General features: G+C 31.3%; 57 protein-coding genes and 2 riboswitches. Of the genes, 34 read left to right on the plus strand and 23 right to left on the minus strand.

Annotated elements, in window-relative coordinates; all coding sequences use genetic code 11:
- On the minus strand, positions 1-1,241 hold a 1,241-nt coding region (locus JJD95_RS04455), incomplete at its 3' end, for an IS3 family transposase (RefSeq protein ID WP_291640771.1).
- Positions 1,242-1,339: 98 nt separating this feature from the next.
- A complete protein-coding gene (locus tag JJD95_RS04460) occupies positions 1,340-1,942 on the minus strand; it encodes a flavin reductase family protein (protein WP_291640773.1) in 603 nt (200 codons plus the stop codon).
- Between the two features lie 236 nt (positions 1,943-2,178).
- Here JJD95_RS04460 and JJD95_RS04465 point away from each other — a divergent pair, with 236 nt between their 5' ends.
- Positions 2,179-2,553, plus strand: a complete 375-nt coding sequence (locus tag JJD95_RS04465) for a hypothetical protein (protein ID WP_291640775.1) — start codon at positions 2,179-2,181, stop codon at positions 2,551-2,553.
- Between the two features lie 374 nt (positions 2,554-2,927).
- Positions 2,928-3,860: an alpha/beta hydrolase gene (locus tag JJD95_RS04470; protein ID WP_291640777.1), complete on the plus strand. Its 933-nt coding sequence runs from the start codon at positions 2,928-2,930 to the stop codon at positions 3,858-3,860.
- Positions 3,861-3,951: 91 nt separating this feature from the next.
- Here the strand turns inward: JJD95_RS04470 and JJD95_RS04475 are convergent, their stop codons facing one another.
- The 4 genes from JJD95_RS04475 to JJD95_RS04490 form a co-directional block, all read right to left on the minus strand.
- Positions 3,952-5,721 carry an NADH-dependent [FeFe] hydrogenase, group A6 gene (locus JJD95_RS04475; RefSeq protein WP_291640779.1) on the minus strand — a complete coding sequence of 590 codons (1,770 nt, stop codon included), beginning with the start codon at positions 5,719-5,721 and terminating at the stop codon, positions 3,952-3,954.
- 21 nt (positions 5,722-5,742) lie between these two features.
- Positions 5,743-7,638 carry an NADH-quinone oxidoreductase subunit NuoF gene (locus JJD95_RS04480; RefSeq protein ID WP_291640781.1) on the minus strand — a complete coding sequence of 632 codons (1,896 nt, stop codon included), beginning with the start codon at positions 7,636-7,638 and terminating at the stop codon, positions 5,743-5,745.
- Positions 7,639-7,670: 32 nt separating this feature from the next.
- Complete coding sequence (locus JJD95_RS04485) at positions 7,671-8,150, minus strand: NAD(P)H-dependent oxidoreductase subunit E (protein WP_291640783.1); 480 nt, start codon at positions 8,148-8,150, stop codon at positions 7,671-7,673.
- A gap of 173 nt (positions 8,151-8,323) precedes the next feature.
- Positions 8,324-8,686, minus strand: coding sequence for an HsmA family protein (locus tag JJD95_RS04490; RefSeq protein ID WP_291640785.1), 363 nt, complete (start codon positions 8,684-8,686; stop codon positions 8,324-8,326).
- A 292-nt stretch (positions 8,687-8,978) separates the two neighbouring features.
- On the opposite strand from JJD95_RS04490, the gene JJD95_RS04495 reads away from it, so the two are divergent.
- The 3 genes from JJD95_RS04495 to pepF all read left to right on the plus strand — a co-directional run bounded on the left by JJD95_RS04495 (position 8,979) and on the right by pepF (position 13,260).
- A complete protein-coding gene (locus JJD95_RS04495) occupies positions 8,979-10,472 on the plus strand; it encodes a YjjI family glycine radical enzyme (protein WP_291640787.1) in 1,494 nt (497 codons plus the stop codon).
- Positions 10,465-11,301, plus strand: coding sequence for a YjjW family glycine radical enzyme activase (locus JJD95_RS04500; protein WP_291640789.1), 837 nt, complete (start codon positions 10,465-10,467; stop codon positions 11,299-11,301). Before JJD95_RS04495 ends, JJD95_RS04500 begins: the two co-directional genes overlap by 8 nt.
- Before the next feature lie 159 nt (positions 11,302-11,460).
- The gene (gene pepF / locus JJD95_RS04505; protein WP_291640791.1) at positions 11,461-13,260 is read left to right on the plus strand and encodes an oligoendopeptidase F; all 1,800 of its coding nucleotides are present in this window, start codon (positions 11,461-11,463) and stop codon (positions 13,258-13,260) included.
- A gap of 456 nt (positions 13,261-13,716) precedes the next feature.
- Here the strand turns inward: pepF and JJD95_RS04510 are convergent, their stop codons facing one another.
- Entirely contained in the window at positions 13,717-14,106 is a 390-nt protein-coding gene (locus JJD95_RS04510; RefSeq protein WP_291640795.1) for an ACT domain-containing protein, read from the minus strand.
- Positions 14,107-14,355: 249 nt separating this feature from the next.
- Here JJD95_RS04510 and JJD95_RS04515 point away from each other — a divergent pair, with 249 nt between their 5' ends.
- Genes JJD95_RS04515 through JJD95_RS04525 form a run of 3 tightly spaced genes read left to right on the plus strand, consistent with a single transcriptional unit; the run spans position 14,356 to position 15,335 of the window.
- Positions 14,356-14,655: a DUF2089 family protein gene (locus tag JJD95_RS04515; protein ID WP_291640796.1), complete on the plus strand. Its 300-nt coding sequence runs from the start codon at positions 14,356-14,358 to the stop codon at positions 14,653-14,655.
- Positions 14,652-14,963, plus strand: coding sequence for a hypothetical protein (locus JJD95_RS04520; RefSeq protein ID WP_291640798.1), 312 nt, complete (start codon positions 14,652-14,654; stop codon positions 14,961-14,963). Before JJD95_RS04515 ends, JJD95_RS04520 begins: the two co-directional genes overlap by 4 nt.
- A gap of 51 nt (positions 14,964-15,014) precedes the next feature.
- Entirely contained in the window at positions 15,015-15,335 is a 321-nt protein-coding gene (locus tag JJD95_RS04525) for a hypothetical protein (protein ID WP_291640799.1), read from the plus strand.
- 119 nt (positions 15,336-15,454) lie between these two features.
- Here JJD95_RS04525 and JJD95_RS04530 read toward each other — a convergent pair whose 3' ends face one another.
- Entirely contained in the window at positions 15,455-16,435 is a 981-nt protein-coding gene (locus JJD95_RS04530) for a lipoate--protein ligase (protein ID WP_291640801.1), read from the minus strand.
- 307 nt (positions 16,436-16,742) lie between these two features.
- Positions 16,743-16,832, plus strand: a riboswitch (glycine riboswitch).
- A gap of 79 nt (positions 16,833-16,911) precedes the next feature.
- On the opposite strand from JJD95_RS04530, the gene gcvT reads away from it, so the two are divergent.
- From gcvT to surE, 6 genes are all read left to right on the plus strand, one after another.
- Entirely contained in the window at positions 16,912-18,018 is a 1,107-nt protein-coding gene (gene gcvT, locus JJD95_RS04535) for a glycine cleavage system aminomethyltransferase GcvT (protein ID WP_291640803.1), read from the plus strand.
- Between the two features lie 18 nt (positions 18,019-18,036).
- A complete protein-coding gene (gene gcvH / locus JJD95_RS04540) occupies positions 18,037-18,420 on the plus strand; it encodes a glycine cleavage system protein GcvH (protein WP_291640805.1) in 384 nt (127 codons plus the stop codon).
- Position 18,421: 1 nt separating this feature from the next.
- Positions 18,422-19,765, plus strand: a complete 1,344-nt coding sequence (gene gcvPA, locus JJD95_RS04545; protein ID WP_291640808.1) for an aminomethyl-transferring glycine dehydrogenase subunit GcvPA — start codon at positions 18,422-18,424, stop codon at positions 19,763-19,765.
- Positions 19,762-21,228 (plus strand): aminomethyl-transferring glycine dehydrogenase subunit GcvPB, encoded by a 1,467-nt coding sequence (gcvPB, locus tag JJD95_RS04550; RefSeq protein ID WP_291640810.1) that lies wholly within the window; start codon positions 19,762-19,764, stop codon positions 21,226-21,228. The genes gcvPA and gcvPB overlap by 4 nt, the downstream gene beginning before the upstream one ends.
- A 96-nt stretch (positions 21,229-21,324) precedes the next feature.
- The gene (gene lpdA, locus JJD95_RS04555) at positions 21,325-22,725 is read left to right on the plus strand and encodes a dihydrolipoyl dehydrogenase (protein ID WP_291640812.1); all 1,401 of its coding nucleotides are present in this window, start codon (positions 21,325-21,327) and stop codon (positions 22,723-22,725) included.
- Positions 22,726-22,859: 134 nt separating this feature from the next.
- Positions 22,860-23,612 (plus strand): 5'/3'-nucleotidase SurE, encoded by a 753-nt coding sequence (surE, locus tag JJD95_RS04560; protein WP_291640814.1) that lies wholly within the window; start codon positions 22,860-22,862, stop codon positions 23,610-23,612.
- 276 nt (positions 23,613-23,888) lie between these two features.
- Here surE and JJD95_RS04565 read toward each other — a convergent pair whose 3' ends face one another.
- Entirely contained in the window at positions 23,889-24,830 is a 942-nt protein-coding gene (locus JJD95_RS04565; protein ID WP_367114777.1) for a transposase, read from the minus strand.
- 227 nt (positions 24,831-25,057) lie between these two features.
- Between JJD95_RS04565 and JJD95_RS04570 the strand changes: the two genes are divergently transcribed.
- On the plus strand, positions 25,058-25,420 hold the full coding sequence (locus JJD95_RS04570) for a metalloregulator ArsR/SmtB family transcription factor (protein WP_291640818.1): 363 nt from the start codon (positions 25,058-25,060) through the stop codon (positions 25,418-25,420).
- A gap of 1 nt (position 25,421) precedes the next feature.
- Positions 25,422-27,635: a heavy metal translocating P-type ATPase gene (locus tag JJD95_RS04575; protein WP_367114778.1), complete on the plus strand. Its 2,214-nt coding sequence runs from the start codon at positions 25,422-25,424 to the stop codon at positions 27,633-27,635.
- A gap of 74 nt (positions 27,636-27,709) precedes the next feature.
- On the opposite strand, the gene JJD95_RS04580 is transcribed toward JJD95_RS04575, so the two are convergent.
- Entirely contained in the window at positions 27,710-28,144 is a 435-nt protein-coding gene (locus JJD95_RS04580; RefSeq protein WP_291640820.1) for a CBS domain-containing protein, read from the minus strand.
- 139 nt (positions 28,145-28,283) lie between these two features.
- Positions 28,284-29,177 carry a DMT family transporter gene (locus tag JJD95_RS04585; protein ID WP_291640821.1) on the minus strand — a complete coding sequence of 298 codons (894 nt, stop codon included), beginning with the start codon at positions 29,175-29,177 and terminating at the stop codon, positions 28,284-28,286.
- Positions 29,178-29,505: 328 nt separating this feature from the next.
- Between JJD95_RS04585 and JJD95_RS04590 the strand changes: the two genes are divergently transcribed.
- Positions 29,506-30,648: a cysteine desulfurase family protein gene (locus JJD95_RS04590; protein WP_291640823.1), complete on the plus strand. Its 1,143-nt coding sequence runs from the start codon at positions 29,506-29,508 to the stop codon at positions 30,646-30,648.
- Between the two features lie 31 nt (positions 30,649-30,679).
- Positions 30,680-31,822, plus strand: a complete 1,143-nt coding sequence (gene thiI / locus JJD95_RS04595; RefSeq protein WP_291640825.1) for a tRNA uracil 4-sulfurtransferase ThiI — start codon at positions 30,680-30,682, stop codon at positions 31,820-31,822.
- A gap of 477 nt (positions 31,823-32,299) precedes the next feature.
- Here thiI and JJD95_RS04600 read toward each other — a convergent pair whose 3' ends face one another.
- On the minus strand, positions 32,300-32,854 hold the full coding sequence (locus JJD95_RS04600) for a phosphatase PAP2 family protein (protein WP_291640827.1): 555 nt from the start codon (positions 32,852-32,854) through the stop codon (positions 32,300-32,302).
- Between the two features lie 319 nt (positions 32,855-33,173).
- On the opposite strand from JJD95_RS04600, the gene JJD95_RS04605 reads away from it, so the two are divergent.
- From JJD95_RS04605 to JJD95_RS04615, 3 genes are read left to right on the plus strand one after another with little or no spacing between them, the layout of a single operon-like run.
- On the plus strand, positions 33,174-33,668 hold the full coding sequence (locus JJD95_RS04605; protein WP_291640829.1) for a DUF2975 domain-containing protein: 495 nt from the start codon (positions 33,174-33,176) through the stop codon (positions 33,666-33,668).
- A gap of 24 nt (positions 33,669-33,692) precedes the next feature.
- The gene (locus JJD95_RS04610; protein WP_291640830.1) at positions 33,693-33,908 is read left to right on the plus strand and encodes a helix-turn-helix transcriptional regulator; all 216 of its coding nucleotides are present in this window, start codon (positions 33,693-33,695) and stop codon (positions 33,906-33,908) included.
- 14 nt (positions 33,909-33,922) lie between these two features.
- The gene (locus tag JJD95_RS04615) at positions 33,923-35,899 is read left to right on the plus strand and encodes a DUF4173 domain-containing protein (RefSeq protein ID WP_291640832.1); all 1,977 of its coding nucleotides are present in this window, start codon (positions 33,923-33,925) and stop codon (positions 35,897-35,899) included.
- 142 nt (positions 35,900-36,041) lie between these two features.
- On the opposite strand, the gene JJD95_RS04620 is transcribed toward JJD95_RS04615, so the two are convergent.
- Together JJD95_RS04620 and JJD95_RS04625 are read right to left on the minus strand one after the other, a co-directional pair.
- Complete coding sequence (locus JJD95_RS04620) at positions 36,042-36,683, minus strand: amino acid ABC transporter permease (protein ID WP_291640834.1); 642 nt, start codon at positions 36,681-36,683, stop codon at positions 36,042-36,044.
- A gap of 33 nt (positions 36,684-36,716) precedes the next feature.
- On the minus strand, positions 36,717-37,517 hold the full coding sequence (locus JJD95_RS04625) for an amino acid ABC transporter substrate-binding protein (protein WP_291640837.1): 801 nt from the start codon (positions 37,515-37,517) through the stop codon (positions 36,717-36,719).
- Between the two features lie 161 nt (positions 37,518-37,678).
- Here JJD95_RS04625 and JJD95_RS04630 point away from each other — a divergent pair, with 161 nt between their 5' ends.
- The 6 genes from JJD95_RS04630 (at position 37,679) to JJD95_RS04655 (ending at position 42,820) form a co-directional block, all read left to right on the plus strand.
- Complete coding sequence (locus JJD95_RS04630) at positions 37,679-37,825, plus strand: hypothetical protein (RefSeq protein WP_291640839.1); 147 nt, start codon at positions 37,679-37,681, stop codon at positions 37,823-37,825.
- Positions 37,826-37,888: 63 nt separating this feature from the next.
- A riboswitch (FMN riboswitch) is annotated at positions 37,889-38,002 on the plus strand.
- 244 nt (positions 38,003-38,246) lie between these two features.
- Positions 38,247-39,344, plus strand: coding sequence for a bifunctional diaminohydroxyphosphoribosylaminopyrimidine deaminase/5-amino-6-(5-phosphoribosylamino)uracil reductase RibD (ribD, locus tag JJD95_RS04635; protein ID WP_291640841.1), 1,098 nt, complete (start codon positions 38,247-38,249; stop codon positions 39,342-39,344).
- Positions 39,345-39,403: 59 nt separating this feature from the next.
- On the plus strand, positions 39,404-40,054 hold the full coding sequence (locus JJD95_RS04640; protein ID WP_291640843.1) for a riboflavin synthase: 651 nt from the start codon (positions 39,404-39,406) through the stop codon (positions 40,052-40,054).
- A 51-nt stretch (positions 40,055-40,105) separates the two neighbouring features.
- Positions 40,106-41,308, plus strand: a complete 1,203-nt coding sequence (locus JJD95_RS04645; protein ID WP_291640845.1) for a bifunctional 3,4-dihydroxy-2-butanone-4-phosphate synthase/GTP cyclohydrolase II — start codon at positions 40,106-40,108, stop codon at positions 41,306-41,308.
- A gap of 449 nt (positions 41,309-41,757) precedes the next feature.
- Positions 41,758-42,219, plus strand: coding sequence for a 6,7-dimethyl-8-ribityllumazine synthase (gene ribE / locus JJD95_RS04650; protein WP_291640846.1), 462 nt, complete (start codon positions 41,758-41,760; stop codon positions 42,217-42,219).
- Between the two features lie 295 nt (positions 42,220-42,514).
- Positions 42,515-42,820, plus strand: a complete 306-nt coding sequence (locus JJD95_RS04655; RefSeq protein WP_291640848.1) for a hypothetical protein — start codon at positions 42,515-42,517, stop codon at positions 42,818-42,820.
- Positions 42,821-42,873: 53 nt separating this feature from the next.
- On the opposite strand, the gene JJD95_RS04660 is transcribed toward JJD95_RS04655, so the two are convergent.
- The 3 genes from JJD95_RS04660 to JJD95_RS04670 all read right to left on the minus strand — a co-directional run bounded on the left by JJD95_RS04660 (position 42,874) and on the right by JJD95_RS04670 (position 45,404).
- Positions 42,874-43,950, minus strand: coding sequence for a diguanylate cyclase (locus JJD95_RS04660; RefSeq protein ID WP_291640850.1), 1,077 nt, complete (start codon positions 43,948-43,950; stop codon positions 42,874-42,876).
- 128 nt (positions 43,951-44,078) lie between these two features.
- A complete protein-coding gene (locus tag JJD95_RS04665) occupies positions 44,079-44,807 on the minus strand; it encodes an HAD-IB family hydrolase (RefSeq protein WP_291640853.1) in 729 nt (242 codons plus the stop codon).
- An 18-nt stretch (positions 44,808-44,825) separates the two neighbouring features.
- A complete protein-coding gene (locus JJD95_RS04670; protein ID WP_291640855.1) occupies positions 44,826-45,404 on the minus strand; it encodes a 5-formyltetrahydrofolate cyclo-ligase in 579 nt (192 codons plus the stop codon).
- A 274-nt stretch (positions 45,405-45,678) separates the two neighbouring features.
- On the opposite strand from JJD95_RS04670, the gene JJD95_RS04675 reads away from it, so the two are divergent.
- The 6 genes from JJD95_RS04675 (at position 45,679) to JJD95_RS04700 (ending at position 50,596) form a co-directional block, all read left to right on the plus strand.
- On the plus strand, positions 45,679-45,885 hold the full coding sequence (locus tag JJD95_RS04675; RefSeq protein WP_291640857.1) for a hypothetical protein: 207 nt from the start codon (positions 45,679-45,681) through the stop codon (positions 45,883-45,885).
- 451 nt (positions 45,886-46,336) lie between these two features.
- On the plus strand, positions 46,337-47,917 hold the full coding sequence (locus JJD95_RS04680) for a sodium-dependent transporter (RefSeq protein ID WP_291640859.1): 1,581 nt from the start codon (positions 46,337-46,339) through the stop codon (positions 47,915-47,917).
- Positions 47,918-48,097: 180 nt separating this feature from the next.
- The gene (locus JJD95_RS04685) at positions 48,098-48,511 is read left to right on the plus strand and encodes a hypothetical protein (protein WP_291640861.1); all 414 of its coding nucleotides are present in this window, start codon (positions 48,098-48,100) and stop codon (positions 48,509-48,511) included.
- A gap of 187 nt (positions 48,512-48,698) precedes the next feature.
- A complete protein-coding gene (locus tag JJD95_RS04690) occupies positions 48,699-49,697 on the plus strand; it encodes an FAD:protein FMN transferase (protein ID WP_291640863.1) in 999 nt (332 codons plus the stop codon).
- The gene (locus JJD95_RS04695; RefSeq protein WP_291640865.1) at positions 49,681-50,067 is read left to right on the plus strand and encodes a NusG domain II-containing protein; all 387 of its coding nucleotides are present in this window, start codon (positions 49,681-49,683) and stop codon (positions 50,065-50,067) included. The genes JJD95_RS04690 and JJD95_RS04695 overlap by 17 nt, the downstream gene beginning before the upstream one ends.
- 25 nt (positions 50,068-50,092) lie before the next feature.
- Positions 50,093-50,596 carry a Gx transporter family protein gene (locus JJD95_RS04700; RefSeq protein WP_291640892.1) on the plus strand — a complete coding sequence of 168 codons (504 nt, stop codon included), beginning with the start codon at positions 50,093-50,095 and terminating at the stop codon, positions 50,594-50,596.
- A gap of 54 nt (positions 50,597-50,650) precedes the next feature.
- Here JJD95_RS04700 and JJD95_RS04705 read toward each other — a convergent pair whose 3' ends face one another.
- From JJD95_RS04705 to rsxC, 6 genes are read right to left on the minus strand one after another with little or no spacing between them, the layout of a single operon-like run.
- Entirely contained in the window at positions 50,651-51,490 is an 840-nt protein-coding gene (locus JJD95_RS04705; RefSeq protein ID WP_291640867.1) for an RnfABCDGE type electron transport complex subunit B, read from the minus strand.
- A gap of 3 nt (positions 51,491-51,493) precedes the next feature.
- A complete protein-coding gene (locus JJD95_RS04710; protein ID WP_291640870.1) occupies positions 51,494-52,072 on the minus strand; it encodes an RnfABCDGE type electron transport complex subunit A in 579 nt (192 codons plus the stop codon).
- Between the two features lie 33 nt (positions 52,073-52,105).
- Positions 52,106-52,798 (minus strand): electron transport complex subunit RsxE, encoded by a 693-nt coding sequence (gene rsxE / locus JJD95_RS04715; protein WP_291640871.1) that lies wholly within the window; start codon positions 52,796-52,798, stop codon positions 52,106-52,108.
- Entirely contained in the window at positions 52,798-53,370 is a 573-nt protein-coding gene (locus JJD95_RS04720; protein ID WP_291640873.1) for an RnfABCDGE type electron transport complex subunit G, read from the minus strand. The genes rsxE and JJD95_RS04720 overlap by 1 nt, the downstream gene beginning before the upstream one ends.
- Positions 53,371-54,291, minus strand: coding sequence for an RnfABCDGE type electron transport complex subunit D (locus JJD95_RS04725; RefSeq protein WP_291640875.1), 921 nt, complete (start codon positions 54,289-54,291; stop codon positions 53,371-53,373).
- A gap of 15 nt (positions 54,292-54,306) precedes the next feature.
- Positions 54,307-55,629 carry an electron transport complex subunit RsxC gene (gene rsxC, locus JJD95_RS04730; protein WP_291640876.1) on the minus strand — a complete coding sequence of 441 codons (1,323 nt, stop codon included), beginning with the start codon at positions 55,627-55,629 and terminating at the stop codon, positions 54,307-54,309.
- A gap of 319 nt (positions 55,630-55,948) precedes the next feature.
- Here rsxC and JJD95_RS04735 point away from each other — a divergent pair, with 319 nt between their 5' ends.
- Positions 55,949-57,598, plus strand: coding sequence for a YceG family protein (locus tag JJD95_RS04735; RefSeq protein WP_291640878.1), 1,650 nt, complete (start codon positions 55,949-55,951; stop codon positions 57,596-57,598).
- Positions 57,599-57,671: the final 73 nt, after the last annotated feature.

Consider the following 57,671-nt stretch of genomic DNA (forward strand, 5'->3'; position numbering starts at 1 on the left):
TACTTATCAATCATTTTCTTAATATTTTCAAATGTAGAACATGATTTTATATCTATTTCGTCTTTCATATGTCCAAAAAATGATTCCTGAGGAGCGTTGTCCCAACAGTTACCTCTACGAGACATAGACTGTGCTAATTTGTATTTCTTTAGCAGCTTTTGAAATATTGGACTTGTATAATGACTACCTTGATCTGAATGAATAAATGCATCTTTTGTTAACGATACACGTCTAGTCTTAACAAGATACTTTATTGTATCTAACGCTATATCAAGTGTTATTCTATCTGATACTTTATATGCTAATATCTCATTTGTTGAAGAGTCCTTAATTGTTGATAAGTAGGCTGTTTTACTATTACCATATTGTAAATATGTTATATCAGTAAGCAAGACTTTTCCAGGCGTAGCCTGCTTAAATTCACGATTCAAAATATTTTTTACTACACAATGTTCCTTTGTTGCCTTAGCAATTTTTTTATATGGATTTGACTTTCTGTGAGGACACACTATTTTATATTTATTCATAATCCTACGGATACGTTTTAGACTATATATAATATTAAATTCATTCTTCAAAATCATTTTAATAGACCTAGAACCTTTCTTATATCCTCTCCTAGTAAATACTTTTAATATTAAGTCTCTATGTCTTATATCACTCTTCTCGCGTTCTATTTGTATATCCTTTGAAGCAAGATAATTGTAGTATCCAGATCTAGATACTCCTGATAATTCACATAAGTACCTGATTGAATTTTTAAAGGTATATTTTTGAATAATCTCTTCAATAATTTTAAAAGCATCCCTAGACATAATTTTATTATTTCTTTGTACCACCAGCCTTTCTTTCGCGTCTAATTTTTTTAACAATTCTACCTGTGCCTCAAGTAACTTAATTTTAGCTTCTTGCCTCTCAATTATCTCTTGTGGTGTTAATTTTCGAACTAGAGGACGCCCTGAAAACTCTTTTCTAGTATCAGTTAATCTAACTATCCCGTTTGCTTTATACAGTGCTTTCCAGCGAAATGCAGATTGATTAATACGTATCATTCCAATGATCTCCACATCAAAGCCATTTTCCTTAAAAATATCCCTTGGTAATTTACCTGACATATATTCATCAATAAATAAGCGTTTAAAGTCATCTGTATATGTAATGGCTTTATTACTTACATTAAGGACATTTTTATTTTTTTGGAGCGCTAATATACCTGCTTTTGAAAATAAAACTTTACTCATAATTACCACCTCTCACTATGTATTTAATTATACAAAAAAAGCACCTACAGCTCAAACACTTTTTTTCTAAGTGCCTAGTCTATAGGTACCAGTTTAGATCAGGCTTTCTTTTTATTTTTTGATTGTGCCTTCTTGTTTTTTTTCTGAACAGAATAACCAAATTTGCCTAGGGGTTTGGAATTAACACTAAAATATTCGCCGTGAGAATAAGTAATAAGATCTGCCAACTCAAAATGAATTTTTCCATTAGTATCTATTAAATTATTATCTACATGGGTATTTACAATTTCTGCTAAGAATAAATCGTGGGTACCCAGAGGGGTAATGCTCTTAACCACGCACTCTAGAGATACGGGGCATTGAGGAATTAAAGGAGCAGACACATCTTTACTGTCCTCAGTTGTGAAATTCATTTCACTTATTTTATCTATTTGCTTTCCAGATCGTACACCGCAGTAATCAACTTCTCTAACCATTTTAGAATTAGGGAGATTTACTACAAAGTCACCACTTTCTTTTATATATTCATATGAAAGCCTTTCAGGTTTTATGGCTACAGTTATCATTGGTGGTTTTGTACAAGCCATTCCTATCCATGCTACTGTAAATACATTTATTTTTCCCTCTTTATTTTTTGAGGTAATTAATACTACAGGGACAGGATTTAGCATTGCACTTCCTTTAAAAATAGTTTTTGTCATATATTATCTTCACTCCCGTATATTTAACATATATAGTTAAAATATTTTTCTGTTGTATAACATTACTCATTATACAATACCTTAAAAGATTTATACAACTAAATGTTAGCTAGAGGATATTCATCATTGTAAGGAGTGGTTGTAATTAATAATTTGTAAGTAATATGGTATAATAGTAATATGGCATACGGCATAGGGAATGTAGACCATAGACTATGGCAAAGTAAAATATAGGTATGGTGATAATTATGACAATATTAGGTGAAATAATATATGGCACGGGGAAGATAGTTGGGAATACCGCTGAGTATGGTATTAAAAAAACAGGAAGTATTATATCTACTATAGCAGAAATTTCAGGTAAGAATAAATTAGCGCAAGATACAGTGAAATATAGTAGAATTGCTTCAAAAGTGGTAGGTAAAACTACAAAAATAACTGCAGCAGTAACCGCGGTGCTAGTAGATAAAACTATTGATGGTACTATATATGCTGTAAAATATATTACTAAAAATGCTGTAGAAACCAGTGTTAAAGTTTATGGGCAATCAGAGAAATTCTATGATGAAGATAAATATATAGAAGCAGATTATAAAATTATAGATGAATAAGGTGTAATATGTTAAAAAATATATTTTAGTGTAATATTGGTATTAAAATTTTAATAATTTACTTTGCAAATATATATTTTAGTGCTATAATTTAAAACGAGAGTAAATACGAAATATAGCTATGAGAAATGAGAGCCACACTAATAAATCTATGAATAATAGATTTATACGGTGTGGTTTTTTGTATTTTGAGTTTACAACTTAAAATAATGTGAATAAAACACAAAAATGATGAATATAATGTGAAAAATATTTAAAACAATATTTATTTGATAGCTTTACAAATCATGGATAAGGTATAATTAGTGTGTGTGATATTTTCTTAGTTTACTATAAAATTATTGTTATAAAGGAACCAATAGGGGGATGAAGTTATGAGATTAGAAAACTTTAGTTTTATGGACAAGGGTGATTTAGAGATATTTGTATACAGATGGTTACCGAATGTGGAGGTGCAAGTTAAGGGTATAGTTCAGATAGCCCATGGAATGGCTGAAACAGCAGCAAGATATCAAGGGTTTGCAAGAGCACTCACAAATGACGGGTTTATTGTTTACGCAAATGACCATAGGGGTCATGGAAAGACTGCCGGTACAATTGAGAAACTAGGGGAATTAGGTAAGGATGGCTTTAACTCAATGGTGGAAAATATGCATGGACTAAACAAGATAATAAAAGAAGAAAATCCTAACTTGCCTATACTTTTATTTGGTCATAGTATGGGATCTTTCTTAACACAAAGATATATATGTTTATATGGAAGCGAATTAAAGGGTGCAATTCTTTCAGGATCTTGCGGGAAGCAGGGAGTTATTATAGATATAGCTAGACTAATAGCAAAAGGAGAAATCCGAAAAATAGGAAGAAGTGGCAAAAGTAATAAATTAGATAAATTATCTTTTGGAAGCTATAATAATTCGTTTAAGCCAAATAGAACAGCTTTTGATTGGCTCAGTAGGGATAACAAAGAAGTAGATAAATACATAAACGACCCATTCTGTGGTACGGTTTTCACAGCAGGATTCTTTTATGATTTTTTAGGTGGAATTAAAAGTATAGCTGACAATACGCAAATTACGAAGGTCCCAAAAGGGTTGCCAATATATATTATATCAGGGGAAAAAGATCCCGTGGGGAAAAATGGTAAGGGTGTTTTAAAACTTTTTAATACTTATAAAGAACATGGAATCGTAGATTTAACTTATAAGCTTTATAAAGATGGAAGACACGAGATTCTTAATGAAATTAATAAGGAAGAAGTAATTTTAGATATAATAAAGTGGCTTAATCTGCATGTGAATATATAGTTTAATAAAAATACAAGGTCACGATGAAACAATTTCATTGTAGATAAAAAGAGGCGATGAGCTAGTCATCGCCTCTTTTAAATTTGATGTTTTATTTTCTAGGTTCATATTTTTTCATCTTTTGATACTTACGATTAACATAATGAGTATGAAGGAGATCTTTAGCTTTTTCTCCATAAGGTGCTCCTAAGTATTCGTTATAAAGCTTTAGAATAGAAGGGTTTTCATGGGATTTTTTTATTGCTTTATTTTTATCTTCTTTATATATAGCATCTATTCTCTTTTGAAGTATATCACTATCACCGTAAATATAGGGTTGCCCCCCACCACCAATGCAACCACCGGGGCATGCCATGATTTCGATTATATGATAGGTAGATTCACCATTTTTTATGGATTCAAGTAATTTTCTGGCATTACCTAGGCCACTGGTTACTGCTACATTTACGTTCATGTCTTTTATCTTAATAGTTGCTTTTTTGGTACCTTCAAGCCCTCTAATGGAGTGGAATTGTAACGCAGGACCAGTTTCACCTGTAATCCACTCATAAGCAGTACGGACAGCAGCTTCTAAAACTCCGCCGGAAGCCCCAAAAATAACTCCAGCTCCGGTGGATTCCCCTAATGGATCATCAAAATTATCATCTTCTAAAGAGTTAAATTCAATACCTGCTTCCTTTATCATTTTTGCCAGTTCCCTAGTGGATATTACAATATCTACATCTCTTAAATTATCATGCTTTAGTTCATCTCTTGCAGCTTCATATTTTTTGGCAAGACAAGGCATAACAGATACTACTATCATTTTTTTTGGATCAATATTCATTTTTTCTGCAAAATATGTTTTGGCTATAACGCCAAACATTTGGTGAGGGGATTTACAAGTTGAAGGAATATCTAGCATTTCAGGGTAGTCATGTTCTAACATATTTATCCATGCTGGGCAGCAACTTGTGAGCATAGGAAGCGTACCGCCATGTTCTAGCCTATGTACAAGTTCACTAGCTTCTTCCACTATAGTTAAGTCAGCTGCAAAGTCTGTATCAAAAACATAATCAAAACCTAGAGCACGCAAGGCAGATACCATTTTACCAGTAACTAGAGTGCCAGGTTCTAAACCAAAGGATTCTCCAAGAGCAGCTCTTATGGCTGGTGCGGTTTGCACTACCACAATTTTATCTGGGTCGGCAATAGCGTCCCATACATTGTTCATGAAATGTACTTCCGTTAATGCTGCAGTTGGACATACAGCAACACACTGACCACAGAAAGTACAGTTGGTTTCGGCTAAAGGTGCATTAAAAGCAGGAGCTACATTGGTTATAAAACCTCTATTAATTCCAGACAAAACATTACAGGTTTGAACTTCATTACACATAGTTTCACAACGCCGGCACAAAATACATTTGTTTAAATTTCTAATAATAGAATAACTTGAGTTGTCTACCTCATAATGGGACATTTTACCTTCGTATTTAATTTCTCGAATGTCAAGCTCTGCAGCTAGCGATTGAAGCTCACACTGAAGATTTTTTTCACATAATAAACATTCTTTAGGATGATTAGATAGAAAGAGCTCAACTATTGCTCTACGTGATTTTATAGCCCTAATGGAATTTGTTACTACAACCATACCGTTAGTTACAGGAGTGGAACATGCAGGAGCTAAATTTCTACGACCTACCACCTCTACAACGCATACTCTGCAAGAGCCAGGGTCATTTATAGTTCTGTCATCATGGAGCTTAAAGTGACATAGTGTTGGTATATGAATATTAAGACTTTCCGCAGCAGTTAGTATAGAAGTACCCTCTGCTACTTTAGTTTCTATACCATTTATAGTTAAAGTTACTGAGTTCAAATTTATCACCTCTCTTTTGTATTACTTTCGTATTATGGCATTTACTGGGCACGCTTCATAGCATGAACCACATTTAATACATCTATCTTGGTCAATAACATGTAGCTTTTTAACTTTTCCACTTATACAGGTAACAGGGCAAATCTTAGCGCAACGGGTACAACCTATACATTTATCTGTAATGTGGTACATTAATAAGTCTTTACATACCCCAGCAGGACAGTGATGATCTCTTACGTGAGCATTAAATTCTTCTTCAAAATACTTTAAATTACTTAGAATAGGATTTGGAGATGTTTGGCCAAGACCACAAAGAGAAGTATCTTTTATAATATTACCAAGCTCCCTTATATTAGATATATCCCTCTCTGTAGCAGTACCTTTTGTTATTTTTTCAGCTATTTCATATAATCTAGTATTCCCTATTCTACAAGGAGTACATTTACCACAGGATTCTTCTAAAGTAAATTGAAGATAGAATTTTGCAATATCCACCATACAGTTATCTTCATCCATTACAATCATTCCACCGGAGCCCATCATGGAGCCTATGGAATTTAAGGATTCGTAGTCTATGGGAGTATCCAAAAGAGAGGCAGGGATGCATCCCCCAGAAGGTCCGCCAGTCTGAACTGCTTTAAATTCACGTCCGTTTTTAATGCCTCCACCAATATCGTATATGATTTCACGGAGTGTAGTTCCCATTGGAACTTCGACGAGTCCCACATTATTTATTTTTCCTGCAAGAGCAAAAACTTTAGTCCCTTTAGAAGTTTTAGTTCCTATGGAGCTAAACCACTCTGCACCATTATTTATAATTGCAGGTATTAAGGCGAAGGTTTCTACATTGTTAACGGAGGTTGGTTTATTCCAAAGACCACTCTCAGCTGGGAAGGGGGGCTTGTTAGTAGGTTCTCCACGATATCCTTCAATAGATTGTATAAGAGCAGTTTCCTCTCCACAAACAAAGGCACCTGCACCATATTTTAAGTACACATCAAAGTTAAAGTTAGTTCCCAAAATATTATTACCCAAAAGACCATAGGAGCGGGCCTGATTAATAGCTATTTTAAGTCTATCAATGGCTAAGGGATATTCCGCTCTAATGTATATATAACCAATGGAGGAACCTATAGCGTATCCAGCGATAGCCATGGCTTCTAACACACTGTGAGGATCGCCTTCTAGTATGGAACGATCCATAAAAGCACCAGGATCGCCTTCATCTGCATTACATATAATATATTTTTGAGCTGCTTTATAGCTCTTAGCAAAAGACCATTTTTTGCCTGTAGGGAAACCACCACCTCCACGTCCTCGAAGCCCAGAATCTGAGATTAGATCAATAATATCATCTTGAGACATGGAAGTAAGAACTTTGCCAAGGGCCATGTAACCTTTTTCGGCTATTGATTCTCGTATATCTTCTGGATTTATTAGTCCACAGTTTCTAAGTGCAATTCTATACTGCTTTTTATAAAAGGACATTTCATCTTGCCTTTTAACCTTTTGTTTTAGTGTTGGTTCTTCGTATAACAATCTTTCGATTACGTTACCTTTAAGTAAATGTTGCTGTATTATTTCTTCTGCATCCTCCGGTTTTACTTGAACATAAAATACATCATCAGGTTCTATTTTAACAATAGGACCTTTTTCACAAAAACCAAAACAACCAGTTATATGTACCTTTACTTCTTGGCCCAGGCCTGCTTCTTTGATTTTTGCGTTCAAGTTATCAATAATAAGTGCACTATCAGAAGACATACAACCAGTCCCACCGCAAACTAAAATATCACGGTTGCATCTAGTGTGTTCCACACTTAATTCCTCTTTATGAGAAAATTTTCTAAGGTCTAATAGTTTAGTGAAACCCTCATGAGCTTTTGCAAGTTCCTTAAAAGAATTTATTTTATTCAAGGTTAAATCCTCCTCGCTTTTTTCTTAAGTACTTATTCTGAATATTCTTCTAAAATTTTAATTACATCATTGGTTTTAAAATGACCATAAACTTTACCGTTAACAGTCACCACTGGAGCAAGTCCGCAGGCACCTATGCATCTAAGAGTTTCAATAGTATATTTTTTATCCGGGGTAGTTTCTCCAGCAGATATATTGAGCCTTCTTTCAAATTCACCGAGTATATCTGCTGCCCCTCGCACAAAGCAAGCGGTTCCAGTACATACATTTATAACATATTTCCCTCTAGGAATCGTAGTGAAGTATGAGTAAAAAGTTACAACACCGTATACTGAAGCAGTAGGTACATGCAATTTTTCTCCAACAAAATCCTGAACTTCATCAGGTAGGTAGCCAAATATTTGTTGCGCTTTATGTAAGACTTCAATTAGAGAGCTACGGTCATTAGGTACAGTTTCTATAAAATCTTCTAGCTTTATAAATTTCTCATTAGATAAGTTTTCTGAGCACACAATACAACCCTCCTTGCTATTAATAATAATAGGGGTATATATTAGATTTATTGCTTATATATCCCAATGCATTTTAGACAAACATCAACTAATAGTGTTTCCAATTTGCAAAATAATATCCTAGTGTTTTTAATATAGAAAAAAAAGAAGTCCTAAATGCGACTTCTATCGTTTTACATGTGGTTAAGCATACCTAAAATAAAAGAAATTACCCATATAATCCATGCAAACAAGCTAAATTTGTAGAATTGAGTTAACAAATTTTTGCTTTTTTTATTTAATATAATCACAGATCCAATGACATTAATTAGCATAATCACTAATGCAAGATATCCCAACATACCATGTAAACTAATTGTTGTCTTACTTCCAGCAAGATTGTACATTATAATAGTACTAGCCATATCAAAAATGAAGCCTACGCAAAACATAATGGTATGCCAAGTTAGCAATGTCCTTCGTTTGAATTCATTTAAAATAGAAATCGTATAAATAATAAATGCTAAATTTATTAGAATTATTGAAAAAACTAACATTTTACACCCCTCCTAAAAAATTAGATAGTGCTAACTATCATATGAACTATGCCTAAATACATATTATGGAATAACTAGACAATATCACATCACAAGAAAATTGTAAATATAAGGAAAGATTTACGTGATTTTACTTTTGAATAATTATTGTTGAGTACAAGAAAAAAACCTTTGCAAAAGATATGAATTGGATATAAAATATAATTAACAGCATATAATAAATTCACATAATTATATGTTAAACAACCCATTTTGAAATGTGGTTAAAATAATTTAAATGGATGGTGTTACAATGGACAACATTTTAGAAATTATTAAAAATGGGCAACTAACTTATGAGCAAAAGGTACTTACTCTTGCGAGAGCAGCGGAAAACAGCATAGACGTTCTAGACATTAGTAAGGAGACTCAGGAACTTCGTGATGAGGGTATAATTTGTGATCTTTTTGAAGGCCATGCACCATATAGGCCTAGATATATAGTACCTGATTACGAAAAATTTATGAAAAATGGAAGCGAATTTTTAGGACTTACGGCGCCCGTGGATATTTGGGAGGCTACAAATAGTTTGTTGATTTTGTACAGACATGTACCATCAATTACTTCATTTCCAGTATATATAGGAAATATTGATACTCTTTTGGATCCTTTTATAATAAATGAAGAAGAGGCTTTTCATGCGATAAAATTATTTTTAACACATATAGATAGAACCATAACAGATTCCTTTTGTCATGCTAATATAGGACCAAATGACAGTAAGGCAGGGAGATTAATACTAAGAGCGGAAAGAGAACTGCAAAATGCAATTCCTAACCTAACTTTAAAATATAGTACGTCTACACCAGATGATTTTGCTATTGATGCAATTAATACTGCTTTAATAACTGCAAAACCAAGTTTTGCCAATCATGAAATGTTTACTGACGAGTTTGATGGAAATTATGCTATAGCAAGTTGTTATAATGGACTTACTATAGGTGGTGGAAGTTATACGTTATCTAGACTGAATTTAGCTGGACTTAGCGTAAAAACAGAAAATGAAGATGAATTTATAAATGTCATTTTACCGGATGCAGTAGAGAAAATGGCGGGTTATATGAAGGAGAGAATCAGATTTATAGTGGAGGAAAGCGGGTTCTTTGAGACGAATTTCCTAGTAAAAGAGGGGTTAATTAGTAAAGGTAATTTCACGGGTATGTTTGGTATGTTTGGACTTGCTGAATGTGTGAATCATTTTATTGATGCATCAAAAGTAGAAAATAGATTTGGGCATAGCGAGGTAGCAAATAATTTAGGCTATAGAATTATTGAAAAATTAGAAACAGAGGTTAATAAATATAATGATCCTAACTGTAGTGTATTTGAAGGAAAATATTTATTACATGCTCAAGTGGGAATTGATTCTGATATGGGAATAAGCCCAGGATGTAGAATTCCAATTGGGGATGAACCTGAACTTTTACAGCATATAGTAGAGGCAGCTAAATTTCATAAATTCTTTCCTTCAGGAATAGGCGATATATTTAATTTTGATAGCACTGTTAAAGCTAATCCGCGTTATGTGTTAGATATTATTAAAGGTGCTTTCAAACAGAAAATGAGATATTTTTCAGCATATTCTACTGATTGTGACGTAATAAGAATTACTGGATATCTTGTTAAAAGATCAGAGATGGAAAAATTACAAAAGGGAGAGCAGGTATTACAGGATACAGTAGCACTAGGACTTGGGGCAGCTCTAAATCAAAGGGTACTAGACAGAAAGATAAGAAAAAATGATTAAGGGACTAGTAAACCGAATTATACCTTTTAGCTCTGTGGATGGGCCAGGTAATAGGACAGCTATATTTTTACAAGGGTGCAATTTTAACTGCTCTTATTGTCATAACCCAGAGACTATAAATGTTTGTAATAGTTGCGGTGAGTGTTTAAGTGTTTGCCATTATGATGCTCTTAAAATTAAAGCTAATAACATTGTGTGGAACCCCAAGGCCTGTAGCACGTGTGATGAATGTTTAAAAATTTGCAAAAGAAACAGTTCCCCTAAAGCACTTAATATGACTGTAGACGAAGTTATCGGTGAAATAGACAAGAATAAATCTTTTATATCTGGAATTACAGTTTCAGGTGGAGAGTGCACCCTCCAAAGTGAGTTTTTAACAGATTTATTTAAGAAAGTTAGAAAAATGAATTTAACATGTTTTATAGATACTAATGGGTCGGTACCATTATGGGAACATAAGGAACTAGTGGATGTTATGGATATGGCAATGGTGGATATAAAATCCTATAATAACGAGGAGCACAAGAAACTTACGGGCATGGGAAATGATACTGTAATAGAAAATGTAAAATATTTAGCTAAGTTAAATAAAATTTATGAAATTAGAACGGTTATTGTACCAGAAATTCTAGACAACTATAATAATGTAGATGAAATTAGCAAACTTATGGTGAGCTTAAATCCCGATATAAGATATAAACTTATAAAATATAGGCAGATTGGTGTACGAACTGATAAAATAAATAGTTATACACCTAAGGATGAAACCATGAAGGAACTGGTGAAGATAGCGGAGAATAATGGTTGTAGAAATGTGGTTATAGTATGATTATATAAACTAAAAAACCTCACAAAATGTGAGGTTTTTACTTTGTAGATTTCCTGTAAGTTATATGATAATATAGTTATAATATGTTATTTAAAATTTGTATTTTATTTAGAGATAACTGGGAATACTATAAATTTATAAAGAAAGAAGGGTATTTTAATGAATGAAGTTCAAAAGCTTAAGACTAGAGATGAGATAGAAAGTACGTTTAAGTGGAAAGTTGATAAAATGTATACAAATTCTGCATCATGGGAAGAGGATTTTAAAATATTAAAACTCAAAGCTCCAAAAATGGAAAGTTTTTCAGGGAAACTTGGAAAGGCTGAAGATTTATTATCATTTTTAGAAAGCAGTGTAGAAATTGAAAGAATTCTAGATAAACTACTTGTATATGCACATTTGAGAGCGGATGAGGATACAGCTAAGGCAGAGTTCCAAGTCCTTAAAAATAAGATCGATTCTTACGCAGCAGAGTTTTCTAGTATCACGGCATTCTTCGTTCCTGAATTATTAGCATTAAAAGATGGGGCTGTAGATGATGCGATTAAAAGACTTCCAGGACTTAAGCTATATGAGTTCTATTTAAAAGATATTTTAGAGCAAAAACCTCATATCTTAAGTGTAGAGGGAGAAAAACTTTTAGCTTCTGTTAGCGACTGTTTAAATGCACCAGGAAATATATTTGGAATGCTTACAAACGCAGATATGACATTTCCAAGTATAAAGGATGAAAGTGGTAATGAGATTGAATTAACAGAAGGAAATTACAGCAGTTTTATAAAATCAAAGGATAGAAGAGTAAGAAAAGATGCTTTTGAAGCATTATTTAAGACTTATAATGGGTTTAGAAATACTTTAACAACTTCATTAACATCTTCAATTAAGAATTTTATATTTAATGCAAAAACAAGGAATTATTCCTGTGCATTAGAAAGTTCACTTAAACCGAATAATATTCCACTAGAGGTTTATAGTAATGTTGTGGATACTATAAATAACAACTTATCCTCTCTTCATAAATATGTAAGCCTTAAGAAGAAACTGCTAGGCCTTGATGAAATTCATATGTATGATTTATACGTGCCAATGGTGGATGCGGGGGAAGACCATATTGAGTATGCGGATGGTGTTAAAATTGTATTAGATGGTATAAAACCACTAGGCAAAGAATATTTAGATATATTTAAAGAGGGAATTAGTGAAGGTTGGGTAGACGTATTTGAGAATAGGGGTAAACGAACAGGGGCTTATTCCTGGGGATGTTATGATAGCATGCCATATGTACTCCTAAATTATAATTATAAGTTGAATGATGTATCTACTCTTGCTCATGAAATGGGGCATTCCATTCATTCTTATTACTCAAAGAAGAATCAACCATATATATATTCGCATTATGAACTATTTTGTGCAGAAGTAGCATCCATAACTAATGAATGTTTATTAATAGATTATTTAATTAAAAATGAGACAGATAAGAAGAAAAGGTTGTTCTTAATAAACCAGCAATTAGAGGGTATAAGGACTACAGTGTTTAGACAATGTATGTTTGCAGAGTTTGAAAAAGTAACTCATGAAAATATAGAAGAGGGTAATCCATTATCACCAGAGGATTTATGTAAAATATATCACGATCTAAATGTAAAGTATTTTGGACCGGAAATGGTGGTAGATGAGGGAATAGACATGGAATGGTCTAGGATACCTCACTTTTATAATGATTTTTATGTGTATCAATATACTACAGGTTTTGCAGCAGCTAATTCTTTCAGTAAAATGATTGTTTGTGAGGGCGAAAGTGCTGTAGAAAGATATAAGGGATTCCTAAAAAGTGGTGGAAGTGACTATCCAATAAATTTACTTAAAAAGGCAGGGGTAGATATGTCGACTCCGAAACCTTTGGAGGATACTATAAGAAGATTTGATGAATTACTAGCGATGCTCGAGAAAGAGATATAAGATAGTATGAAATATCTTCTGCGTGCCTTGCAATAAGAACTCTACACAAGAAATTCAATTAAGAAATTCTAATCTTTTGCAAATATAAAATACCCTAACTCTCACACTCAGCATCCTGCTTCGGGTTCGCTAGCCACCTCTGGGTAGTTCCCTGGGGGGCATAACAATTATTAATTGTTATGTGTCCTGGAAGGCTTACGGCAATTTTACATTTGCAAAAGAAGAATTTCTAAATCAAATTTGATAGTGTTATCGTTTCTAATTGCAAGTCACTTCGGAGAAAATTCATACTTGCTATTTAGATAATATATTAAGCAGACGTCTGACATAATAAATGGAATGATTAAAAAATAGAATATTGTATAAGAGTCGGTGCGGAAATTTTGCTGACGGCGATCTGTGTATAGTGAAAAAAATTGACTTACCTCAAAAGGGTAAGTCAATTTTAAATTTTAATTAAGTTATTATTTCATAATTTTCTTTTGTTAATACATTTATTGTATTGACAATATCATTATCTTTGACAAGTATATAATCTGTATCATATGTAGAAATAGCAAATATACTTATTCCGTTTTGGGCTAGTAGTGTACTGATTGAGGAAAGTATTCCAATTAACGAAAAGTCTAATGGTCCTTCGATTTTTAGTGTTCTCCAATCTCTTTCACACTTTATGTTACTGGGTATGCTATCTTGGGAGCATACAATTGATAATTCATCTAATGTTTTTGTAATAGAATAAAAGCTACTATTTTTTGCCCATTCAGGAATCAATTCAGTTTTATCTAATCTGCAAACTCCAAATCTTTCTGTTAATAATTTCATTGTTAATATTTTTTCTGTCATAATTTTTTTTCATCCTCTCTTTTATGAGTAGTTAAAATACTCATTTATTTATCGACTCTATTTAAGATAGTTAATATTTAATTTATTATAGATACTTATATTATAACATTCATACAAATTAATTAAAATATCCTTCAGGTATTTATTTGCAAGCATAATATCTTTGACTTTAACAATATTAAAGACTATACTTAATATTATTAAGAAATATATTGTATTTTTTATAAATAAAATTGTGGAGTGATGATAATGCCAATAGATGTAGTACCAGATTGGTTGACTACTTTAGATGATGAAGATGTTAGTTTTATTAAGAAATTTATAATATCCTCAGGGTCATTAAAAGAAATTGCAGGTATTTATGGGGTTACTTACCCTACGGTACGACTTAGATTAGATAGGGTAATTCAAAAGATACAAATAGCAGAGGATACTACAAATGAGCCTTATGTTTCGTTAATAAAGAAATTGGCACTAAATGAAAAATTAGATTTCGATACTGCTAAAATTTTAATTTCGGAATACAAAAAAACAAAGAAGGGGGATTGATTGAAATTAAAAGTCTAATTATAATTTTAATAGGGACTGTCATACTACAAATATTTTTATCAAAACGAAAGAATAAGTGGTTTGGTTTAATATTGCCAATAATTAATATTATTTATTCTATTATGGCAGTTTTAGGTTTGGCTGCTTTTTTAGGTCAACCAATTGGTGAAATTATTATGCAATTGATTATGGTATTCTTAGCAAGTAATATTTCAACAGTTATTTTAATAGCTATATATTTTGCTTGTCGTGAAAAATTTAAAAAGAAAAAAGAAATTGATAAAATGAATATTCAAGATTTGGAATGATTTTTTTGTATACCAAAGAAATACTTGATTTTGACTTAGGGGGAATTTGAATTGAAGAAAAAAAAGATTATTCATTGTGAAAAGTGTTGTGGGGAAATTACTGATATTGATGATTTAGTTGTAACAAATAATTTTTTATCTATAGTTCCATATCATGAAGAATGCTTTTCGAAGGAGGTAAAGGGGTTATCTTCAATATTTGTAGGAAACACACCAATAAATGGAACTATGAGCAATGTAAGTACAATATTAGCAGTAATATTTGGTGTTATTGTATTATTCATTCAAGAACTTCGTTACATATCAGTTGTATCATTGTTGTTTTTATGTATAAGAGTCTATTCGTGGTTTCAATATGAGCGTCATTTATAATATAGTATAGGGGTAGTTTATATAAAACATGCACAAAAATATAAAAGGCACATGGAATTTTATGTGCCTTTTATGTTTTGTAGAAAACATCTTAATCTATAACCATTAGTTTAAGATGTTTAAAACATACAGCTTAAAATATCATTGATATTTGCATTTGAAAAATAATCTGAGATATCAAAGGTCGAAAGTACTTTTTTTACCTCAGACTCTACGTGATTTACACCTATAAGTTTTTGTTCTATATCTGTCACATCTAGCTTGCTAAAGAAATCACCATAGAGCTTAATATTTTTTATTATTCCATGATTTACTTCCATATTACATTCAACAGTTCCAAATGGAAATTTATTTTCATTTATGAAATTATATTTTGGCGAATTACCAAAATTCCATTCCCAAGTGGAATATTTTTCTTCGCGAAGCTTATTTATATTACATAAATCATAGTCATTAAATTCATATAAGGAAGCTGAACTATCTTCTGTAATAACATAGCTCATAATTAAGGCTTCAAAATCCATGATAGATAGAGGCTCCTTTAAGTGTGAACTTATATTGGTTACCCTGCTTATTACGGATTTAATGCTCTTATCTTGAAATTTTAGTGGTTTAGCTTGTAATGCTTTTGATAAATTCGATATATCTGATGAGAAAAGTAGGGTGCCGTGATGGAGAACTCTGTTTTTGTAATTATATTGAGCATTGCCTGAAAATTTTTTACCTTCGATAGTTAGATCGTTTCGACCACTAAATTCTGCATTTACGTTAAGTAACTTTAAAACATTTAGAATTGGCAAGGTGAATTTACTAAAATTATTAAAATTTTCGTCACTGTTATTTTTGATGAAAGTGAAGTTTAAATTGCCTAAATCGTGAAAAACAGTGCCTCCACCAGATAATCTTCTTACTACGGGGATATTATTTGCTTGTATGTATTCCAGGTTGATTTCTGATAGAGTGTTTTGATTTTTCCCGACTATTATGGCTGGCTCATTACGCCACAGCATAAAGCAATCCTCTTTAAATTCCTTTAGTATATATTCTTCTACAGCCATATTAAAATAGGGATTTACATTTGTATTATTTATAATAATCATGAGAGGCCTCCTTGTTATGATTGATTCAAAAATATAAAATAAAATGTATAATAATTGAATTATATCTGAAAAGCTAAAATTATGAAAGATAAAAATTTTAGAGTTAGTATAAAAAACTTTGTATATTATATATCAATTATTGAAAACCTTTAAACAATGTAGTACAATGTAATTAGAATATAACTACGTATAATTATATATTATTCAGGTGATAATATCGAGAGATATCTATTCAGGGATAGCCGAAGAAGAAATATAGAGAATAGTCAGTTTTCTATAGAAACTTTCAGGCAAACATATCGATATTTGATGAAACTCTGGAGAGACCAATTGTGGTCACCGTAGGAGCAATACTTGTAAAGTAGAAACTCTCAGGTAAACATACAGGGATATAATGGCATGATTTTATTATCATGCCATTATATCTCTTTTTTTATATTTTAGATTAATATTACAAGAATGGGAGGGAAAGTATATTGGAAAATTTAAAGAAAACACATTTACACAATACTTACAAACAATATGGTGGTAAACTAGTTGAATTTGGTGGATGGGAAATGCCAATACAGTTTGAAGGGATAATTAGTGAACATGAAGCTGTTAGACGTGATGCTGGACTTTTCGATGTTTCGCATATGGGGGAAGTTGATATAAAAGGTTCAGAGGCTTTCGAATTTGTACAGAATTTAGTTACAAATGATATAGCGGTACTTAAAAATAATCAAATACTATATACTTTTATGTGCTATTCAAATGGAGGAGTAGTTGATGACCTTTTAGTTTATAAATATTCTGAGGAACATTATTACCTTGTAATAAACGCTGGTAATATAGAAAAAGACGTTAAGTGGATGATTGATAATAAGGGAGCATATAATGTAGAAATTATTAATAATTCTGATGAAGTTTCTGAAATTGCTATTCAAGGACCTAAGGCACAAAAGATACTTCAAAAGATAACGGATTTAGATTTAAATGAAATTAAGTTTTTCTATTTTAAAAGAGATGTTTTGGTAGATGGCGTGAAATGTCTTATTTCTAGGACTGGATATACAGGCGAGGATGGATTTGAAATATATACTTCGAATGGACAAATAGAAAAGTTATGGCATAAACTGCTTAACATAGGAGAGGAAGATGGACTTAAGCCTACGGGTCTTGGATGTAGAGATACTTTAAGATTTGAAGCAGCACTACCTCTATATGGCAATGAATTATCACAGGATATTACGCCACTTGAAGCGGGACTTGGATATTTTGTAAAGCTTCAGAAACTCAATTTTATAGGAAAAGAAGCTCTCTTAAAGCAAAAAGAAGAAGGACTAAAAAGGAAATCAGTAGGTTTTGAAATGAAGGAAAGAGGAATTCCAAGACATGGATATGAGGTTACCTCGCAAGGAGAAAAAAATGGAGTGGTAACAACCGGATATTTATCACCTACATTAAAGAAAAATATAGGGCTTGCACTAATAGATGCTAAATATTCTGAGTTGGGTACAGAAATAGAAATTGTAATTAGAAATAAACCAGTAAAAGCAGAAGTAATAAGTAAAAAGTTCTATAAAAAAAATTATAATAAATAAAAATTAGGAGGAATTTAAATGAAAACATTGAGTGAATTATTTTATAGTAAGGACCATGAATGGGTAAAAGTTGAAGGGAATAAGGCATACATTGGAATTTCTGATTATGCACAACATTCTTTAGGTGATATTGTTTTTGTTGAACTACCTGAAATAGATGCTGAAATTACAAGTGGGGATGTTTTTGGGGTAATTGAATCTGTTAAAGCAGCTTCAGACATGTATACTCCAATAAGTGGAAAGGTCTTAGAGATAAATGAGGACCTATTAGATAATCCAGAATTAGTAAATGAAGATTGCTATAAAAGTTGGATGCTTCATATAGAAATTACAAATAAAGAACAGCTAAATGAACTTATGAACGAAGAGCAATATAATGAATATTGCAGTAAGGAGGATTAATATGTTCCCTTATATACCGAATACTTTAGAAGATGAAAAGGTAATGCTAAAAAGTATAGGTGTGGAGTCTATACAGGATTTGTTCTCTGACATACCTAGCGGGCTAAAATTAAATAGGGATCTAAATATAAATTCATCCATGTCAGAACTAGAAGTACAAAAACACATAAAATCTATTTGCAGTAAAAATAAAAGTACAGAGGAGTTAGTTTGCTTTTTAGGAGCTGGAGTTTATGATCATTATATACCTTCTATAATAAAGCATATTGTTTCAAGATCTGAATTTTATACGTCATATACACCTTATCAACCAGAGATAAGCCAAGGTACCCTTCAGGCTATATTTGAATATCAAACACTAATGTGTGATTTAACAGGGCTCGATGTTTCCAATGCATCTATGTATGATGGGGCCTCGGCTTGTGCAGAAGCAGCTTTTATGGCTAGTGAAAGTACAAAAAGAAAATCTATAATTGTATCTAAAACTGTGAATCCAGAAATAAGAAAAGTTCTTGCTACCTACACAAAATCCAAGGGAATAGAATTAATTGAGGTAGACGCGCAGGATGGAGTTACTGATGTTAATAAATTAAAACAGCTTGTAGATGGTAAAACTGCAGGAGTTATAGTTCAAAACCCTAATTTCTTTGGAATAATTGAAGATATGAGTTCGGTAGAAAAGATTGTTCATGATAATAAAGCACTATTAATAATGAGTGTAGATCCTATATCTCTTGCCATATTAAAAACTCCGGGGGAAATTGGGGCAGATATTGTGGTAGGAGAAGGCCAATCGCTTGGAAATGCAATGAATTTTGGAGGACCGTATTTGGGATTTATGGCAACGACTAAAAAGCTTATGCGTAAAATGCCAGGAAGAATTGTAGGACAGACCGTTGACGTAGATGGGAAAAGAGCATTTGTGTTAACACTTCAGGCCAGAGAACAGCATATAAGACGGGAGAAAGCAACTTCAAATATATGTTCAAACCAAGGACTAAATGCATTAATTGCTGCAATTTATCTTACAACTATGGGGAAACAGGGATTAAAAGAGGTAGCAAATCAAAGTATGCAAAAATCACATTATGCTTTTAATGAAATTAGTAAATTGGATAATTATAAGCCAGTATTCGATAAACCTTTCTTTAAGGAGTTTTTGATTAAGGGGTCGCAAAGTGCTAATGTAATTAACGATAAATTATTAGAAAATAATATACTTGGCGGTTATGACATAGGGTTAAATTATCCAGAGCATAAAAATACACTATTAATCTGCGTAACAGAAAAGAGAACAAAATCAGAAATTGATGGACTAGTAACTGTAATGGAGGGGATAAAATGAGTGAATATAATAAATTAATATTTGAAATTTCAAAAGAAGGAAGACAGGGCTATAAATTGCCTATTTGTGATGTAGAGAGTATGGATATTAGTGAAATGATACCTGAAAATCTCTTAAGTAAAAATGAATTATCCCTTCCAGAAGTAAGTGAAGTAGATGTTATAAGGCATTTTACGCTATTGTCTAATAAAAATTATGGAGTAGATACAGGATTTTATCCACTAGGTTCTTGTACCATGAAGTACAATCCTAAAATAAACGAAGATATAGCTAATATTCCGCAATTTACTGGAACTCATCCGTATCAAAACGAGAAAACTATACAAGGATCCTTACAGTTAATGTATGAACTTGGTGAAAAATTAGCTGAAATAAGCGGCATGGATCAGGTTTCGCTTCAACCTGCAGCAGGTGCACATGGAGAGCTTACTGGACTTATGATTATAAAGGCTTTCCATGAAAATAGGGGAGATTTTAAGAGGAAAAAAATTATAGTTCCAGATTCAGCTCATGGAACTAACCCAGCTAGTGCAAGTGTAGCAGGGTTTGATATTGTAGAAATTAAATCCAATGAAAAAGGTAGCGTTGACTTAGATAGCTTAAAATCTGTATTGAATGATGAAATAGCAGGACTAATGCTAACAAATCCAAATACATTAGGGCTCTTTGATGAGAATATTAAAGAAATATCAGATTTAGTGCATGAAGCTGGTGGACTTGTGTATTATGATGGTGCTAATCTAAATGCTATTATGGGCATAGCAAGGCCAGGGGATATGGGCTTTGATGTTGTTCACATGAACCTTCATAAAACATTTTCTACCCCACATGGTGGTGGTGGGCCAGGAAGTGGACCAGTAGGAGTAAAAAAAGAGCTTATACCGTATTTGCCTGTTCCGATAATAGAAAAAAATGAAGATAAGTTTATTATGAGTTATGATAAACCATTATCTATTGGAAAGGTAAAGAGTTTTTATGGGAATTTCGGAGTACTTGTTAGGGCATATACTTATATACTTTCTATGGGTGCTGATGGATTAAAGAAAGCAAGTGAAATGGCAGTGCTCAATGCAAATTATATGAAAAGCAGACTAAAGGACTATTATTATTTGCCAATTACAAAAGTTTGCAAGCATGAATTTGTTTTAGGTGGTTTAGAGGAGGGTGTAAGTGAAGTAACTACATTGGATGTTGCCAAGAGACTTTTAGATTATGGATATCATCCACCTACTATATATTTTCCTACAATTATTGATAATGCAATTATGATAGAACCTACAGAAACTGAAAGCCTTGAAACTATGGATGCTTTTATTGAAGCTATGATAAATATTTCAAAGGAAGCGAAGGAAAATCCACAGTTACTTAAGAGTGCCCCATATAATACTGTTGTTAGAAGACTTGATGAAGTTCGTGCGGCTAGAAATCCAGTTTTAAAATATACTAAAATAACTGAAGATTAACTAATTAGCGACACTTTAAATTAAAGTATTATTAATAAGTTAAACTATAAAATAGTATGTATAAATTATGAAAACAAACTTACAGGAGGGGCAGTGATGGATAAAGATATAGTTATAATTGGCGGAGGTCCTGGGGGTTATGTTGCTGCAATTCGCGCAGCTCAGTTAGGTGCGAAGGTTTGCATAATAGAAAAAGCTGAATTTGGTGGCACATGTTTAAATAGAGGATGCATTCCCACAAAAGCGCTATATAGAAATGCTGAAATTTTAAATACTTTAAAAAATATTAGTGAATTTGGAATAGTGGTGGATGATTATAGTATTAATGTAGAGCAAATTCAAAATAGAAAAGATAGCGTAGTTAACAAGCTCGTGAGTGGGGTAGAACAACTATTAAAAGCTAACAATGTTGAAGTGATTTTAGGGGTAGCATACTTTAAAAATAAGAATACAGTTTCTATTGCACTTAAAAGTGGAGAATTAAGAGAAATAACATCTGAAAATATAATTATAGCAACTGGGTCCACTCCATCAATGCCTAGCATACCGGGCATGAATCTACCAGGAGTCTTTACAAGCGAAAGCATACTTGAATTTAAAGAGGTACCTAATAAATTAGCCATTATAGGTGGTGGCGTTATAGGTATGGAGTTTGCAGGTATATTTAATGCGTTAGGATCTAAGATAACTGTTGTAGAATTTTTACCAAGTATTCTTGCACAAGTAGATACTGATTTAACAAAGAGACTTAGTGTTTCACTTAAAAGAAAAGGTATAGATATTAATATCAGTACAAAGGTAATTAGTATTGAAAAATCTAATGAAGAGCTAATTGTAACTGCGCAGGGGAAAAAGGGAGAAGTTGTGTTTACGGCAGACAATGTACTTATATCTGTTGGTAGAACACCTATGACAGAAGGCCTTAATATAGAGGATTTGGGGATGAATGTTAATAGAAAAGCTATTGTTGTAGATGAAAATTATGAAACTAATATTCCAGGTATTTATGCTATTGGCGATGTGAATGGAATAAGTATGCTTGCTCATGCAGCTACGCATCAAGGCAAAAAAGCGGTGGAGAGAATTATGGGTTACGCCTCTAGCCATTCTCGTGAAGTAATACCAAGTTGCATTTTTGTGTTTCCAGAGATAGCTTGCGTAGGTATAACGGAAAATGAAGCAAAAGAAAAGGAAATAGAATATAAAACTAGTAAGTTTTTATTTGGTGCTAATGGTAAGGCATTAGCACTAGGTGAGGGAGAAGGATTAGTAAAGGTTATAGCATCTATGGATAATCATATTCTTGGGGTTCATATAATGGGACCACATGCATCAGATTTAATTCATGAAGGTGCCATGGCTATAAATAATAACATGAAAGTGGAGAACATCACTAGCATGATACATGCACATCCAACACTATCTGAAGCTTTTGAAGAAGCAGTGCTTGGGTTAACCGGTGAAGCTATTCATGCGGTACCTACTAAAAAGAAATAAAAGAAGATTAGCAGTTTATTTTAACTGCTAATCTTTTTTAAATAAGAAGGTAAGAAGGTAAATAAGAAGGTAAATAAGCGGGGACGGTTAACAATTAATGGTATAATGATAATGAATGGTAGGGAGGAATGAAAATGAGATTATTACTTACAAACGACGATGGGATAAATGCAAAAGGCATCTACGCACTAGCAAAAGAACTTCAAAAATATCATGAAGTAATAATTGTAGCACCAGATAATGAAAGAAGTGCCTGTGGGCATTCTATAACTCTTTCAAGGCCACTTATTGTTAGAGAAGTTTTGCTGGAGGGGTTAAAATCAAAAGCATTTAGTGTAGATGGCACACCAGCTGATTGTGTTAAAATAGCAATAAATGAACTTATTGATGGCGAAATAGATATGGTAGTATCGGGAATTAATAAAGGTTTAAATTTAGGTACAGATGTTTTATATTCTGGTACAGTTTCTGCAGCTATTGAAGCGGCTATTTATAAAATACCCTCTATGGCGGTTTCTGTGGCTGTTAAGGAAAATATTGAAAATTATGAAATGGCAGCAAAATATGCTGGAGAAATATTGCTTAAAGCTAAAGAAAATAACATTAAGAATGATATAGTATTAAACGTAAATATTCCATTACTAAAGGGAAATGAAATAAAAGGAATTAAAGTATGTAAGATTGGAAGTAGATTATATAACAACCGTTATATAAAAACTATTTTAGAAAATAATGAAACTCAGTATCAGATTAAGGGTGAATTAAAAGATATCCATGATGAATACTCAGATACATTATATTTTAAAGAAGGGTATGTTACTGTGACGCCACTTCATTATGATCTAACTAATTTTAAAATATTAAAGGATGTTAGTGAATGGTTTTAATTTAACAAGTGAACCTTAGACTGCTGATAAGTTATCGGCGGTCTTTTATTTTATTTTAAAACAATGGGGGACGGTTAACAACTAATTAGAAGAAAATATAAGATATTTTATAACAACTTGTACATCTTTTTTAATGATTACATTTAATTGGCATTAATTTAATTGTTTTAATGTTAAACATTACCAAAATGTTATATTTATGTGTGCTTGTACATTTATATTAAACACAAATTAATTATTAATCCTAACCTTAAAATTTAAATATCTAAATTATTATTAGGCATAAATACTAATAAAATCTATAAAAATGTTCTCGTATTTTTCTTCTGACTCGATTAAATCTATACCAATAGTACATAATTTTGATACTCTAGCCTGTGTAATATTTCCAAGTGAACTGCAAATATCCCTAGAATTTAAATTGCATAGACTCCTCATTAGAACAACGGTTAATGCTTTCGCTTTTAGAATCTTTCTACTGTATTTTATATGGAAATAAACTTTTGATACATTCATTTTTGCCGCTATGAATTTTATGATATCTTCAGACTTAAAGTTTCTTACAAGTATTTTTCTTTCACTATTATATTCCGTTTTTTCACCAATGAATTCAATTTCTTCCCTGATTGTTTCTTCATTGCAGTTAAAAATAAGGTTAGAGTAATTTTTTATTGAATTTTCAAGCCCAATTCCAAAAAAACTCATGATAAATCCGTAATCAACTATGTTAAAATGATCTCTTCTTTTTCCTATATATATTGCTAAACTGGAAAATGCATATTTTTCAGGACAATCTTTGTATTCCTTTATATCAGTAGGATTATTATGTATATATAATGATAAAGTCTTTAAATACCTTTTATTTTTAACTACTAAGCTCTTAAATCTATCCTTAAAAAGATGACCGTTTCTTTCATGTTTTTTATTGAAATACATTGCATAGGAAAAATTTATTCCGTGCATTACCTTTGAAATATCTGATCCATTGGCATCAATTATTAAATGTGAATGGTTATCCATAAGACAGTACCCGTAAAGCTTGAAGTTATAAAGAAGTTTATATTTTTTTATAAGGGATAAATATTTTTCCTTATCCTCAGAATCTTTGAATAAATCAACCTCGCTGATGCTTTTGCACATAATATGATATATAGATTCTCCACTTTTTATTCTAAACGTTCTTGAGATAAAACAACACCTCTTCTCATAAATTTTTATCTAAATTATTGCCTAACTAGTGGAATAATAATCAATTTTAGAAGAGAATAGTTTAAATAATTGTTAACCGTCCCCAATGTTTCAGAAGAGAAGAAGAGAATAGTTTAAATAATTGTTAACCGTCCCTAATGTTTTCGCAATTGTTTTCATTGACAATTTTTGAAGTGTGGCATATAATGAAACATATGAACAACAATTCATATGTTCATATAAGAGGAGGTAATTAAATGGGAAAAGATATAGAGATTTGCACTTGTTCTACTATACATGAAGATGTGGTGGAAAAAGTAAAAAAATTAATTCCACAAGAAGAAACATTATACGATTTAGCGGAGCTTTTTAAAGTTTTTGGAGATAGTACAAGAATTAAAATTCTTTGTGTGTTATTCGAAAGTGAAATGTGTGTCTGTGATATAGCAGCTCTTCTTAATATGACTCAATCAGCTATTTCACATCAACTGCGTGTCCTTAAAAATGCCAGACTTGTGAAATATAGAAAAGAAGGTAAGGTTGTTTACTACTCCTTGGACGATAAACACGTTAAACAAATTTTTGATCAAGGACTTATACACATAAAGGAAAGTAGATAATATTCTATTATATAAAGGGAAAATCATAAGCTTAAAACACATAAAAATATCAAAGCGGGGTGAAAAAATGGATACTAAAATAAAAACAGAATTCATTTTAAAGGGTTTAGGTTGTGCAAATTGTGCCAATAAAATTGAAGCTCAATGTAAAAAAATAGATGGAGTATTAGATGCAAATGTTAATTTTATTAATAAAAGTTTAGTAATAAAATTGGATGACCAAGAAAATATATTAAGTATTATAGATGAAATAAAAGGGATTGTTAAGAGGTTAGAACCCAATGTTGTGGTTATAGAAAACAATGCAAATAGATCTAAACATGATGGAAATAGCAATAACAATAACCATGAAGAAGAAAAAGAAGAAGATAATAATAAAAATAAAATTATTCGTTTTTCTATAGGGGTAGTATTCTTTATCATAGCAATTATATTTAAATTAGATTACTTAGTGGAATTTGCTTTATTCTTCATAAGTTATTTGTTAATAGGAGGTCCAGTCCTTTTAGTAGCAGGAAAAAATATATTAAGAGGGCGAGTGTTTGATGAAAATTTCTTAATGGCACTAGCCACAGTAGGTGCATTTTCTATTGGTCAATTTGCAGAAGGTGTTGGGGTTATGCTTTTTTATCAAGTAGGAGAATTTTTTCAAGATGTAGCTGTAAACAAATCAAGAAAATCTATAACTGCACTTATGGATATAAGACCAGATTATGCAAATAAGAAAGTAAATGGTGAAATTATAAAAGTAGATCCAGAAGAAGTACTAATTGGAGATGTTATTATAGTAAAGCCAGGAGAAAAAGTACCTCTAGATGGAACAGTTATAGAAGGCAAGTCCCTATTAGATACTGCAGCATTAACTGGTGAATCCGTTCCAAGAGGAGTTAAAACTGGAGATGAAATTTTAGCAGGTTGTATAAATAAAAATGGATTATTAACTATTGAGGTGAATAAGGAATTTGGACAATCAAGTTTGGCGAAAATTCTGGATTTAGTCCAAAATGCAAGTAATAAAAAGGCCCCAACTGAAAACTTTATAACTAAGTTTGCAAGATATTACACGCCTATTGTGGTTATAAGTGCAACTGCTGTTGCAATAATTCCACCCCTTTTAATACCAGAAGCTACATTTTCACAGTGGATATACAGAGCATTGGTATTTTTAGTAGTATCTTGTCCTTGTGCACTAGTAATATCTATTCCACTTGGATTTTTTGGAGGAATAGGTGGTGCTTCTAAAAGTGGGATTTTAGTTAAAGGTGGAAATTACTTGGAAGCATTAAATAGTGTTGAAGTGGTAGTTTTTGATAAGACAGGAACACTAACTAAAGGGGTATTCAAGGTTACAGAAATGCATACAGAGAATGAAATAAGTAGTGAAGAGCTACTAGAGTATGCTGCTTTTACAGAAAGTTATTCAAACCATCCTATTGCAACATCTATATTAAAAGCTTATGGTAAAGATATAAGAAAAGAAGAGATTAGCGATTTTTACGAAATAGCTGGGAAAGGTATTAAAGCTAAAGTGAAAGGTAAATATGTATTAGCAGGTAATTCAAAACTGATGGATAGTGAGAATATCACCTATAATAAAGCTGTTAGCGAAGGAACTGTAATATATGTAGCTATAGACAAGAAATATGCAGGAACTATTATAATTTCTGATGAGATAAAAGAAGACTCAAAAAAAGCTATAAGTAATTTAAAGGCAATGGGAGTTAAAAAAATAGTTATGCTAACTGGTGATAATAAAGATATAGCTCTCAGTATTGGAAGGAGTTTAGGGGTAGATGAAGTTTACTCAGAACTCCTTCCACATGAGAAGGTTGAAAAGTTAGAGAGATTAGACAAACAAAAATCATCTAAAGGCAAGATAGTATTTGTAGGGGATGGAATTAATGATGCACCTGTTCTTGCAAGAGCAGACATAGGAATAGCAATGGGCGGAGTTGGTTCTGATGCTGCAATAGAAGCTGCGGATATAGTAATAATGACTGATGAACCTTCAAAAATAGCAGAAGCTATTAAAATTGCTAAAAAAACTAAAAAAATTGTTATGCAAAACATTGTATTTGCTTTAAGTGTAAAATTAGTGATTTTGGTATTAGCGGTTTTAGGAATCTCAACTATGTGGGAAGCTGTTTTTGGTGATGTTGGAGTTGCGTTAATTGCAGTATTAAATTCTATGAGGGCTATGAAGCTTGAAACCTAAAAATAAACCACCTAAACTAACTAATAGCTAGTTTAGGTGGTTTATTATAAATTAATTGGTTTAACGTTACTTGATTATATAAAATTAAATTTTTTCAATTCTTTATTAGAGTATAATAAATTATAACAATAAGTGATTATATCACTTCTTTTAATTATTCCTATAAAAACATCATTATCATCTGTAACGGGAACAAAGTTTTGACTTTTTGCTAGAAATATCAAATCTTCTATGTCTGCATTAATTAATACTGATTTGTTATTTCTGTGTCTTTCAATATCTTTAATTAAAATATCACTTGTATTGTTAAAACTTAAATTTGGAGTGTTCTTTAGTTTCCATAATAAATCACCTTCAGTTAAAGTACCTACATAAATACCATTTTCATTTATAAGGGGTATAGCTGTATATTTGTGGTATTCCATTCGTTCTAATGCTTGCCTCATTGTAGAACTTGGTGTTTCATAAACAACTTCATTTTTAGGCGTAAGAAAAAAAGCTATGTTCATATTTACCCATCCTTTAAAGATTTTTATTTTTTTGCTGATTATCTAACAATACCATTATAACATATTTTTTACATTTACTTATTAATAATATATTAAATTATGTCAATGCTTATATTTAGAAAAACACCCATGGGCTCCTTTATGTTGGTATTTTCTTTCGTTTAAGGAAATCCAACTTAGTTTCCGTTGTTACGATGGCTATAAATATAGTTAAACATCCTAAAATCATTTTTGATGTAAATATTTCATTAAGCATTATTACAGATAAAATAGATCCAAAAACAGATTCTAAACATAGAATAATGGCAGCATGGGTAGAGGTTGTATATTTTTGTGCTACATTTTGTATGATAAATGCAAGCATAGTACTAAAAATTGCCAAATAACCAATTGCAAAAACTGTATTTGAATTTAATGCTTGTGGCATTGGTTCGAATATCAAAGCAGCTATAATTGAAAAAACTGCTGCGGCACCTAACTGGATTATTACTAGGGATATAGCGTCTACTTTATCAATGAAAAAACCAACAGAAACTATATGAGCTGCGAAAAATACTGCGCATAATAAAGTCAAACTATCTCCAAAGCCTATATGGAGACCACCCTCTAAGGTTAACATTCCTATTCCAAAAAAGCATAGAAAAGCAGATACCAATGAATATGAATCTGGTTTTTTTTTGCTAATTACCCAATAAAGAAAAGGGACAATAACTACATTGGTTCCAGTTAAAAATGCATTTTTACCAGCAGTTGTATATTTCATACCCACAGTTTGGGCGGCGAAGCCTAAAAATAGTAGAAGACCAACCAAAGTTCCAATCTTTAACTCTTTTATAGTAATGCGTTTAATTTTCTTCCTAAAAACTAATAGCATAATTACCACAGAAATACCAAAGCGCATTGCCATAATATAGAAAGGGGAAACACTGTCTAAAGCCCCTTTTACAGCTATAAACCCTCCACCCCACATAAGTGCAACTAGGAGTAAAGACATATCAGCCAGAACACTCTTTTTTTTGTTAATATTTTTCACGCTTAGCACTCCTTTAAAATGTTAGTACCCTATTATTTTCACGGAATCACTATGAACCGGGTATGTTCACTTCATCATTATCATAAACGTTTATAGTGTTTAATGGATAGGGTTCTAGAATTTTTTTAATCATAGAATTATTAATTTTATTTTACCATAAAAACTATTATTATCCTATCGATAAAAAGATAATAAGTTATCATGTTTTCAGAATATAGTGGAGGTCTTATTTAATTGACATTTGTTATTAACATATTTATAATTAAATCAGAGCAAAACACTAAGAATTAATTGATATAGGACACATTATAAGGGGAGAGATAAAAATATGGAAATATATTTAGATAACAGTGCAACAACAAAGCCTTATGATGAGGTTATTAACGCAGTATGTAAAACTATGAAAGATTATTATGGTAATCCATCGGCGACCCATAGTTTAGGGTTTAAGGCAGAACAAAAACTTAGGGAAACAAGAGTAAATATTGCTAAAATTATAAATGCTAGTAGTGAGGAAATAATATTTACATCAGGAGGAAGTGAAAGCAATAATTTTCTCATAAAGGGTTTTTCAAAGGCTACATCTCATATAATTACTACTAAAATAGAACATCCAAGTGTAGGTAATACATTTAAGGCCTTAGAAGAGTTAGGAGTAAGGGTTACTTATATTGATGTAGATGAAAGTGGTAGAATCAATGTAGCAGGGCTTATGGATAGCATAACTAAGGATACTCAAATAGTTAGCATAATGCACGTCAATAACGAAGTGGGGGTTATTCAGGACCTTGAGCTTATAGGAAAATTAATTAAAGAAAAAAGTAGTAGGGCTAAATTTCATGTAGATGCAGTACAGAGTTATGGAAAGCTTACTATTGATGTGAAAAAATTCAATATTGATTTATTGTCTACTAGTGCACATAAAATTCATGGACCTCGCGGAGTTGGCTTTGCATATATAAGGAAAGGACTCATACCTAATAGTTTAATTAACGGTGGAGGCCAAGAAAAAAATTTAAGATCAGGTACGGAAAATCTTGATGGTATTGTAGGATTTGGAGTAGCATCAGAGATTATGCACAAAAATCAGTATGATAATTATAATAGTGTTTTAGAAATTAAGAAGTATTTTATAGAAAAACTTTCTAAGGTAGAAGATGCAATAATTAATAGTGTGCTAGAAGCACATTTCACCCCATATATCCTAAGTGTATCATTTATAGGTGTTAAAGGTGAAGTGCTGCTTCACTCATTAGAAGAAAAAGGAATATATGTGTCTACAGGTTCAGCATGCTCTTCTAAAAGCCATAAAAGTAGTGAAGTACTAAGGTCTCTCGGAAGAAATTTAGAGCAGCAAGGTGGAACTATAAGGTTTAGTTTTAGCGAATACAATAGTAAAGATGAAATAGACTATGTGGTAGTTGAATTAAATAAATCATTAAAATTTTTGAGGAAATTAAACAAAAGATAATTTGTATAAGACAAAAGAGGAGTGGAAAAATATGAGAAAATTGATTTTAGTAAAATATGCCCCTGAAATATTTTTAAAGGGACTTAATAGAGGTAAATTCGAAAAAAAACTTAAAGATAATATAAAAAACGTACTAAAGGACTTAAATTACGAATTTGTTGAGGACACAGGAAGATGGTTTATTTATTCGGAGCAGATGGACATGATTGTAGATAAGGTTAAAAATGTTTTTGGAATAATGGAGGTTTGTATAGTTACAGAAGTTGAAGCAATACTTGAAAGCATCGAAAAACAAGCACTTATAGAACTAAAGGAAAGCTCTGCTAAAACTTTTAAGGTGGAAACTAACAGAGCAAACAAAGACTTTAGACCAAATTCTATGGATATAAATAGAAAAGTAGGATCCTACATATTACAAAACAATGAAGATGTAAGTGTAGATGTACATAATCCACAGTGCACTATAAATGTAGAAATAAGAAATAAGGCATATATTTATGCTAAAAGAATAAAGGCAGTGGGTGGACTTCCTTATGGAATGAATGGTAGTACAATGCTTATGTTATCCGGAGGTATAGATTCACCTGTAGCAGGCTATATGATGGCTAGGCGTGGGGTGGAACTGCATGCAATTTATTATCATAGTCATCCATATACTAGTGAAAGAGCAAAGGATAAGGTAAAACAGCTAACTAATATTTTGAAAGAATACACAGGAAAATTAACACTGTATGTAGTTCCTTTCACTGAAATACAAATGCAAATTATTGAAAAGTGCAGAGAAGATGAATTAACAATAATAATGAGAAGATTTATGATGAGACTTGCGTGTGCACTTGCAGAAAAATATAATATAAATTCAGTATCTACCGGAGAGAGTATAGGGCAAGTAGCTAGCCAAACTATGGAAGGTATTGTGGTGAGCGATGAAGCTTCTGACAGGCCGGTTTTTAGACCGCTAGTAGCTATGGATAAAGTAGATATTATTGAAGTTTCAAGAAAAATAGGAACATATGAAACTTCTATTTTACCGTATGAAGATTGTTGTACGATTTTTGTTCCTAAACACCCAAAAACTAAACCAAGGTTAATAGAGATAGTTAGGTCAGAGGCAGTTTTAGACATTGACGATCTGGTTAAAAAAGCTCTAGAAGGCATAGAAATATATGATTAAATGTATTTGAAATATAAGACTCGTACTGTGTATTAAATTTAGTAAAGTGTAAATAATAATAGAGGGAATATGTTGTAAAATATGATAACTGGTATTCCAAAACTTTATGAAATTATAATATATAGCAAAGAGGTGATTAAAATGGCTAAAAAAGGTGGAGAGAAAAAATCAGGTTCTAAGGATACAAAAGATAAGACTCAAAAAAAGAATCAAAAGGGCAATACTGTAGGTTAACTTACACAGGGTTTTAAAGAATTTATTAACTAAATGAGTAAGATATAAAAATAATAATTATATTTAATAAAATGAGTTAACAAAGTGTTTTATGTTAGCTTATTTTTATTTGCAATTATTCACTAAGATTATATAGAGTCTTTTATAAATATGGGTAATGAAATCTACACTGAAAAACTAATTTAATATAAAACACCCTAATTATTCATCATTGAATGATTAGGGTGTTATTGCTTAGTGAAACTAACTAGATTTTGATTTATTTTTAAAAATATTAAGTTTAATAGTAAAATATTTGTCTAAAAACTTATTCACACCTTTGGTCATACAGAACTTATAAAGCATAATAGTTATATAAGACCATACTATAGCTAAAAACCATCCACCCAAAACATCTGTTGTATAGTGAACACCCAGGTAAACTCTACTAATGCCTACAAGAATTAAATATGTAACTATAAAACCGCTAATTAAATAGGCTGCTTTTTTATTTTTCATTCGTTTAAATATAAAGTAAATAAGTACTATAGCTATAGCGGTAGAGATTGAAGAATGACCGCTAGGAAAACCATATCCATGAGATTCAACCAATCTTATTCCCGTTGGCCTAGGTCTTTTTACTAGATTCTTAAGTACTAAGTTGGTAGCGCCAGTAAAGACAATATTAAATACACAGCAAATAGCTTCTAATTTGTTATTCAGTAAATATAATATACTAAAAACCAATAGGCTTATTAAAATCTGAAACTCAGGGTCTGAAGATTTTGAAATAGCAATAAAAAAATTATCCCATTGCATTTTAATTTAACCATCCTCTCTAAATTACATTAAATAATAACCTGTGTCACTAAATAATACTTCAATAAACAACATTCTAAATTTAAATGAAGTCACAGGATATACTTAATATTATATCAAAAGCAACATTTAATAGATACATATATATTTATTGAGAACAAAAATTTGAAATATAACATAAATCTTACAATTAAATTCATGTTTGAACTTGTTTAAACATTTATATTTATTGAAAAACGATAAATATATATTGATAAATAATTTGTACTGTAGTATTATTGATATTGTAGAAGATATTACTGAGGGAGGAATCATTTAAATGAAATATTATGGAAAAATGTCTTTAGCATCACTATTAAAAATATCTTTAGATATTATGATGATTACGGGTATAGTTATCTGTTTTCTAATGTCAAAACAAACATTAATGGAAAAAGGAGTAGATATGACGGAGGTTAGATTTATTATTACAAATATTTTATTTATACTAGGATCCACTTCTATTATATTAATTTTATTTAACCTTAGAAAAATAGTTAATTCACTAATAAGGGTAACACCTTTTATTAAAGATAATGTACTTTGTTTGAAAAACATATCTTTATTAAGTTTTATAATTGCAATTTGTTATACTTTAAATTTTTTTATTAATGGTCAATATAAAAACTTTAAAATTGCCTATATAGACTCTAGCGGAATACATACTGATATTGAATTTTTAATATTCTTTTTTGTTGGATGTTTTATTTTAATATTATCGGAGGTTTTTAAACAAGCTGTTGAAGTTAAAGAAGAAAATGAATTTACAATATAGTGGTAAAGAACAAGGAGGATTAATATGGCAATTATCGTAAATTTAGATGTTATGATGGCGAAAAGAAAGATATCCCTGTCGGAACTAGCAATCAGAGTTGGAATAACAAATGCAAATTTATCTATATTAAAAACTTGTAAAGCAAAGGCTATTAGATTTAGTACTTTAGAAGCTATTTGTAGAGAACTGAATTGCCAACCAGGAGATATTCTTGAATACAGGGAGGATAATTTAGATTAAAGGAGGGGTTTTGAATGGGAAAGAGTTATGTTCAAGCTATTATAATAAAAGATAATAGAATTCTTATGGCATTTTGTCATAAAGAAAATATAGATCCAATTAATTTATTTATTAGAGGGGTGGTAAATGAAGAGGAAAGTTCTAATAATGCAATAACTCGTGTGATTACAGAGCAAATTAAGATGCCTTTTAAAGTTGTTTTTAAATTTGATAAAGAGTTAAATTCAGATACAGAAACTTATTTAATTAATATAGAAGGTGTTAATGATAATTTTGATTTTTCACCAAAAGAAGTTAAAAAATCAATAGGGGATTTATATATAGAGAGTCTTCAATGGATTTCACTATCTGAAAAAGAGCAATTTCATATAACTAATATAAATTGTTTAAGACGGTTAGTAGAAGAATGTATAGAGCGAGGGTATAGTGATAATTGGTTAAAGGCAGTTGAAAATTTAGTGCTTTCACATCCGAATAAGTATTATAATATACAACTATTAAAGAAAAAACGCATAAGAGAAGTAAAAAACATAGATTCTCAAATTAGTATGAAGGAAAAAATCAATACTATAGGAATTGCGCTTATTTTAGGAATAATTTATGATATACTTTTTACTGGTAAAGCAGCTGGTGTTTCTATTCCTATTTTTTATATTATGTTCATGGGGTTTTTCTTATGGAGTGTTGGGGAAAAGGTTAGGGTTAAAAAAAGTGTAGGATTTATTAGCATTATTCCAGCATTTTTAATAGCAGTAAATTACTGCATTCATTCTAATAGTATTCTAAACTTTTTCAATGGAATTATGTTACTTTTACTTACTATAGTAAGCACAGTGTTAATTAGATATGAGGATATAAAGTGGGATAACTCAAGTTTTATAAAGAAAGTATTAAACAGAGGTAGTAAAGCTATTTTTGAGAATGTTTGCAAGCCATACATGTTTATTAAAGGGAATATAGCGGTAAGAAATAAAAAAGAAATAAGTTCTACAAAGAAAAACATTTTAAGGGGAATACTTATTTCAATACCATTATTAATTATTATTTTAGCCTTATTAACATCATCAGATATGGTATTCAAGAGCTATATAACTAATGTTTCAAGTATATTTGAAAATATAAGTATAGGAGAAAGTATAAGCCATTCGTTAGTTATTATCATAGTTTTTACAATTATTTTTTCATATATATGGAGTTTTAAATATAACTGCGATGAGTATGAAAATAAAAAGATGAGTATGAAGTGGGAACCGGTTACTATGTTAACAATTATTTTTATAATAAATGTAGTATATCTTTTATTTTCAATAGTACAGGTTTCCTACCTTTATGGAGGTGGAAATAACTTTCTTTCACAGGATTTCACATACTCTGAATATGCAAGAAAAGGATTCTTTGAGCTTGTGGCTGTAACAATAATTAATTTTACTATATTGATTAGCAGTATGAAATTCATCAAAAATGATAATAAGACAATAAATAAAATATGCAATGTGTTTTTAACCATCCTTGTAGCATTTACGTTAAATATGTTATTTTCAGCTCATTATAAGATGTCACTATATGAACAAACCTATGGATATACTTATTTAAGAGTTTTTGTTCATATATTTATGCTAATGCTATTCATGTTATTTATAGTGGCTCTAATTGGAATTTGGAATAGAAAAATGCCACTTAATAAAGTTTTAATAGTAATTGTTTTGAGTATGTTTATATTTTTAAACTATATTAATGTAGATAAAATAATTGCTGAAAAGAATATAGATATATATTATAAAACCCAAAAGATTGATGTGCAGTATTTAAGGAATTTATCCTATGATGCTATCGCAGAGATATTAAAGTTAAAAGACGATTCAAACCTTGATGTGGCTAGACAAGTTAATAGTTATTTAGATGACGTGAAGAAAGAGTTAAGAGAAGAGCATTCCTGGTATGAATTTAACTATTCTAAATATAAAGCTAGAAAAATATTGGATCAAAATTAAATACTGAGATTTCTTGATTTTAGCTGTTGGTGCCATTTATACAGGAGTAAGTATGATAAGTTCAAGTAAGGGAATGTATACTAAATATCCAAAAGAGTGGATTATCCTTCATACTATCATGAAAGATAATCCACTCTATTCTTTATTCATAAACTGAATACTTTTTTTCAAGCTTTCTAAAAGCCATTACAATAAATGAAGTAAATATTAAATATATTATTGCTGCAATAAAAAATGGAGTAATTGTAAAATCTCTAGATACAACTTCTCTAGCAGCTCTTAGTAAATCCTGTAAACCGATTGCAGCTACTAAAGCCGTATCTTTTACTAGATTAATTGCCTCATTACATGTGGGAGGTATTATCCGTTTAAAGGCTTGGGGGAGTATTATTCTTGACATAGTTTGTTTATAATTCATACCTAGTGCTTTTGCTGACTCATGTTGGCCTCTCTCTATAGATTCAATACCTGATCTGAAAATCTCAGTGAAATAGGCACCATAATTCAAAGAAAAGGTAAGAGTTGCTGCAGTAAAGGGAGAGAACTTAATACCAATAATAGGTAGCCCAAAATATGTGAAAAACAGTTGAAGAAGTAAGGGTGTTCCTCTAAAAAACCAAGTATAGATGTCTACAATTTTACTGAGTATTTTATAATTAGAGATTTTTATTAGTGCTCCTATTATTCCAAGAGGTATGCAAAAGATTATTGTTGCAAAGTACAATTTAATTGTAAAAAGGCTCCCTTTTAAGATATAAGCTGTTATGTCAATATAATTAGCCAAATATAACACTCCTTAAGAAAATTTTCATAATTACTATTTACTGATTATATCTGTGCCAAACCATTTTTGTGATATATCATTAGAAGTTCCATCACTTAGCATTTCTTCTAATTGCTTATTTATTTCCTGGGTAAGAGTTATATCAGTTTTTCTCATACCAACGCCATAATCTTCTAGTCCTAGATCTTCACTCAAAACTTTATAATCACCAGGTTTTTTACTTACATAGTATCTTCCGACTACCTCGTCAACTACAACTGCATCGATACGGTCAGCGTTTAAATCTAGTAGTGCTTCTGTATTATTTGAATATTTCTTAACTTCTTTTAATGAATCAGTAAGCTCAGAATCGGAAGCAAGAGCAGTTTCACTGCTACTACCCATTTGAAGACCAACTATTTTTTGGTCTAAATCACTTTTTTTAGTAATAGTTGATTTGTCTTTTACTATAATTATTTGTTTGTTTTGAAGGTATACTTCAGAAAAAGCAATTTGTTCTTTTCGCTTTTCAGTTATTGTTAATCCATTCCATATAGCATCAATGTCTTTATTATTAAGACTCAAAATGATTCCGTCCCATTCTACAGGCTTAAATGTTACATTTACACCCATCCGTTTTCCTACTTCTTTTGCCATATCAATGTCAAATCCTACAATTTCACCAGTTTCATCTCTAAATCCCATTGGTGGGAAATTATCATCAAGACCAATTACTAGTTCTTTTTTTTCTTTTACATCATTTAGTGAATTATCAACAGTTGATTTATTTCCACAGGCAGTTAAGATAACAGTAGCAAGTATTGCCAACATTAGTAATTTAAAATTTCTTTTCATTTTTAACACCCCTTAAAATATTTTTTGTACAAGTTATAAGTCCTACGATTACTATTTTACTTCAATACGTTAAATTTGTAAAGTGGTAAAACGAAAATAAATATTTGTATAAAAATTTATTTTGAGTAGAGAATATAAATTATGAAAGGGGTGTTTTTTAAATGAAGAAGAAGCAGAATAAGCTTAGTAATGGACAATTATCTTCAATAGGAATTAAGAGAATGGATAATGACGAAGATATACGTGAAAATCGTGCAAATGATTTGAATATAAAAAATAATGATAGCAGAACTAAAAATAACAAATAAATTTTTTCGTTTAATTACTTGACACTAAAATAACAAAGTGGTATTCTTAAATTGAAAAATTTAATAATCCTTCAGGGTAGGTTAAATTCCTAACCGGCGGTATAGCCCGCGAGCCGAAAGGTAGATCTGGTATAAACTCCAGAGCCGACAGTAAAGTCTGGATGAGAGAAGGAAAATAATGATGATAGATATAGGAGCGTTTTGTTAATAACTATGCATATAGTTGTGCAAGTGCACTTGTGTTTAAATAGTCAATGTATTTAGTGAACATTACCGTAGGTAATGATTTAACTAGATATGTAATTAGCTTATTAAGCCCTGAAAACATTGTTTTCAGGGCTTTTATTAATTTTTATGATTTTATTTTATAAAAGTTATGAATACTAAGAAAAGCAATATTAATTATAGTAGGGGTGATAAATTGGACAATTATTATATGGAAAGAGCAATTGAATTATCTAAAAAAGCAATTGGATTCGTAAATCCCAACCCTCTAGTGGGTGCTGTTATTGTAAAAGATAATAGAATAATTGGGGAAGGTTATCATGAAAATTTTGGTGGATCACATGCAGAAGTAAATGCTTTTAAGAATGCAAAAGAAGACGTAGAAGGTGCAACCATGTATGTAACTTTGGAACCTTGCTCTCACTATGGTAAAACGCCACCTTGTGCAGATGCTATAGTTAAAAATAAGATAGCTAAGGTAGTAGTTGGAATGATAGATCCTAATCCTCAGGTTTCAGGGCGTGGAATAGAAATTCTTAGAAGTAATGGAATAGATGTGACTGTAGGCATAATGGACAAAGAAATAAAAAAAACAAATGAAATATTTATAAAATACATAACAAAACAACAACCCTTTTGCATTATGAAGACTGCAATGACAATAGACGGTAAAATATCAACATATACTGGTGATTCAAAGTGGATAAGTAATGAAAAATCTAGATCATATGTGCATGAATTAAGACAAAAGGTAACTGGAATTATGGTGGGAATTGGGACAGTGCTGGCGGATGACCCTGAACTTACAACAAGAAGACAAGATAAAATAAGCAAAAATCCTATAAGAATAATTATAGACAGTAAAGCCAAAATTCCTTTAGAATCAAAAGTATTAAAATGTGATGATAAAACAAAAACTATTATTGTTACAACAGAATTTGCTAAGGACAGTAAAATTGAAGCTATTAAACAAAAGGGCGTAGAAGTTATTGTAACAAAAAGTAAAAATGGCTGGGTGAATTTAAAGGACTTAATGGGTTTACTTGGTGATATGGGAATAGATAGTATTCTTTTAGAGGGAGGTAGTACATTAAATTATTCTGCTCTACAAGAAGGCATAGTGGATAAAATTATTACTTTTATTTCTCCTAAGATATTCGGTGGCACTGCAGGTAAAACCCCAGTAGGAGGAAAGGGGATAGAACATGTGAGTGATTGTATTAAACTTAGGGATACTGAAATAACTAGATTTGACGAAGATATTATGATAGAGGCTTACGTTACCAACGTTTAGAATTTTGAATAAATCAACAACATTGTTAAATTAATCATGGATAGAAAGGGTGTGAATAGATGTTTACAGGCTTAATTGAAGAAATTGGAGAGATAAAATTAATACAAAAGGGTGCAAAGTCTGCTAGAATCACCATAAAAGCAGAAAAAATTCTTCAAGATACAAAAGTAGGGGATAGCGTCAGCACCAATGGTGTATGTCTTACGGTAACAGAATTCAATAAAGATTCCTTTAGTGTAGACGTAATGGCAGAGACTATAAGAAACAGTAATTTGGGTAAATTAAAACCGGGTTCTAGGGTTAATTTAGAAAGGGCATTAAAACTTTCTGATAGACTGGGTGGACATATGGTAAGTGGACACATTGATGGAATAGGAACAGTTGTGGACACTTATAAAGAAGAAAATGCCACTTGGGTGTCAATCCAAACTACAGTTGATATATTAAAATATATTGTACATAAAGGCTCAATAACAATTGACGGCATTAGCTTAACTGTAGCATATGTGGATGAAAGCGAATTTAAAGTATCAATTATACCTCATACAAAGGATGAAACTACTTTAGTAATTAAACATACAGGTGATGAGGTTAATCTCGAATGTGATATGCTAGCAAAGTATGTCGAAAAATTGTTGAAATACAATGAAGCTCCAAAGGAAAAAAAATCTATGACCATAGATTTTCTAACAACTAATGGGTTTGCATAAAAATTTCTGGCAAAATAGAGCAGTAACAATAAAAAATTAAGGGGTGTAAATATGTTTAAATTTAATACTATTGAGGAAGCATTGGAAGATGTTAAAAATGGAAAAATGATTGTAGTGGTTGATGATGAGGATAGAGAAAATGAAGGAGATATAATTATAGCAGCAGAAAAAGCTACTACAGAAAATATAAATTTTATGGCGATGCATGCCCGTGGACTTATATGCATGCCTATAGTTAAAGAAAGATTAGATAAATTGAATATAAAACAGATGGTGTCAAACAATACTGATGTACATGGAACGGCTTTTACAGTTTCTATTGATGATGTAAATGCTACTACAGGGATATCTGCTGCAGAAAGAGCGACCACTATATTAAAGGTACTAGATGATAAAGCTACGGCAAAAGATTTTAATAGACCTGGTCACGTATTTCCACTAGCAGCAAGAGAAGGCGGCGTACTAAAAAGAGCTGGGCATACCGAAGCTGCAGTGGATGTAGCAAGGCTTGCAGGATTATATCCTGCAGGTGTAATTTGTGAAATTATGAATGAAGATGGATCAATGGCTAGAGTTCCACAGCTTATGGATTTTGTGAAAGTGCATAATTTAAAGATAATTACTATAGTGGATTTAATTGCTTATAGAAGACAAACTGAATGCCTTGTAGAAATGGTTACAGAGGCTAAAATGCCAACTAGATATGGCGAATTTAGAATTTATGGGTTTGTAAATAAGATAAATGGAGAACACCATGTAGCACTAGTCAAAGGGGAAATAAACAGTAATGAACCTGTACTTGTAAGAGTCCACTCTGAGTGCCTTACTGGAGATGCGCTAGGGTCTAGTAGATGTGATTGTGGAGAACAATATGATGCAGCAATGAAAGCAATAGAAAAGGAAGGCTGCGGAATTTTGGTTTACATGAGACAAGAAGGCCGTGGAATAGGATTAATTAATAAGCTAAAGGCTTATAATCTTCAAGATAGTGGGATGGATACTGCGGAAGCAAATATAGCTTTAGGTTTTCCAGTAGATATGAGAGACTATGGTATAGGAGCTCAGATATTAGAGCTTTTAGGTGCTAAAAAGATAAGAATGATGACTAATAATCCTAAAAAAATAACAGGTGTTTCAGGCTATGGCATTGATATAGTTGAAAGAGTGGCTATAGAGATGAATCATAATGAAAGAAACAAGTTTTATCTAGAAACTAAAATGAATAAAATGGGACATATACTTCACATAAAATAATTATAAGTATTATTTCATTTATGGGAGTCAACTACCAACTACCCTAAAGGGATAGTGGCTTGTGAATGAAAATTCATAAGTCGGTTGAATAGCCTAAGTTATTTTACTAAAAGCATGAATTGAGTTGACTGCTCTCAGAAATAACTACGTTATACGAGAATATATAGGTACTTCAAGATACTTCTCTAGTCTTGAACACTACGGATAGTGATTAAACATCTCTGATGGTAGGAGAAGTGTTGCTATTGCAAAACCTTATATAACATTGGCGAAGAGAACTTACCGCAGTAATGCGTGTCTAAAATGGTTAAATGCAAGTTATTACCATCTTGCATTTTTTAATATACTTAAAACGGTATTCATCCATTACCCTAAAGGGATATTGGCTTTCTACCTAATTCGTTGTAAATAAAAAATTGAAAAATAATAAAAAAATAGGAGGAAATGAAATGAAGATATATGAGGGGAAATTAATATCAGAAGGTTTAAAATTTGGGGTTATAGTAGCTAGGTTTAATGAGTTTATAGGTGGAAAATTATTATCAGGAGCATTAGATGGATTAAAACGTCATGGCGCTTCTGAAGAAGACATTGAAATTGTATGGGTACCTGGTGCATTTGAGATACCGATAGTTGCTAAAAAGATGGCTGAGTCTGGTAAATACGATGGTGTAATATGTTTAGGCGCAGTTATAAGAGGTGCTACATCTCATTATGAAATGGTATCTTCTGAAGTCACTAAAGGAATAGCATCTATATCACTAGAAACAGGAGTTCCAGTCATTTTTGGAGTACTTACTACTGAGAGTATTGAGCAAGCAATTGAAAGAGCAGGCACAAAATCAGGTAATAAAGGCTATGATGCTGCAGTAACTGCAATAGAGATGGCGAATTTACTAAAACAAATATAGGTCGAAAAAGTATGCGATTTCTCCTGCGGCCTTGCATAAGAACTCAAAACAAGAATTTCTAAATAGAATTTCAATAGTTTTATCGTTTCTTATGCAAGTCCTTCGGAAAAATTCCATACTTAATATTTATCTATTATTTTAAGTAAGTCTCAGGTGTTAGAAGAAAAATCCATTACATAAACTAAGAGTTTTTGAAAGTCAGTATATACTAGCTGGTACACTACTACACGCTTCGTATTCATGTGTATTTATGATATAATACAATTACATGAAGTAGTGTTAGGGGGTATTTAGAGTGGGAATTGGAGATAGTATGTTTACTATTATATTTGTTATGATGGGTGCTGCGGCTATCGTTACTGGCTTGAATTTTGAGAAGAAGCAGGGTGAAAATTATAAGGGTTCAAATAAAGTGGAATATGTAAAACTAAATAAATTTGTTTTAATTTTAATGGGCGGGATAATGTTATTTGGCACCTTTCTCGGTCAAGGAATACCGGCATTTAAAGATATAATAACAAATATAACAATGGCTAGTTTATTAATCATGTGGGTTAGTTATTCTATAATATCTAAAAAAAAATTTTCTAACAAAAAATAATAAAACAGCATGGAAATTTAAAATTCCATGCTGTTTTTATTATTAGCAGAGGATTAAGGCTGACATACCTTATTCCTTCCAGTACGTTTAGCAGAATATAATGCGTTATCCGCTTCGTTAATAAGATTATCTAAATCAGCTACATTATCTGGGTAAGTAGCAGCACCTATAGAAATAGTAATATTAATTTTAACTTCATCTGATATAATAAATTGATAGGTTTCTACAGATACTCTTAAGCGCTCTGCAACTTCTATGGCCTGGTGGCTTGGACAATCAGGTAGTATAACAGAAAATTCTTCTCCTCCAATTCTAGATACAGTATCAAAACTTCTACTAGAGATAGATAATAGGGTTCCTAGTTGGTGTAATACAGCATCTCCAGATAAATGACCATAAGTGTCATTTACTTTTTTGAAAAAGTCTATATCAATTATTAAAATAGACAAACGTTCATTTTTATCTATAACGTTTAAAAAGGATTGGTTTAGTGTATTATCGAATTGTCTAACGTTATTTAAACCAGTAAGAAAATCAATAGTTGACTCTTGTTTAAGTCTATTAAGTAATTTAATTGAAGTATGCATGTAATTAGAAATATAATAGGCTAAGATTCCAATAGAAAAAGAAGCTACCCCAAAATTCAAAAGGGTAAAAATAAGCGTAGTTGAATCTTTAATGACTAGTAAAAAAGTTACGCTTATAATTATGGAACTTATAAAGTTCATATAGTTAAACTTTTTTAAATTATTTAGATTTAATTTTGATAGTATAGCACACACAACAGCAACAAGGAACATATTACTAGCGGCTATTATAGCAGAAGTACTAACGCCAAAGTAAACTATTCTAAATATTGAAATTGTGATTCCAGCAATTATTGAAGCAAATGCACCACCATAAAGAGCGGCGAGTATTATTGATATATGACGAAAATCAAGAATAACTCCAGTGGTAATATCGATTGTAAACAACATTAAGATAATACCTAGTATACCTTGTGTAAGTCCAAAGAAAAATTTATCGTTATAAGACACCGATAAGCCCAGAAAATGTCCTTTAAATATTTGACTACTTATAAAAATAAAGGAAATTAGTATTGTTCCATTAACAAATAAATCTCTAAACATTATTTAGCTCCTTTTAAAATAAGATGTTTTAAACAATTCTCAACAAAAAACTACTATATAAAACTATTATATAGTAGTTTTTTATCATATTAAAGGTTATTATATAGAAAAATAAGAAAAAGTAAAAATTATATTTCAATGTGTTCCGGATGTAGCTTATAAACTACATCTTTTCTCTCTACAATTATATTAATTTTTTCTTTTAATTTTGCGTCCTCTAAAATATTTAGCAGTAATTCTTTAGTAGGGTTTATTGCTGTAGGATTTTTAACTAGTTTCAACATAGTAAAATCTCCAGAAGTATCTCCATAAGCATAACTTTGATCCAAATCAATATTATATTTAGAGACGAAATTTTCTATGGCAGTTTGTTTGCTAATACTATCCCACATAGGAATAATGTCACCAGTGTAAATGTCATTTTCACTCAATACATATTTTGTTCCTATATAATCATCAAAACCGTATTTTAGAGACACGTCGCGTACAAGTTCGATAGGGCTACCTGATATTGTTATAGCTATGTGACCTTGATCCTGATGCCATTTGATTTTATCACGGGTGTAGGTGTAAACTCTATCTCCCTTTTGTGTTATGATTTGTTTTGAAATAAATTCAATTTGGGATCTATGAAGTCCAATTATGGCTTCAGTATAAATATCGGCCATTTTAAGCAAGTAATTGTCATAATTGCCTATTCGCTTATCCCATTTAACATAATAGGGTTTTACTTCTTTGTACCATTTATCATTTTCGATTATTTCACTTTTAATTAATTTTTTAAATAACTCTGTTATTAAGCCTTCCCTATAGAGAGTGCCATCAATATCAAAGAAAGCAGCTATTCTTTTTTTCAAATGGATCAACCTCCAAAATTAGTGTGATATTATTCTTTTTTCAGTGATTATGAAATCCAAGGGAACATCATATTTATCGGTGGGAACACTATCAATAATTTGATAGTCATATGCTATACCAATTGTAACAGTGTTTTTAGATTTTTCACATAAAAATCTATCGTAATATCCTGCACCAAAACCTATCCTATTGCAATTTATATCAAATACTACCCCAGGAACTATTATTAAATCTATATCTCGTATGGTAGTTTCCTTTAGTATATTATGTTTTGGCTCCATAACACCAAAAGTAGATTTAGTAAGATCATTTGAAAGATTATTAATTTCAAAAGGTACTATTTTTCGCTGTTTTTGTATGCAATAAGGTGCAATTACTGTTTTGCCATTATCTAAACACCACGTGGCAAGGGAGTGTGTATCCACCTCATTATTGAAACTTATGTACAACATGATATTTTTGGAATTCATGAATTGCGGTAATTCCATAATTGTGGATATAATTTTATTGCTAAAAGAATTTACATTCTGAGTTTTCATGTTTTTTCTTTGATGTAGCATATTCTTTCTTAAGGTATCCTTAAGATTGTCTTCCATTAAATAGCCCCCTAGTGATTAACAAAAATTATTTGTATAAATAAAATTTAAATTATTATAACATATGTCTTTCATATATGCAATTTGTAGAATTATATGTAATTTGGTATTAGTTAAATTGTATAAAATATTATATGAAAAACAATAAATAAATGACACAATATTTTATAAACGTACTTGAATAAGTAGTAATAATAAATTAATACATGAAAAATTCTAAATTGGGAAATCTAAATAAGTACTCAGTGTTTACAACATATAGGGAGGAATATTAATGGATTATTCAAAAGTAAGAGAAGTTAATGGAATAGACCATGTAGGAGATGTGCCAACTGCAAAAAAAGGAATCATTGATTTTCTATCGGGAGAGGATAAATATAAAGACTCGGTGCCGCAAGATAGACTCAACTCTTATAAAAAAGGACGAGAAATAGCAGTAGAAATTGAAAATATTTTAAATGGAGATCAAAGGGCTTATTAGATTTGAAAAATCATATAAAACTAAGGTACGGAAATTAATTCTGTATCTTACTTTATTTTAAATGAAATTTCAAATAAACATATAACAGCTAAATTACATTTGAAATCATACATAATAAAAGACCTATTTTCATATATATGAAAGTGAAAATAATTTAAAAACCAGCACTATGTTAAAAATATGACAGTTTAAATGTTAAAATATTCATATTTGACAGCTAATTTACAAAAAAAATATCCGCAATAACAGTGTAATTAACAAAGAATCATGGTTATAGATACATTATTTTATGAGAGATATCTATTTGGAAAAAAATAAAAAAACTATAAATTGAAATTAAATGCATAATAAATAACAATACTTGCAATTTTCTGATAAGTTTGATATCATGATATTAAATCGAAGGGTTTATGCAATATTATTAATTAATTAAAAAATAGGGGGTCTATTAATGGCTGAAAAACGAGAAAACTGGGGTTCGAAAATTGGACTTATTTTAGCAATGGCAGGAAATTCAATTGGTCTTGGGAACTTCTGGAGATTTCCATATCAAGCTGCAAAAAATGGTGGCGGAGCATTCATGATTCCGTATGTATTGGCTCTTTTTCTAATTGGAATACCATTAATGATGGTAGAATGGATGATGGGTAGACTTGGCGGAAAATATGGACATGGTACTGTAGGCTTTATGATTTATATTCAGGCAAGGGACAGGATTAGACCGAAAAGAGCAATTATTTTAGGCTCTATTGGCGGAATGTTAGTTATTGGAGTTACATTATTGGTAAATTCATATTATAATCATATAATAGGTTGGACTCTGGGATATGCCGTTTTATCTGCTACTGGTGGATACTCAGATATGGCTGTAAGCACAGGAGAGTTTTTTTCGAATTACGTACAAAATCCTGCCTATGTATTTACTTTTTGGATAATTAGTTTATCATGTTTAGCATTTGCAGTTACAAGAGGAATTCAAAAGGGTATAGAAACTTGGGCAAAAATAATGATGCCTGTATTGTATGTATTTGGATTTATATTAATTTATAAAGCGTTAACTATAGGGTCACCAGTTAACCCAGATTGGTCTGCTATAAAAGGGTTAGATTATCTTTGGGCTCCAAGATGGGCAGATTTGAATTTTCAAGCTGCACTTGCAGCCGCAGGTCAAATATTCTTTACATTATCACTCGGTATGGGAATAATTCAAAATTATGCATCCTATTTAAAGAAAGATGATGATATTGTAACTTCGGCATTGACGACGGTATCTCTAAATGAATTTGCAGAAGTAATACTTGGTGGAAGTATTGCAATACCAATTACTTACGCTTTCATGGGTGTAGAGGGTTTAAGTTCAGGAGTAGGACTATCTTTCATATCTTTACCTAATATTTTTAGAAGTATGAGTGGTGGTATGTTACTTGGAACACTATGGTTTATGTTATTATTCTTTGCTGGGTTTACTTCAGCTATTGCAATGTATAATTACTTAGTAACAATACTAGAAGAAGGTATGGGTATGGCTAAGAAGAAGGCATCCCTGATGGTTTTCGTAGGATATATAATAGTTGGCTTACCAGTTGCACTAGAGCCAATACTTACAAAAACTGCTGAACTTGTTTATTTAACAGAGATTGATAACTGGGTTGGTACTTATTTATTGGTTGTAATGGGCCTTATAGAAATAGTTGTAGCTGGGTGGCTCATGAAAGATAACCCACTAGACGAAATAAATCATGGATCTTATTGGCAAGCACCAAAATGGATATATACTGTTATGATTAGATGGATAACACCGGTGGTTATAATAGTTATTTTAGTAGGATCAACTCTAGCATATATTAAAGACGGATATTTTAAATTTATACCAAGTTTTGTAGAAAAAACACCAATATTAATTCCGTGGGTTAATGGTGCAAGATTAGTTATACTATTAGTATTCATTGTAGGCTTTATTGGAACATATAAGAGTATAAAAGCTGTTTATGGTGAAGAGGTTAAGCAAGATAAGATTCTAATAAGAAAATAATGATTTGAAACAGTAGGAAATAATTATTAATTATTTCCTACTACAAAAAATATAAGGGGGTATAAATATGGGTGGTCAAGCGTTGACTTTTATGCTTATAATGTGGGGTGCAATACTTATTTCAGCAACGGTTTGTTTAAGAGCCGTATTAAAGAGTAAATAGGAAAAGAGTGAGGATATATGAATATTGATGAAGTTGCCATTATAAGAAGAATTACGTTATATGTTACGCTTTTATGTGCACTGTTTTTAATGTTAACTCCACAATTTACTGGACCTATTATGCCCTTACTATTTATTCTCCCAATAATTATGGGACTTGTAGGGGTAAAAAGAGGAAGGAAGAGCGGGTATTTAATAGCACTGGCGATAGTGCCCTTAGCTTTTTCTATCTCAGTTCTATGGATACGATATTCTATTAGTGTTTTTGCCGATAGAGCTAATCAAATGGCTAAACTAAGTGCAGATTATAATATATCAAGCACTGTGGCTGGAGCAATGACAATAAGCTTCTTTCTATTAAGTATTTTAATGATCAGTTTATCTGTGATAGTGTTTGTAAAATTACGAAGACATAAAGAACTTTTCACATAATTTAATAATGATTAAAAGTGCTGAGACTTTGTTTTAGCACTTTTTTTATGTGACTTGAGTGTGTTATAATATTAAGTGAATTTCAGAAATTTTTTAGAATGTATATATGATATAATTTACTTAAAAATATGCTAGGGTGGTGAGAATAATAAAAAATTGGCGTAATAAAGGTTATATTGTCTTAATATTGTCAATCTCAATATTTTTAGTAGCCTGCAAAGATACTACTAAGCCTGTTGAGAAAGAGACTTACATGATGGGAACAATTATTGATTTAAAGGTTTATGGTAAAAATGCAGAAGAGGCAACAGAAAAGGCAGTTAAAAGGGTGGAAGAAATAGAAAATAAAATGTCTGTTAGCATTGAAACTTCTGAAATTTCAATGTTAAATGCAAAAGCAGGGATGTCAGGTCAGAAACTGAGCGCGGAAACATATTCCGTAATAGAAAAAGCGGTTCAATATAGTAAATTAACAGAAGGTGCTTTTGATCCAACTATAGAACCAATTGTAAAACTATGGGGCATAGGTACAGATGCGGCAAGAGTTCCATCAAAAGATGAAATTACTGAAAAATTAAAGTTAGTTGGCTATAAGGATATTATTTTAGATGGAGAGAATTCAACTGCTCAGTTAAAACGAACTAATCAAGCTATAGATTTAGGTGCCATAGCAAAGGGTTATACAGCTGATGAGATAAAAGGTATTTTGCTTGAAAATAAAATTAGCAGTGCAATTATAAATTTAGGTGGTAATATTTATGCCATGGGAAATAAACTAGATGGAACTAAATGGAACATAGGCATACAAAATCCACTAGAGGTTAGAGGGAAATACTTAGGTACCATTAGTATTTCAGATAAGTCTGTGGTTACATCAGGCAATTATGAAAGATTTTTTATGGTGGGTACCAAAAGATATCATCATATATTTGATCCTAAAAATGGATATCCGTCAGAAAATGGTATTATAAGTACAACTATAATATCAGATAAATCAATAGATGGAGATGTACTATCTACAAGTACTTATATTATGGGAATTGAGAAAGCGCAAAAATTAGTGGAGTCTATAGAGGGCGTAGAAGCAATTTTTATAACAGATGATAAAAAAATATATGTTACCAGTGGTATTAAAGACAGTTTTAAACTAACAGACAAGGGGTTCACTTATGAAGAAGGGCGATAAGATAGTTGTAATAATACTCTTAATTATTGTGATAATTAGTTTTGGTGCTACTTTAATATACAAAAATGTAATTGTGGGATCAGAAAAAATTGCGGTTATTAAGAGTGGTGGTAAGATAGTTAGAACTATTGATTTGAATAAAGTGATAGAAGAAGAAGAATTTACTATAAAATCAGAAAATGAACATTACAATATCATACTAGTAAAGCACGGTAGTATTAGAGTTAAAGATGCAGATTGTTTACATAAAGAGTGTGTTAAAATCGGAACTATAACAGATCCAGGTGGACTAATCGTATGTTTACCCAATAAACTTGTAATTAGTATTAACGGAGAAGACATTACTGGCATTGATGGTGCCACTTATTAAAATGAAAAAAGATGCAGGTGAAAATATGAAAAAGACTAAAAAAATGGTTTTACTTAGTATGCTAGTGGCAATGGCCTTGGTAATTTATTTAATTGAGGCCCAGATTCCAGTTTTATTTCCAGGAATAAAATTAGGACTTGCTAATTCTATCTCCTTAGTCGCATTACTACTACTAGGATGGAAAGAAGCATTGTTAATAATGATTTTAAGAACTCTGTTAGGTTCTATGTTTGGAGGTGGTTTGTCAGCATTTATGTTCAGCATTGCTGGTGGACTGCTAAGTAATATTGTAATGATATTACTTTATAAGTATTTTAAAAATTCCTTAAGTATATCAATAATAAGCGTATGTGGAGCAGTGTTTCATAACATAGGTCAGCTACTGGTAGCTGCCTTCATACTTAATGATTTAAGGATATACGTATATTTACCAGTACTTCTAGTTGCAGCTATTGTTACGGGGTATTTTATTGGAATACTAGCTAGCATACTAAAGAATAGATTAGAAAAAATAGCGATATTAAAATAGGAAAAATAAAAAAAGATACTAAGATTATTAATCTTAGTATCTTTTTGTTTTTAATTATTTACTTGTTGCAGTCTCACTCATGTTGACACGATCTTTTAAAGGCTTTGAGATTGCTTTTGTAGGACACTTAGCAGCACATGCGCCGCACATTGTACATTTCTTAAAGTCTATTACAGCTAAGTTATTAACCATAACAATTGCATCCTCAGGACAAACTTTTACACACATGGTACAACCAATGCATCCAACAGAACAATTGTCTTTAACTGATTTACCCTTTGATTTTGAGTTACATTCTATAAGAACTTCTTGGGAAGCAGGAACCATCTCTATTAAATCCTTAGGACAGATAGTAACACAGGCACCACAAGCTACACAGTTATCCTTATAGACAACAGCTACACCATCTATGATATGTAGGGCATTGAATTCACAAGCTCTTACACAGCTTGCAAGGCCTAAACAACCATCACTGCAAGCCTTAGAACCGCCACCAGGAGCAATAACTGCTTGGCGACAATCCATAATTCCATCATATATATATTTCTCTTTTGCAACAGTGCAAGTTCCTTTACATTTAACAAAGGCAACTTGTGGGTTTGCGCTTTCAACAGATACGCCCATTATTTCTCCAATTTCTTCAGCAACAGAACTTCCACCTACTGAACATAAATTAAGTTTTGCATCGCCTTGAACTACGGCTGCAGCATAAGCATCGCAACCGGGATATCCACATGCACCACAGTTTGCACTAGGCAGTGCTGCTCTAACTAATGGTATTTTAGGATCAACTGGTACGTGGAATTTTTTATTAGCATAACCAAGGACCACGCCAAATATAAGTCCCATACCTCCAATTGCTATTACCGGGTAAATTAAATTATTTATATCCATTTATTAAAGCCCCCCCAAACCGCTAAAGCCTAAAAATGCGATAGACATGAGTCCTGCTGTAACTAGCGAAATAGGTAGCCCTTTGAGTGCTAAAGGCATATTATCATTATCTTCCATTCTTTCTCTTAGTCCTGAAAGTAGTACAATTGCAAGCATGAAACCTAGACCTGCTCCAAGAGCATTAGCTAGACCATCCATTATGGTATAGCCTTCTTGTAGGTTTATAAGGGCCATACCAAGAACAGCACAGTTTGTTGTTATTAATGGAAGAAATATACCAAGCGCTTTATGGAGAGCTGGCTGAGTTTTCTTAATTACCATTTCAACAAATTGTACGAGTGACGCAATAACTAGCACAAAGGCTAGAGTTGATAGAAATGTCACGTGCAAAAGAACTAAAATTTTGTAAACTATGGAAGTCATTAATGAGGATAAGATCATAACAAATATTACTGCCAGTCCCATACCTTTTGCAGTTTCAGTTTTTTTAGAAACTCCAAGAAAAGAACATATTCCAAGGAATTTAGCTAATACGTAGTTATTTACTAGAAATGAACTTATAAAAATTGAAAAAAGTCCCATTTTTAATCCACCTTTCTTAATAAGTTAAAACAATTATTTTTTGCAACTATGTGAACAAGCTCCACAACCACCACATTCACCGGTTTCTTCATTAAATTCATGAAAATGTGCAATTTTATCATTAACTTTATTTGTTTCATTGATTGATTTTTGATTTAGTAAAGCCATTAAAATTCCGACGGTAATGAAAGCTCCAGGAGCTAAAACCATCATTATAGCAGGCTCAAAGGAGTTTCCAAATACATTGAAACCTAGTAAAGAACCCGCTCCTAGTAATTCTCTAACAGCGCCAAGAACAGCTAATGCTATAGTAAAACCAAGTCCCATTCCAATAGCATCAAAGAGTGAAGGAAATACTTTGTTTTTTCCAGCATATGCTTCAGCTCTTCCAAGAATTATACAGTTAACAACTATAAGTGGAATAAATATTCCAAGAGATTTGTATAAAGATGGAACATAACCTTGCAATAAAAATTGTATTAATGTAACAAAAGTAGCGATTACCGTGATGTAAGCAGGTATACGAATTTTATCTGGGATTACTTTTCTTAATAATGAAATAATTAAGTTAGAACCAATTAATACCACTGTAGATGCTAGACCCATACCTAGGCCGTTTTCAACACTAGTAGTTACAGCTAAAGTGGGGCACATAGCTAAAACTTGTACAAATATCGGATTTTCTGTTATTATACCGTTTTTTATTCTTTCAGAAATTATGCTCATTATTTTTTACCTCCTTTTAGTGAAGTATTGTAAAAATCAATAGCATCGTTAACGCCAAGTGTTACTGCTTTCGATGTAATAGTGGCCCCTGTTATAGCTTGTATTTGATTTTCTTTTGAAGGGGATATTTTTACAACTTCTAATTTCTCTTTTGTAGGTTTATTATCATATTGATCTGAAAACTCAGGATTTGGAGCATTAGCACCAAGACCAGGAGTTTCTAGCAAGGCCAAAATTTTAATACCAGTAACCTTTCCGTCAGATGATATCCCAACCATTGTTTCAATTGGGCCACCGTATCCGCCTGGTGCAACCTTTATAGCATACCCAATTATTTCTGTACCCTTAAGGGCTACATTAACTTCAGATATCTTTTCATTGCCATCAAGTTTTACATCTGCTGTCTCAAAATTATCAGCCGATGGTAATAGTTCTGTCATGGCAGCTTTTTTATCAGCAGCAACAGTTGCAGCAATAGGTCCTTTTGTTATTTCATAGGAACCACCTAGTAAAAATCCTGCGATTCCTGTAATTAAAAGTAAAATTAAACCTAATTTAATATTTTCTTTCAATTATTTCACCTCCCCAAAAATACGTAGAGCAGTAAATTTATCAATAAATGGTACAAATAAGCTCATTATAAGTATTGAATAAGATACTCCTTCAGCGTATCCGCCATATATACGTATTATGGCAGTTAAAACTCCGCATCCAATACCAAATATAAGCTGTCCTCTTTTTGCCATTGGTGAAGTTGTATAATCAGTTGCCATAAAGAAAGCACCGAGAATAAGTCCTCCAGCAAGAATTTCATATAATGCATTTCCGGTCATTAAACCATCTCTACCAAATATGAAGGTTAAAATGAAGACTGAACCAATATATGCTACTGGTATATGCCAGCTTATTATTTTTTTGTATAGTAAATATGCTGCACCAATTAGTAATGCAATTACAGAAGTTTCACCAATACAACCACCTACATTACCGATAAAAAGGCTCATTAGGCTAGGTAAATCTCCTCCACCTTCTTTAAGTATTCCAAGAGCTGTAGCAGCCGAAACACCATCAACAGTGAAATTAGTCATATGTACTGGCCAAGAGGTAAGTAAAAATGCTCTAGCAGCCAAAGCTGGATTCATTATATTTTGTCCTATTCCACCGAAAAATTGTTTTACAATAATTATTGCAAAAAAACCTCCGATTGCAGGAAGCCAAAGTGGAACAGCAGCTGGCATGTTAAAAGCAAGTAATAAACCAGTTACAACAGCACTAAGGTCCCCTATTGTAATTTTTCTGTGAGTAAGTTTTTGCCATAAAGCTTCTGACGCGATACATGATAGTACAGATATTAATGTAACCAAAAATGCTTGTAATCCAAAGAAGTATATACCTGCAAAAGTAGCAGGTAATAATGCTATTATTACGTCTCTCATTATGCCCTGCACTGAATCATTTGATTTAATGTGTGGGGATGAAGATACTGTATACATATAAGTCACCTCTATCTATTTTTTTCTTCTATTAATATTTATTGTTCTTTTGCCTTCACGGCAAGTTTGAGTTAAATGACGTTTTGCTGGACATACAAAAGAGCAACAAGCACACTCAATACAATCCATACCATGTAGCTTTTCAAAATTTTCGTAATCTCCTCTTAAAACTAAAGAGTTGAGCTTTGTAGGATTTAAAAACATTGGGCAAACACTCATGCATTTACCGCATCTTATGCAACTAGATTCTTCTTCTAGTTTAGCTTGTTCTTTTGTTAAACAAAGTATTCCTGAAGTTCCTTTAATTACAGGAACATCTAAAGAACTTAGTGCCATTCCCATCATTGGGCCACCTGAAATAACTTTAACAGGATCTTCTTTGAATCCACCAGCAGCTTCGATAACTTCGCTTATAGAAGTTCCAAATTTTACTCTCAAATTCAGTGGCTCTTTAATTGCTTCTCCAGTTACTGTTAAAACTCTTTCTGTGAGGGGTTTGCCGTTTACTACAGCATTATAAATCTCATAAACAGTATCAACATTTTGAACTATGCATGAAACATCTGCAGGAAGTTTACCAGAAGGTAACTCTCTACCAGTAATTGCATAAATCAATTGTTTTTCTGCACCTTGAGGATATTTTGTAACCATTGTAGTAACTTGTACATTCTCAATACTTTCTGTGGCTTTTTCCATAGCAGCAATTGCATCAGGTTTATTATTTTCTATTGCAATATAGCCTTTTACGCCAGGAAACATTTGAAGGATAATTTTTAAGCCCTCTGCGATTTCATCGGTTTTTTCTAGTAACATTCTGTAATCGCAGGTTAAATAAGGTTCACACTCTGCAGCATTTATTATAATACTGTCGATTACTTTATCAGCAGGTGGAGTAAGCTTAATATGTGTTGGAAAACCTGCTCCCCCCATACCAACGATACCTGCATCCTTAATGATAGCTACTAGTTCATTTTTAGATAGCTTTTCATAATCAGGGTGGAGAACATTAGTAAGTACTTCTTCGTAAATATTATCGTTTTCCACAATAACGCACATTACCATTGTTCCATTAGTATGTAATCTTTGTGCAACTTCTTTAACAGTTCCAGATACACTTGAATATATTGGTGCAGATACAAATGCTTTAGATTCACCTATTTTTTGTCCGAGTAGTACTCTGTCGCCTTTTTTTACTAAAGGGTCGCAAGGCGCTCCTATATGTTGTACCATAGGAAATACTAAGTTGCCCTTTGGAAGTAAATCTTGAATTGCTTTGTGCATACTTAAGTTTTTTCTATCATTAGGGTGAATACCTTTTTTGAAAGTCAAAAGTCCCATAATAAACCTCCTTGTACTTGAATTGATAATTATAGAACGAAATTATATCTATCATTACAATATATGAAAATTTTTATTTGGTAAATATAAAATCAACTATCATATATATATTACACTATTTGCGCACATAAAAGTATGTTTTTCATTAAAAAAGTAGCTGGAAAATAAAGTTGTACTATTCTAACAATTCAATAAGTCTATTAAAAAATGGGTATTTTTCACTATATTATAATGAAAAATATGTGATTAATATGGTATACTTATAATTAATGAAAAAACTATATTTGCAATAAAAACAATTTAAGAAGGTAAGGTGGATATGGAAAAACAGGGTTTGAATAATTTGGAGATTCACAGTGTTAATTTAAATATTAATGAAGACATTATAAAAAGTTTAAAAACGCAGGTTTATAAAAGAAATAAATTTCAGTATAATTCCAATGTTGTGTTTATTCCATGTTACTTTTATAGGTTTATAGGTATAAAAAGCAATGAGAATGATTACTATGAAAGCCTTTATAAATTAGATAGTGAAATAAAGAAAATAGGACCCTGTTATAAAAGATTTCATGAGGGTTTAGATAAAAACATTAGCATAAATTTGCAGGATAAGCTTAATGATATTTGGACTAAAACATCGCAAATGGAAATTATAGATATGGCATCAATTATAAATTCAATAAGCGATAATGGGCTTTTCCCGAATTTATCAAACAAAGTTTTACTTAAGCAAATTAAAAATAATTTAAAGGGTCTCACGGAGTATTATATCAAGAGTAATGATGGAGTCCAAAGGGATGATATAAAAGTTATTATAAATTATATGATTTACTGGATTAATATTTATTCTGTGAACTTGTTCGAAAAATTCAATTATAGTGGTAATAATCCCAAAATATTGTTTTATGGAGAAATCTCAAAAACTGAAGTGTTTTATTTGATATTATTATCAACTTTGGGTTGTGATGTTTTATACTTTAATCCGAATAATTCTGGAGCTTTCCATGAAATAGATAAATATAATGCTTTTTCTAAGGAAATTGTTTATGACAGCAAGGTGGTCATAAAACCTTTTCCTTTTAATAATGAAGATAGAATTAAGACCACGGCTTTTAGTGCTAAGGAAGAACTTAATAAAACCTTGTTTACAGATGAATCTGGTTTTTATAGGCCTTGGCAGTTTGCTGACTATAACCTGAAGTGTGTAACGCTTCATACTACCTATGAAGAAATATATATATGGATGAAGGAAAAAGGATCTATAAGAGAGGGTTTTAAAGTTAAAGACTCAACAGTAGTTATACCCAATATTTTCTCTAAAATCTGTGGTACCAACGCCAACATTGATTTATACTTCCAGAAAATTAGTGAGGTAACTACTCAAAGATTCACTAAATTTTATAAAAAATTACCTATAATGGGTGCAGTGCATTTGGAATATGGGAAGTTTAATCAGATATACCCTAATAATATTTTTTCTAAGTTTGATACTTCCGAAATGATTAATTCTTCGTGGTGGAAGTATAAGGATTTAAGGTCCGGACTTCAAAAGACTATGGCAGAGAAAATAAAAGAATTATGCTTAAGTCCTGTAATAATAAATGTTGAACAGGAAGATACAAGAGATTTACAAGTTGATATTTTCTCAGTGCTTATAAATCTAGATATAGAAATACTTGAACTTTTACAATCTTATGATTATCCAGAAGAGGTTCCTAAAATAATAGTTTATAATAATGAAGAAAATGGTAATTTATCTTTTGAAGACTGTATAATGCTTGCCTTTATGAATGCTATGGCAATAGATATAATTATATATAACCCATCAGGATATAACGATATAGAGAATTTTATTTATTCTGAGTGTTATGATATTCATAGATTAGAAGATGTTACTTTTAAACTCCAATTTAAGGAGTATGTGAAGAGGAAGAAAAAAGGTTTTTTCGAGGGCTTATTTAATAATTGATATTTGAGTTGGAATGTTGATTTTTATGCTATAGTATAGAAATCTGAAAAATAAATTATGAAAATAGATAAGA

Origin of the sequence: Clostridium sp. (assembly GCF_016650035.1) — a bacterium.
In the GTDB taxonomy this organism is placed as follows: Bacteria; Bacillota; Clostridia; order Clostridiales; family Clostridiaceae; genus Clostridium_AD.

Bases quoted from the DNA above. Each gene is read 5' to 3' on its own strand.
- JJD95_RS04460 (WP_291640773.1), bottom strand. From the start codon at position 1,942: ATGACAAAAACTATTTTTAAAGGAAGTGCAATGCTAAATCCTGTCCCT.
- JJD95_RS04465 (WP_291640775.1), top strand. From the start codon at position 2,179: ATGGTGATAATTATGACAATATTAGGTGAAATAATATATGGCACGGGG.
- JJD95_RS04470 (WP_291640777.1), top strand. From the start codon at position 2,928: ATGAGATTAGAAAACTTTAGTTTTATGGACAAGGGTGATTTAGAGATA.
- JJD95_RS04490 (WP_291640785.1), bottom strand. From the start codon at position 8,686: ATGTTAGTTTTTTCAATAATTCTAATAAATTTAGCATTTATTATTTAT.
- JJD95_RS04495 (WP_291640787.1), top strand. From the start codon at position 8,979: ATGGACAACATTTTAGAAATTATTAAAAATGGGCAACTAACTTATGAG.
- JJD95_RS04500 (WP_291640789.1), top strand. From the start codon at position 10,465: ATGATTAAGGGACTAGTAAACCGAATTATACCTTTTAGCTCTGTGGAT.
- pepF (WP_291640791.1), top strand. From the start codon at position 11,461: ATGAATGAAGTTCAAAAGCTTAAGACTAGAGATGAGATAGAAAGTACG.
- JJD95_RS04510 (WP_291640795.1), bottom strand. From the start codon at position 14,106: ATGACAGAAAAAATATTAACAATGAAATTATTAACAGAAAGATTTGGA.
- JJD95_RS04515 (WP_291640796.1), top strand. From the start codon at position 14,356: ATGCCAATAGATGTAGTACCAGATTGGTTGACTACTTTAGATGATGAA.
- JJD95_RS04530 (WP_291640801.1), bottom strand. From the start codon at position 16,435: ATGATTATTATAAATAATACAAATGTAAATCCCTATTTTAATATGGCT.
- gcvH (WP_291640805.1), top strand. From the start codon at position 18,037: ATGAAAACATTGAGTGAATTATTTTATAGTAAGGACCATGAATGGGTA.
- gcvPA (WP_291640808.1), top strand. From the start codon at position 18,422: ATGTTCCCTTATATACCGAATACTTTAGAAGATGAAAAGGTAATGCTA.
- gcvPB (WP_291640810.1), top strand. From the start codon at position 19,762: ATGAGTGAATATAATAAATTAATATTTGAAATTTCAAAAGAAGGAAGA.
- lpdA (WP_291640812.1), top strand. From the start codon at position 21,325: ATGGATAAAGATATAGTTATAATTGGCGGAGGTCCTGGGGGTTATGTT.
- surE (WP_291640814.1), top strand. From the start codon at position 22,860: ATGAGATTATTACTTACAAACGACGATGGGATAAATGCAAAAGGCATC.
- JJD95_RS04570 (WP_291640818.1), top strand. From the start codon at position 25,058: ATGGGAAAAGATATAGAGATTTGCACTTGTTCTACTATACATGAAGAT.
- JJD95_RS04580 (WP_291640820.1), bottom strand. From the start codon at position 28,144: ATGAACATAGCTTTTTTTCTTACGCCTAAAAATGAAGTTGTTTATGAA.
- JJD95_RS04590 (WP_291640823.1), top strand. From the start codon at position 29,506: ATGGAAATATATTTAGATAACAGTGCAACAACAAAGCCTTATGATGAG.
- thiI (WP_291640825.1), top strand. From the start codon at position 30,680: ATGAGAAAATTGATTTTAGTAAAATATGCCCCTGAAATATTTTTAAAG.
- JJD95_RS04600 (WP_291640827.1), bottom strand. From the start codon at position 32,854: ATGCAATGGGATAATTTTTTTATTGCTATTTCAAAATCTTCAGACCCT.
- JJD95_RS04605 (WP_291640829.1), top strand. From the start codon at position 33,174: ATGAAATATTATGGAAAAATGTCTTTAGCATCACTATTAAAAATATCT.
- JJD95_RS04610 (WP_291640830.1), top strand. From the start codon at position 33,693: ATGGCAATTATCGTAAATTTAGATGTTATGATGGCGAAAAGAAAGATA.
- JJD95_RS04615 (WP_291640832.1), top strand. From the start codon at position 33,923: ATGGGAAAGAGTTATGTTCAAGCTATTATAATAAAAGATAATAGAATT.
- JJD95_RS04625 (WP_291640837.1), bottom strand. From the start codon at position 37,517: ATGAAAAGAAATTTTAAATTACTAATGTTGGCAATACTTGCTACTGTT.
- JJD95_RS04630 (WP_291640839.1), top strand. From the start codon at position 37,679: ATGAAGAAGAAGCAGAATAAGCTTAGTAATGGACAATTATCTTCAATA.
- JJD95_RS04640 (WP_291640843.1), top strand. From the start codon at position 39,404: ATGTTTACAGGCTTAATTGAAGAAATTGGAGAGATAAAATTAATACAA.
- JJD95_RS04645 (WP_291640845.1), top strand. From the start codon at position 40,106: ATGTTTAAATTTAATACTATTGAGGAAGCATTGGAAGATGTTAAAAAT.
- ribE (WP_291640846.1), top strand. From the start codon at position 41,758: ATGAAGATATATGAGGGGAAATTAATATCAGAAGGTTTAAAATTTGGG.
- JJD95_RS04660 (WP_291640850.1), bottom strand. From the start codon at position 43,950: ATGTTTAGAGATTTATTTGTTAATGGAACAATACTAATTTCCTTTATT.
- JJD95_RS04670 (WP_291640855.1), bottom strand. From the start codon at position 45,404: ATGGAAGACAATCTTAAGGATACCTTAAGAAAGAATATGCTACATCAA.
- JJD95_RS04675 (WP_291640857.1), top strand. From the start codon at position 45,679: ATGGATTATTCAAAAGTAAGAGAAGTTAATGGAATAGACCATGTAGGA.
- JJD95_RS04680 (WP_291640859.1), top strand. From the start codon at position 46,337: ATGGCTGAAAAACGAGAAAACTGGGGTTCGAAAATTGGACTTATTTTA.
- JJD95_RS04685 (WP_291640861.1), top strand. From the start codon at position 48,098: ATGAATATTGATGAAGTTGCCATTATAAGAAGAATTACGTTATATGTT.
- JJD95_RS04695 (WP_291640865.1), top strand. From the start codon at position 49,681: ATGAAGAAGGGCGATAAGATAGTTGTAATAATACTCTTAATTATTGTG.
- JJD95_RS04700 (WP_291640892.1), top strand. From the start codon at position 50,093: ATGAAAAAGACTAAAAAAATGGTTTTACTTAGTATGCTAGTGGCAATG.
- JJD95_RS04705 (WP_291640867.1), bottom strand. From the start codon at position 51,490: ATGGATATAAATAATTTAATTTACCCGGTAATAGCAATTGGAGGTATG.
- JJD95_RS04710 (WP_291640870.1), bottom strand. From the start codon at position 52,072: ATGGGACTTTTTTCAATTTTTATAAGTTCATTTCTAGTAAATAACTAC.
- rsxE (WP_291640871.1), bottom strand. From the start codon at position 52,798: ATGAGCATAATTTCTGAAAGAATAAAAAACGGTATAATAACAGAAAAT.
- JJD95_RS04725 (WP_291640875.1), bottom strand. From the start codon at position 54,291: ATGTATACAGTATCTTCATCCCCACACATTAAATCAAATGATTCAGTG.
- rsxC (WP_291640876.1), bottom strand. From the start codon at position 55,629: ATGGGACTTTTGACTTTCAAAAAAGGTATTCACCCTAATGATAGAAAA.
- JJD95_RS04735 (WP_291640878.1), top strand. From the start codon at position 55,949: ATGGAAAAACAGGGTTTGAATAATTTGGAGATTCACAGTGTTAATTTA.